This window comes from Amycolatopsis sp. NPDC004169, from assembly GCF_040610315.1.
Taxonomy (GTDB): domain Bacteria; phylum Actinomycetota; class Actinomycetes; order Mycobacteriales; family Pseudonocardiaceae; genus Amycolatopsis.
Genome location: NZ_JBEXMD010000043.1, coordinates 1 through 56,085, shown reverse-complemented (window position 1 = coordinate 56,085; position 56,085 = coordinate 1). Strand labels below are relative to the sequence as shown.

The 56,085-nt window shown below is 72.0% G+C and carries 53 protein-coding genes and 1 pseudogene (1 of these 54 only partly in view); 30 read left to right on the top strand and 24 right to left on the bottom strand.

The genetic code is table 11. The features are described from left to right. From ABZX11_RS39145 to ABZX11_RS39130, 4 genes are all read left to right on the top strand, one after another. A protein-coding gene (locus tag ABZX11_RS39145) for a sarcosine oxidase subunit gamma family protein (protein WP_354923134.1) crosses the window boundary here: on the top strand, positions 1-137 show its 3' portion. Its footprint begins 331 nt before the window's first position; 137 of the gene's 468 nt are visible here — the last part of the coding sequence; its start codon lies beyond the left edge, outside the window; its stop codon occupies positions 135-137. After that, positions 134-976: a formyltetrahydrofolate deformylase gene (gene purU, locus ABZX11_RS39140; protein ID WP_354923131.1), complete on the top strand. Its 843-nt coding sequence runs from the start codon at positions 134-136 to the stop codon at positions 974-976. The genes ABZX11_RS39145 and purU overlap by 4 nt, the downstream gene beginning before the upstream one ends. A 13-nt stretch (positions 977-989) precedes the next feature. Further along, positions 990-3,425, top strand: coding sequence for an FAD-dependent oxidoreductase (locus ABZX11_RS39135; protein WP_354923128.1), 2,436 nt, complete (start codon positions 990-992; stop codon positions 3,423-3,425). 134 nt (positions 3,426-3,559) lie between these two features. After that, the gene (locus tag ABZX11_RS39130) at positions 3,560-4,900 is read left to right on the top strand and encodes a trypsin-like peptidase domain-containing protein (protein WP_354923125.1); all 1,341 of its coding nucleotides are present in this window, start codon (positions 3,560-3,562) and stop codon (positions 4,898-4,900) included. Here the strand turns inward: ABZX11_RS39130 and ABZX11_RS39125 are convergent. Next, a complete protein-coding gene (locus tag ABZX11_RS39125; protein WP_176175399.1) occupies positions 4,897-5,271 on the bottom strand; it encodes a MarR family transcriptional regulator in 375 nt (124 codons plus the stop codon). The genes ABZX11_RS39130 and ABZX11_RS39125 overlap by 4 nt on opposite strands. An 86-nt stretch (positions 5,272-5,357) precedes the next feature. Between ABZX11_RS39125 and ABZX11_RS39120 the strand changes: the two genes are divergently transcribed. The 3 genes from ABZX11_RS39120 to ABZX11_RS39110 all read left to right on the top strand — a co-directional run bounded on the left by ABZX11_RS39120 (position 5,358) and on the right by ABZX11_RS39110 (position 9,119). Then, complete coding sequence (locus ABZX11_RS39120) at positions 5,358-6,815, top strand: MFS transporter (protein WP_354923122.1); 1,458 nt, start codon at positions 5,358-5,360, stop codon at positions 6,813-6,815. Positions 6,816-7,009: 194 nt separating this feature from the next. Next, the gene (locus tag ABZX11_RS39115) at positions 7,010-8,833 is read left to right on the top strand and encodes a hypothetical protein (RefSeq protein ID WP_354923119.1); all 1,824 of its coding nucleotides are present in this window, start codon (positions 7,010-7,012) and stop codon (positions 8,831-8,833) included. Further along, a complete protein-coding gene (locus tag ABZX11_RS39110) occupies positions 8,793-9,119 on the top strand; it encodes a hypothetical protein (RefSeq protein WP_354923116.1) in 327 nt (108 codons plus the stop codon). Before ABZX11_RS39115 ends, ABZX11_RS39110 begins: the two co-directional genes overlap by 41 nt. 24 nt (positions 9,120-9,143) lie before the next feature. Here ABZX11_RS39110 and ABZX11_RS39105 read toward each other — a convergent pair whose 3' ends face one another. After that, positions 9,144-9,602: a carboxymuconolactone decarboxylase family protein gene (locus tag ABZX11_RS39105; protein ID WP_354923113.1), complete on the bottom strand. Its 459-nt coding sequence runs from the start codon at positions 9,600-9,602 to the stop codon at positions 9,144-9,146. 47 nt (positions 9,603-9,649) lie between these two features. On the opposite strand from ABZX11_RS39105, the gene ABZX11_RS39100 reads away from it, so the two are divergent. Continuing rightward, complete coding sequence (locus ABZX11_RS39100) at positions 9,650-11,038, top strand: PLP-dependent aminotransferase family protein (RefSeq protein ID WP_354923110.1); 1,389 nt, start codon at positions 9,650-9,652, stop codon at positions 11,036-11,038. 3 nt (positions 11,039-11,041) lie between these two features. Here the strand turns inward: ABZX11_RS39100 and ABZX11_RS39095 are convergent, their stop codons facing one another. After that, positions 11,042-11,842 (bottom strand): hypothetical protein, encoded by an 801-nt coding sequence (locus tag ABZX11_RS39095; protein ID WP_354923107.1) that lies wholly within the window; start codon positions 11,840-11,842, stop codon positions 11,042-11,044. A 259-nt stretch (positions 11,843-12,101) separates the two neighbouring features. Between ABZX11_RS39095 and ABZX11_RS39090 the strand changes: the two genes are divergently transcribed. The 3 genes from ABZX11_RS39090 to ABZX11_RS39080 all read left to right on the top strand — a co-directional run bounded on the left by ABZX11_RS39090 (position 12,102) and on the right by ABZX11_RS39080 (position 15,778). Next, on the top strand, positions 12,102-13,682 hold the full coding sequence (locus ABZX11_RS39090) for a substrate-binding and VWA domain-containing protein (RefSeq protein ID WP_354923104.1): 1,581 nt from the start codon (positions 12,102-12,104) through the stop codon (positions 13,680-13,682). Positions 13,683-13,693: 11 nt separating this feature from the next. After that, complete coding sequence (locus ABZX11_RS39085) at positions 13,694-15,436, top strand: hypothetical protein (RefSeq protein ID WP_354923101.1); 1,743 nt, start codon at positions 13,694-13,696, stop codon at positions 15,434-15,436. 102 nt (positions 15,437-15,538) lie between these two features. Next, positions 15,539-15,778, top strand: a complete 240-nt coding sequence (locus ABZX11_RS39080; RefSeq protein ID WP_354923098.1) for a hypothetical protein — start codon at positions 15,539-15,541, stop codon at positions 15,776-15,778. A 56-nt stretch (positions 15,779-15,834) separates the two neighbouring features. Here ABZX11_RS39080 and ABZX11_RS39075 read toward each other — a convergent pair whose 3' ends face one another. After that, a complete protein-coding gene (locus tag ABZX11_RS39075; protein WP_354923095.1) occupies positions 15,835-16,485 on the bottom strand; it encodes a class I SAM-dependent methyltransferase in 651 nt (216 codons plus the stop codon). Positions 16,486-16,619: 134 nt separating this feature from the next. Here ABZX11_RS39075 and ABZX11_RS39070 point away from each other — a divergent pair, with 134 nt between their 5' ends. Further along, positions 16,620-20,618 (top strand): alpha-(1->3)-arabinofuranosyltransferase, encoded by a 3,999-nt coding sequence (locus tag ABZX11_RS39070; protein ID WP_354923092.1) that lies wholly within the window; start codon positions 16,620-16,622, stop codon positions 20,616-20,618. A 248-nt stretch (positions 20,619-20,866) separates the two neighbouring features. Here ABZX11_RS39070 and ABZX11_RS39065 read toward each other — a convergent pair whose 3' ends face one another. After that, on the bottom strand, positions 20,867-22,069 hold the full coding sequence (locus ABZX11_RS39065; RefSeq protein WP_354923089.1) for a polysaccharide biosynthesis protein: 1,203 nt from the start codon (positions 22,067-22,069) through the stop codon (positions 20,867-20,869). A gap of 70 nt (positions 22,070-22,139) precedes the next feature. On the opposite strand from ABZX11_RS39065, the gene ABZX11_RS39060 reads away from it, so the two are divergent. After that, positions 22,140-23,816, top strand: coding sequence for a hypothetical protein (locus ABZX11_RS39060; RefSeq protein ID WP_354923086.1), 1,677 nt, complete (start codon positions 22,140-22,142; stop codon positions 23,814-23,816). A 3-nt stretch (positions 23,817-23,819) separates the two neighbouring features. Further along, positions 23,820-24,002 (top strand): hypothetical protein, encoded by a 183-nt coding sequence (locus tag ABZX11_RS39055; protein ID WP_176175409.1) that lies wholly within the window; start codon positions 23,820-23,822, stop codon positions 24,000-24,002. 908 nt (positions 24,003-24,910) lie between these two features. On the opposite strand, the gene ABZX11_RS39050 is transcribed toward ABZX11_RS39055, so the two are convergent. Then, positions 24,911-26,143 carry a glycosyltransferase family 4 protein gene (locus ABZX11_RS39050; protein ID WP_354923083.1) on the bottom strand — a complete coding sequence of 411 codons (1,233 nt, stop codon included), beginning with the start codon at positions 26,141-26,143 and terminating at the stop codon, positions 24,911-24,913. 161 nt (positions 26,144-26,304) lie between these two features. Between ABZX11_RS39050 and ABZX11_RS39045 the strand changes: the two genes are divergently transcribed. After that, entirely contained in the window at positions 26,305-27,000 is a 696-nt protein-coding gene (locus tag ABZX11_RS39045) for a class I SAM-dependent methyltransferase (protein WP_354923080.1), read from the top strand. Here ABZX11_RS39045 and ABZX11_RS39040 read toward each other — a convergent pair. Continuing rightward, entirely contained in the window at positions 26,997-28,064 is a 1,068-nt protein-coding gene (locus ABZX11_RS39040) for a DUF3068 domain-containing protein (RefSeq protein ID WP_354923077.1), read from the bottom strand. The genes ABZX11_RS39045 and ABZX11_RS39040 overlap by 4 nt on opposite strands. Before the next feature lie 271 nt (positions 28,065-28,335). On the opposite strand from ABZX11_RS39040, the gene ABZX11_RS39035 reads away from it, so the two are divergent. After that, positions 28,336-28,833, top strand: coding sequence for a hypothetical protein (locus ABZX11_RS39035; protein WP_176175412.1), 498 nt, complete (start codon positions 28,336-28,338; stop codon positions 28,831-28,833). Here ABZX11_RS39035 and ABZX11_RS39030 read toward each other — a convergent pair. From ABZX11_RS39030 to ABZX11_RS39015, 4 genes are all read right to left on the bottom strand, one after another. Next, on the bottom strand, positions 28,830-29,042 hold the full coding sequence (locus ABZX11_RS39030; RefSeq protein ID WP_176175413.1) for a helix-turn-helix transcriptional regulator: 213 nt from the start codon (positions 29,040-29,042) through the stop codon (positions 28,830-28,832). The two genes, ABZX11_RS39035 and ABZX11_RS39030, sit on opposite strands and share 4 nt — an antisense overlap. Further along, positions 29,042-29,521 carry a DUF2975 domain-containing protein gene (locus ABZX11_RS39025; protein ID WP_354923073.1) on the bottom strand — a complete coding sequence of 160 codons (480 nt, stop codon included), beginning with the start codon at positions 29,519-29,521 and terminating at the stop codon, positions 29,042-29,044. The genes ABZX11_RS39030 and ABZX11_RS39025 overlap by 1 nt, the downstream gene beginning before the upstream one ends. 56 nt (positions 29,522-29,577) lie before the next feature. Next, positions 29,578-30,756 carry a helix-turn-helix domain-containing protein gene (locus ABZX11_RS39020; RefSeq protein WP_176175415.1) on the bottom strand — a complete coding sequence of 393 codons (1,179 nt, stop codon included), beginning with the start codon at positions 30,754-30,756 and terminating at the stop codon, positions 29,578-29,580. 96 nt (positions 30,757-30,852) lie between these two features. Then, positions 30,853-31,482 (bottom strand): class I SAM-dependent methyltransferase, encoded by a 630-nt coding sequence (locus tag ABZX11_RS39015; RefSeq protein ID WP_354923069.1) that lies wholly within the window; start codon positions 31,480-31,482, stop codon positions 30,853-30,855. Positions 31,483-31,524: 42 nt separating this feature from the next. Between ABZX11_RS39015 and ABZX11_RS39010 the strand changes: the two genes are divergently transcribed. Continuing rightward, the gene (locus ABZX11_RS39010) at positions 31,525-31,992 is read left to right on the top strand and encodes a nitroreductase family deazaflavin-dependent oxidoreductase (RefSeq protein ID WP_354923199.1); all 468 of its coding nucleotides are present in this window, start codon (positions 31,525-31,527) and stop codon (positions 31,990-31,992) included. On the opposite strand, the gene ABZX11_RS39005 is transcribed toward ABZX11_RS39010, so the two are convergent. Further along, positions 31,982-32,515, bottom strand: a complete 534-nt coding sequence (locus tag ABZX11_RS39005; protein WP_176175417.1) for a GNAT family N-acetyltransferase — start codon at positions 32,513-32,515, stop codon at positions 31,982-31,984. The two genes, ABZX11_RS39010 and ABZX11_RS39005, sit on opposite strands and share 11 nt — an antisense overlap. A gap of 79 nt (positions 32,516-32,594) precedes the next feature. Here ABZX11_RS39005 and ABZX11_RS39000 point away from each other — a divergent pair, with 79 nt between their 5' ends. Continuing rightward, entirely contained in the window at positions 32,595-33,941 is a 1,347-nt protein-coding gene (locus ABZX11_RS39000; protein ID WP_354923196.1) for a pyridoxal-dependent decarboxylase, read from the top strand. A 17-nt stretch (positions 33,942-33,958) separates the two neighbouring features. Here ABZX11_RS39000 and ABZX11_RS38995 read toward each other — a convergent pair whose 3' ends face one another. Next, the gene (locus ABZX11_RS38995; protein WP_176175418.1) at positions 33,959-34,348 is read right to left on the bottom strand and encodes a hypothetical protein; all 390 of its coding nucleotides are present in this window, start codon (positions 34,346-34,348) and stop codon (positions 33,959-33,961) included. A 152-nt stretch (positions 34,349-34,500) separates the two neighbouring features. On the opposite strand from ABZX11_RS38995, the gene ABZX11_RS38990 reads away from it, so the two are divergent. Continuing rightward, a complete protein-coding gene (locus ABZX11_RS38990) occupies positions 34,501-35,694 on the top strand; it encodes a glycoside hydrolase family 18 protein (RefSeq protein ID WP_354923193.1) in 1,194 nt (397 codons plus the stop codon). Between the two features lie 51 nt (positions 35,695-35,745). Here the strand turns inward: ABZX11_RS38990 and ABZX11_RS38985 are convergent, their stop codons facing one another. Next, positions 35,746-36,909, bottom strand: a complete 1,164-nt coding sequence (locus tag ABZX11_RS38985) for an MFS transporter (RefSeq protein ID WP_354923066.1) — start codon at positions 36,907-36,909, stop codon at positions 35,746-35,748. A gap of 54 nt (positions 36,910-36,963) precedes the next feature. On the opposite strand from ABZX11_RS38985, the gene ABZX11_RS38980 reads away from it, so the two are divergent. Beyond that, positions 36,964-37,338 carry a MerR family transcriptional regulator gene (locus ABZX11_RS38980; protein ID WP_354923063.1) on the top strand — a complete coding sequence of 125 codons (375 nt, stop codon included), beginning with the start codon at positions 36,964-36,966 and terminating at the stop codon, positions 37,336-37,338. Positions 37,339-37,453: 115 nt separating this feature from the next. Here ABZX11_RS38980 and ABZX11_RS38975 read toward each other — a convergent pair whose 3' ends face one another. Then, positions 37,454-37,879 (bottom strand): DUF5709 domain-containing protein, encoded by a 426-nt coding sequence (locus tag ABZX11_RS38975; RefSeq protein WP_354923060.1) that lies wholly within the window; start codon positions 37,877-37,879, stop codon positions 37,454-37,456. Between the two features lie 81 nt (positions 37,880-37,960). Between ABZX11_RS38975 and ABZX11_RS38970 the strand changes: the two genes are divergently transcribed. Further along, positions 37,961-38,791, top strand: coding sequence for a cyclase family protein (locus ABZX11_RS38970; protein WP_354923057.1), 831 nt, complete (start codon positions 37,961-37,963; stop codon positions 38,789-38,791). 103 nt (positions 38,792-38,894) lie between these two features. Here ABZX11_RS38970 and ABZX11_RS38965 read toward each other — a convergent pair whose 3' ends face one another. Further along, positions 38,895-41,207: an EAL domain-containing protein gene (locus ABZX11_RS38965; RefSeq protein ID WP_254897193.1), complete on the bottom strand. Its 2,313-nt coding sequence runs from the start codon at positions 41,205-41,207 to the stop codon at positions 38,895-38,897. A 149-nt stretch (positions 41,208-41,356) separates the two neighbouring features. On the opposite strand from ABZX11_RS38965, the gene ABZX11_RS38960 reads away from it, so the two are divergent. Continuing rightward, positions 41,357-42,406: an amidohydrolase family protein gene (locus ABZX11_RS38960; protein ID WP_354923053.1), complete on the top strand. Its 1,050-nt coding sequence runs from the start codon at positions 41,357-41,359 to the stop codon at positions 42,404-42,406. A gap of 39 nt (positions 42,407-42,445) precedes the next feature. After that, complete coding sequence (gene sigJ / locus ABZX11_RS38955; protein WP_354923050.1) at positions 42,446-43,318, top strand: RNA polymerase sigma factor SigJ; 873 nt, start codon at positions 42,446-42,448, stop codon at positions 43,316-43,318. Here the strand turns inward: sigJ and ABZX11_RS38950 are convergent, their stop codons facing one another. Next, the gene (locus ABZX11_RS38950) at positions 43,319-43,495 is read right to left on the bottom strand and encodes a hypothetical protein (RefSeq protein ID WP_176175425.1); all 177 of its coding nucleotides are present in this window, start codon (positions 43,493-43,495) and stop codon (positions 43,319-43,321) included. A 498-nt stretch (positions 43,496-43,993) separates the two neighbouring features. On the opposite strand from ABZX11_RS38950, the gene ABZX11_RS38945 reads away from it, so the two are divergent. Together ABZX11_RS38945 and shbA are read left to right on the top strand one after the other, a co-directional pair. Then, positions 43,994-44,791, top strand: a complete 798-nt coding sequence (locus ABZX11_RS38945; protein WP_354923190.1) for a hypothetical protein — start codon at positions 43,994-43,996, stop codon at positions 44,789-44,791. Between the two features lie 223 nt (positions 44,792-45,014). Beyond that, the gene (gene shbA / locus ABZX11_RS38940) at positions 45,015-45,650 is read left to right on the top strand and encodes an RNA polymerase sigma factor ShbA (protein WP_176178219.1); all 636 of its coding nucleotides are present in this window, start codon (positions 45,015-45,017) and stop codon (positions 45,648-45,650) included. 128 nt (positions 45,651-45,778) lie between these two features. On the opposite strand, the gene ABZX11_RS38935 is transcribed toward shbA, so the two are convergent. The 3 genes from ABZX11_RS38935 to ABZX11_RS38925 all read right to left on the bottom strand — a co-directional run bounded on the left by ABZX11_RS38935 (position 45,779) and on the right by ABZX11_RS38925 (position 47,094). Continuing rightward, the gene (locus ABZX11_RS38935) at positions 45,779-46,081 is read right to left on the bottom strand and encodes a cupin domain-containing protein (RefSeq protein ID WP_176175427.1); all 303 of its coding nucleotides are present in this window, start codon (positions 46,079-46,081) and stop codon (positions 45,779-45,781) included. Continuing rightward, a complete protein-coding gene (locus ABZX11_RS38930) occupies positions 46,078-46,578 on the bottom strand; it encodes a sigma-70 family RNA polymerase sigma factor (protein ID WP_354923047.1) in 501 nt (166 codons plus the stop codon). Before ABZX11_RS38930 ends, ABZX11_RS38935 begins: the two co-directional genes overlap by 4 nt. A 147-nt stretch (positions 46,579-46,725) precedes the next feature. Then, positions 46,726-47,094: an RNA-binding S4 domain-containing protein gene (locus tag ABZX11_RS38925; RefSeq protein ID WP_354923044.1), complete on the bottom strand. Its 369-nt coding sequence runs from the start codon at positions 47,092-47,094 to the stop codon at positions 46,726-46,728. Between the two features lie 208 nt (positions 47,095-47,302). On the opposite strand from ABZX11_RS38925, the gene ABZX11_RS38920 reads away from it, so the two are divergent. Further along, positions 47,303-48,865 carry a GMC oxidoreductase gene (locus ABZX11_RS38920; RefSeq protein WP_354923041.1) on the top strand — a complete coding sequence of 521 codons (1,563 nt, stop codon included), beginning with the start codon at positions 47,303-47,305 and terminating at the stop codon, positions 48,863-48,865. 34 nt (positions 48,866-48,899) lie between these two features. On the opposite strand, the gene ABZX11_RS38915 is transcribed toward ABZX11_RS38920, so the two are convergent. Continuing rightward, a complete protein-coding gene (locus ABZX11_RS38915; protein ID WP_354923038.1) occupies positions 48,900-49,385 on the bottom strand; it encodes a carboxymuconolactone decarboxylase family protein in 486 nt (161 codons plus the stop codon). After that, entirely contained in the window at positions 49,382-50,458 is a 1,077-nt protein-coding gene (locus ABZX11_RS38910; RefSeq protein WP_354923035.1) for a dihydrodipicolinate reductase, read from the bottom strand. Before ABZX11_RS38910 ends, ABZX11_RS38915 begins: the two co-directional genes overlap by 4 nt. Positions 50,459-50,572: 114 nt before the next feature. On the opposite strand from ABZX11_RS38910, the gene ilvD reads away from it, so the two are divergent. Next, positions 50,573-52,264, top strand: a complete 1,692-nt coding sequence (gene ilvD, locus ABZX11_RS38905; RefSeq protein WP_354923032.1) for a dihydroxy-acid dehydratase — start codon at positions 50,573-50,575, stop codon at positions 52,262-52,264. Here the strand turns inward: ilvD and ABZX11_RS38900 are convergent. Both ABZX11_RS38900 and ABZX11_RS38895 read right to left on the bottom strand, forming a co-directional pair. Beyond that, on the bottom strand, positions 52,243-53,598 hold the full coding sequence (locus ABZX11_RS38900; protein WP_354923029.1) for a fatty acid--CoA ligase family protein: 1,356 nt from the start codon (positions 53,596-53,598) through the stop codon (positions 52,243-52,245). The two genes, ilvD and ABZX11_RS38900, sit on opposite strands and share 22 nt — an antisense overlap. 16 nt (positions 53,599-53,614) lie before the next feature. Beyond that, entirely contained in the window at positions 53,615-54,028 is a 414-nt protein-coding gene (locus ABZX11_RS38895) for an SsgA family sporulation/cell division regulator (protein WP_354923026.1), read from the bottom strand. Between the two features lie 337 nt (positions 54,029-54,365). Between ABZX11_RS38895 and sigK the strand changes: the two genes are divergently transcribed. The 3 genes and pseudogenes from sigK to ABZX11_RS38880 all read left to right on the top strand — a co-directional run. Continuing rightward, the gene (sigK, locus tag ABZX11_RS38890; RefSeq protein ID WP_254897197.1) at positions 54,366-54,962 is read left to right on the top strand and encodes an ECF RNA polymerase sigma factor SigK; all 597 of its coding nucleotides are present in this window, start codon (positions 54,366-54,368) and stop codon (positions 54,960-54,962) included. Continuing rightward, complete coding sequence (locus ABZX11_RS38885; RefSeq protein WP_354923023.1) at positions 54,959-55,639, top strand: anti-sigma factor; 681 nt, start codon at positions 54,959-54,961, stop codon at positions 55,637-55,639. Before sigK ends, ABZX11_RS38885 begins: the two co-directional genes overlap by 4 nt. 129 nt (positions 55,640-55,768) lie before the next feature. After that, a pseudogene (locus tag ABZX11_RS38880) lies at positions 55,769-56,085 on the top strand (fasciclin domain-containing protein); the annotation flags it as partial.

The window sequence follows — 56,085 nt, the reverse complement described above, 5'->3', positions numbered from 1 at the left end:
GCGTGCAGACGCTGTTCGCGCGAACCGGGATCGTCCTCGTGGTCCGGGAGGACGGCTACACGATCCTCGTACGGCAGTCCTTTTCGGACTACTTCACGGCCTGGCTGGCCGACGCGAGCCTGGAGTACGTCCGATGACCTTCACCCTGACCCTCAAGTGCCCCGAGCGTTCGGGCATCGTCCACGCCGTCACGACGTTCCTCGTCGGGCAGGGCTGTGACATCGTCGAGCACCAGCAGTTCGACGACGACGTCCGCGGCTCGCTCTTCCTGCGCACCTCCTTCACCTGCGCCGAACCGGCCACAGTGGACGATCTGACGCGCGCGTTCGCGCCGGTGGCCGGTGACTTCGGGATGGAGTTCGGCTTCTCCGACGGCACCCCGCCGCGGATCCTGGTGATGGTCTCGAAGTTCGGGCACTGCCTCAACGACCTGCTGTTCCGCTGGCGCGCGGGCGGCCTCGGTGCCGAGATCGCCGTGGTCGTGTCCAACCACGAGGACCTGCGGCCGATGGCCGAGGCGGCCGGGGTGCCGTTCGTGCACGTCCCGGTCACGCCGGAGTCCAAGCCGGAGGCCGAGCAGCGGCTGCTCGACCTGGTCGGCGAGTACGAAGTGGACCTGGTGGTGCTGGCCCGGTACATGCAGGTGCTGTCCAACGAGCTGTGCCAGAAGCTCGAAGGCCGCGCGATCAACATCCACCACTCGTTCCTGCCCGGCTTCAAGGGCGCCAAGCCCTACCACCAGGCCTACGACCGCGGCGTCAAGTACGTCGGCGCGACCGCGCACTACGTCACCCCCGACCTCGACGAGGGCCCGATCATCGAGCAGGAGGTCCAGCGCGTCGACCACACGTACTCACCGCGCGAGCTGGTGACCGTCGGCCGCGACGCGGAAGCCCTCGCCCTCTCCCGCGCGGTGCGCTGGCACTGCGAACGCCGCGTCCTGCTCAACGGCAACAGCACTGTTGTGTTCCGGTAGAAGGAGTTCCGCCATGAGTGCACCGAAGGTCGTGATCATCGGCGCCGGCATCGTCGGCGCGAACCTCGCCGACGAGCTGACCGCCCGCGGCTGGACCGACGTCACCGTGCTCGACCGGGGCCCGCTGCCGCGCACCGGCGGGTCCACCTCGCACGCGCCCGGGCTGGTCTTCCAGACCAACGCCTCCAAGGCGATGACGGACTTCGCGCGCTACACCGTTTCGAAGCTGACGGAGCTGGACTGCTTCCTCCAGGTCGGCGGCATGGAGGTCGCGACCACCCCGGCCCGCTGGGAGGACCTCAAGCGCAAGCACGGCTGGGCGACGTCGTGGGGCGTGCCGGGTTCGCTCATCGACGCTTGCGAATGTGCCGAGCGCTGGCCGCTCCTGGACGAGTCGCGGATCTTCGGCGCGCTGCACGTCCCGACCGACGGGCTCGCGCGAGCCGCCAAGGCGGTCGAGGTGCTCGCCCGGCGCGCGACTTCGCGGGGTGCCCGGTTCATCGGATCCACGCAGGTCACGGACGTTCTGCAGGAGGGTGGCCGGGTCACCGGCGTCCGGACCGGCCATGGCGACTTCCCGGCCGACGTCGTCGTGTCGTGCGCCGGGTTCTGGGGCCGCGAGATCGGTGCCATGGCGGGCATGGACGTGCCGCTCCTGCCGCTGGCCCACCAGTACGTGAAGACCGGCCCGGTCGCAGAACTCGTCGGGCGCAACACCGAGCAGGTCGAGGCGAGCCTGCCGATCCTGCGCCACCAGGACCAGGACCTGTACTTCCGCGAGCACGTCGACCGGCTCGGCATCGGCTCCTACGCCCACCGCCCGATGCCGGTCGACGAGTCCACGTTGGACCACTCGGTGACCGAGACGGCGATGCCGTCGATGCTGCCCTTCACCGAGGACGACTTCGCGCCCTCGTGGGAGGAGAGCAAGCTGCTGCTGCCCGCGCTCGGCGGGACCAAGGTCGAAGAGGGCTTCAACGGCATCTTCTCCTTCACCCCGGACGGCCAGTCGCTGGTCGGCGAGTCGGCCGACGTCCGCGGCTTCTGGCTGGCCGAAGCGATCTGGGTGACGCACTCCGCGGGTATCGCGAAGGCGGTCGCCGAGCTGCTCGTCGACGGGCATTCCGAGGTGGACACCCACGACATCGACGTGCACCGCTTCGAGGCGGTCCAGCTCGCGCCCTCGTACGTCAGCGAGACGGCGCAGCAGAACTTCGTCGAGGTCTACGACATCCTGCACCCGCTGCAGCCCAAGCTGTCCCCGCGCGACCTGCGGGTGACGCCGTTCCACGCGCGGCAGCGCGAGCTGGGCGCGGTATTCCTGGAAGCGGGGGGCTGGGAGCGGCCGCACTGGTTCGAGGCCAACGCACCGCTGCTGAAGAAGCTGCCGCACGAGGTGTTGCCGCCCGCCCGGGACTCGTGGTCGGCGCAGTTCCACTCGCCGATCGCGGCGGCCGAGGCGTGGCAGACGCGCAACGGCGTCGCGCTCTACGACATGACGCCGTTGAAGCGGGTCGAGATCAGCGGGCCGGGCTCGCTGGAGTTCCTGCAGTCGCTGACCACCAACCAGCTCGACAAATCGGTCGGCTCGGTGACGTACACACTGATGCTGGACGCCGCGGGCGGCGTGCGGAGTGACGTCACCGTCGCCCGGCTCGAACCCGAGGTCTTCCAGGTCGGCATCAACGGGAACATCGACGTCGACCACTTCGTCAAGCACGCGCCGGCCGGGGTGCAGGTCCGGGACACCACCGGCGGCACCTGCTGCATCGGCGTCTGGGGGCCGCTGGCGCGGGACCTCGTGCAGCCGCTCTCGGGCGAGGACTTCTCGCACACCGGCTTGAAGTACTTCCGGGCCCGCAAAGCGCGGATCGCCGGGGTGCCGGTGGTCGCGATGCGACTGTCCTATGTGGGCGAACTCGGCTGGGAGATCTACACGAGCGCGGACAACGGCCTGCGGCTGTGGGACGCGCTGTGGGCGGCCGGCCGGCCCCTTGGCGTGATCGCGGCCGGGCGGGCGGCGTTCAACAGCCTGCGGCTGGAAAAGGGCTACCGGCTGTGGGGCACCGACATGACCACCGAGCACGACCCGTACGAGGCCGGGCTGGCGTTCGCCGTGCGTCCCGCCAAGGGCGAGTTCCTGGGCCGGTCCGCCATCGACGGCCGCAGTGAGGAGACGGCGGCCCGGCGGTTGCGGTGCCTGACGATCGACGACGGCTGGACGGTCGTACTGGGCAAGGAACCGGTGTTCGTCGACGGCGTGGCCTCGGGGTACGTGACGAGTGCCGCCTACGGGTACACCATCGGCCGTCCGATCGCCTACGCGTGGCTCCCGGCGTCGGCGGACATCGGCAGCAGCGTGGAGATCGAGTACTTCGGCCGCCGGGTCACGGCCACCGTGGCGGCCGAGCCGCTGGTCGACCCCGGCATGGAACGGATCCGGCGGTGACGCCGGTCACGTAGGGTCGCCCCCCGCTCTCGAACGGGTAATCCACAGCAACTCCATGGAAGCGCACCAGGAAATTCTCAGGATCGGGGCGTTTCCTGGAGGGGCCGGAGGCTTGTCGAGAGCTGGAGCTGTGCATGAACGAGTACGACCGAGGACCGCAAGGCGGCGGCGAGTACCCGTACGGCTACGGCCAGGGCGGGTCCTCGTCCGACTACTACGGCCAGAACGGCTATCCGCAGGAGCCCTACCAGCAGCCCCAGGGGCAGGGGTACTACGGACACCCGCAGTACGACCAGCCCCGTGACCAGTGGGGACGCCCGTACCCGCAGCCGACCTACGCCTATCCGCAGCCCGCCTACCAGCCGCCCCCGCGGCGGCGGCACCCGCTGCGCGCGCTGACCGTCGCGATCGTCGCGATCGCGCTGGCCGTGGTCGCCGGGCTCGGGATCGGGCACCTGATCTCCGGTCCGGGCGCCCCCACCGCGGGCAACCAGAACTTCGGCTTCTCCGGGCAGCCGAGCGTGACCAAGACAGCGCTGGACGTCGACGCGGTCTCGGCCAAGGTCAACCCGGCCATCGTGAACATCACCACCGAACTCGGGCTGCAGGGCGCGGCCGCGGCGGGCACCGGCATCGTGCTCACCCCCGACGGCGAGGTGCTGACCAACAACCACGTCGTGGCCGGCGCGACCAGCATCAAGGTCACCAGCATCGGCACTGGTGACACGTACAAGGCGGAAGTGGTGGGCTACGACCGCACCGAGGACGTGGCGGTCCTGCAGCTGCAGGACGCGTCCGGGCTGCCCACCGCGAGCATCGGCGACTCGTCGACGACCAAGGTCGGCGACCAGATCCTCGGCCTCGGCAACGCCGGCGGCCGCGGCGGCGACCCGGTGCCCGCGCCGGGCACGGTGACGGCGCTGGACCAGTCGATCACCGCCTCCGACGAGTCCAGCGGCTCGTCCGAGCAGCTCACCGGGCTGATCCAGGTCCGGGCGAACATCGAGTCCGGTGACTCCGGCGGCCCGCTCGTGAACGCCGACGCCCAGGTCATCGGCGTCAACACGGCCGCGTCGACCGGGTACCAGCTGAACGGGCGGCGCAGCGGCGGCGCCGGACAGGGCTTCGCGATCCCGATCAACCAGGCCGTCGACATCGCGCACCGGATTGTCGCGGGCCAGGCGTCGGACAAGATCCACATCGGCAAGACGGCGTTCATCGGCGTCTCGGTGACCGACGGCCAGGGCGGCGCCCGGGTCCGCGAGGTGGTCCAGCGGGGTCCGGCGCAGCGGGCGGGCCTCGCGGCCGGTGACGTGATCACCGCCATCGACGGCAAGCCGACCGGCTCGGCGACGGCGTTGACGACGGTGATGGACACCCACCACCCTGGCGACAACCTGACCCTGACGGTCACCGGCGCGGGCGGTGGTCAGCAGCAGGTGCAGGTCAAGGCCATCGAAGGGCCGGTGGGTTAGCGCAGGGTTTCGCGGAGTACTTCGCGGTGGGTCTGCTTCGCCGCGAGGTACTTCTCCCGGCCCGCTTCGGTGATCGTCACGAAGATGCCGCGCCGGTCGACCTCGCACAGGGCGCGCTCGACCAGGCCCTCCTTCTCCAGGCGGGCGACCAGCCGGGACGTGGCGCTCTGGCTCAGGTGGATGGTGCTGATCAGGTCGGCCGACCGGCACTTGAAGTCGCAGGTCGCGAGCCGCTCGAGGGCTTCGAACTCGTTCGCGCCGATGCCGTGGCGCTCCTGCAGCCGGCACTCGAGCGTGCTGAACACGGCCGAGTACCGGGCCAGCAGGTCATGCCACTCCCGGACCAGTTCCTTCTCGGCGACGTCGCTCACGGCGACCAACCTAGCATGCGTGGACATCAGATGCAAGCGCATTAAATGCTTGGACATTAGATGCGCGTGCATGTAATGTCGCCGCCATGAGCTCTTCCGTGTCCTTGTCCACCACGTCAACGCGGTGGGACGCACGTCTCTGGGGTGTCCTGCTCACCGTTTCGATCGTCATCGGCCTCGACGCGCTCGACGTGTCGATGGTCGGGGTCGCGCTCCCGGCCATCCAGGCCGACCTCGCCCTGTCCACCAACGCGCTGCAATGGGTCGTCAGCGGCTACGTCCTCGGCTACGGCGGCCTGCTGCTGCTCGGCGGCCGCACGGCCGACCTGCTCGGCCGTCGCCGGGTGTTCCTCGTCGCGGTCGCCGTGTTCGCGCTGGCTTCGCTGCTCGGCGGCCTCGTCGACGACGGCGCGCTGCTCATCGCGAGCCGTTTCATCAAGGGGCTGGCGGCGGCGTTCACCGCGCCGGCCGCGCTGTCCATCATCACCACGACGTTCCAAGAAGGCCCGGCCCGCAACAAGGCGATCAGCATCTTCGCCGTGTTCGGCGCGAGCGGCTACTCGGCCGGCCTGGTGTTCTCCGGCCTGCTGACCGAGGTCGGCTGGCGCTGGACGTTCCTGCTGCCCGCCCCGATCGCGCTGGTCGCGCTGGTGGCGGCGTGGAAGCTCATCCCGTCGTACCGCGCCGAAACCGGCCGCGGCTACGACTTCCCGGGCGCCATCACCGGCGCGGCGGGCTCGCTGCTGCTGGTGTTCGGCGTGGTCGAGGCCCCGGAGATCGGCTGGGCGGCCCCGCGCACGCTGATCACGTTCGCCGTCGCGCTGGCGCTGCTGGTGACGTTCGTGGTGATCGAGAAGCGCAGCCGCCACCCGTTGCTGCGCCTGGGCATCCTGCGCTCGGGCCCGCTGGCGAGGGCCAACCTCGGCGGCGCGCTGTTCTTCGGCGCGTACATCGGCTTCCAGTTCGTGGTGATGCTGTACCTGCAGCGGGTACTGGGCTGGTCGGCGTTGCAGACGGCGCTGGGCTTCCTGCCGGCGGCGCTGATCGTGGCGTTCGGCTCTCCGCGCATCGAGCCGCTGATCGACCGCATCGGCACGCCCCGCACGATCTTCGCGGGCGTGGTCTCGCACGTCATCGGCTACGCGCTGTTCCTGCGCATCGACGAGCACTCGGGGTACGCGGGTTCGGTGCTGCCGAGCATGATCCTGCTGGGCATCGGCTTCACGCTGGCGTTCTCGTCGCTCAACATCCAGGCCACGGCCGGCATCGCCGACGACGAGCAGGGCCTGGCGGGCGGCCTGCTGAACACGTCCCTGCAGGTGGGCGGCGCGATCGGCCTGGCGGTGGTGACGGCGGTGCTGACGGCCAACGGCGGCCGCGAGGCCTCACCGGCGGCGCTGCTGACGGGGTTGACGCCGGCGTTGAGCGTGGTCACCGGGATCGCGGTGCTGGGGCTGCTGATCGCGACCACCGGGCTGCTCGCCCGGAAGCGGCAGGCGGAGGAGCCGGTCGTGGCGGAGGACCTGCTGGCCCTCGCCGACTGAGGGGGAACGCGGAAGGACCACCATCGCGGGGGATGGTGGTCCTTCCGCGTATGCGTGGTGCCGAAATCCGCCGGTCATGCCCTTTCGGGTGATTGACGCCTTTTTCTCCCCAATCCAGAATTCGCGTGGCCAGTCACATCGCCACCGCCGCTCCAGGGAACCGGGCGGAAAATCGGCGTCCGTGGGGAGATCTGGTGAGCGGTCGGCTCGTCCTGCGCACCTTGGTCGGTCTCGCCTTGCTCCCGGTGATCACCGCGATCGCCGTCAACGCCGCCACCAACGTGACGTTTCCCGGCCCGTTGCGTCTGATCCAGCGCTACCCGTGGTGGGCCGTTCTGGTGGCTTTCCTCGCCGCCTGCGCCTATGCGGTGTGGGACATCCGCGCCACGCTCGCCGGTCGCGCCGACCTGTCCCAAGCCGAGTCGGCCCGGTTGCGGGACCGGCTTCTGCACGGGACCCGCTGGATCTGGGTCGACGGTGTGCTGACCCGCTCACTCGGCGAGGTGCTGCGTCTCGAGCTGAGCCTGCAGCCCCGGCAAACCATGGTGACCCACCCGGTGCACCTGCTCCTGCCCGGGCACGACGACGTGCTGCCGGCCGGGACACCGCCGGTCGACGTCTACGGCCGGTACGGCGAGCAGCTGCTGATCCTGGGCGCGCCCGGCGCGGGCAAGTCCACCATGCTCCTGGAACTCGCCCGGGACTTGCTGGTGCGTGCCGAGAAGGACCCGGTGACGCAGATCCCCGTGGTACTCCACCTGTCCTCGTGGCCTTCGAAGGACGACATTCCCCTTGAAACCTGGGTCGTGAACGAGCTGCGGCGGTTCTACAGCGTATCTCCGGCCGAGGGCCGGTACGCGGTCGAGAGCGGCATGGTGTCGTTGCTGCTCGACGGTCTCGACGAGGTACCGGCGGGGCGGGCGCCCAAGTGCGTGACGGCGCTCAACCGCTTTCGCGAAACGCGGCCGGGCACCTCGATCGCGGTGACCTGCCGGGTACAGGACTACGACGACATCGAGACCCGGCTCAAGCTCGCCGGAGCGGTGCTGATCGAGCCGCTGACGCCGGAGGCGGCGGACGCATGGCTGGCGGAACTCGGCCCGGAACTGGACGGGTTGCGCGCCGTGCTGGACGACGACAAGAGCCTGCGTGACCTGGTGCGCACCCCGCTGACGCTCACCATCGCGGCGTTGGCCTACCAGGGCCGGGAAGTCACGGTGTTCACTGGGCTCGACAGCCTTTTCGCCGCCTACACACAACGTATGCTGGAGCGCTCGCGGGCCGTACTCGCCGACACGACGGCCTACGACGAAGCCGTGGCGCGGCGCTGGATCGCCACACTGGCCCGGGGCATGATGAAGGTCGGCGCGATCGCCGTCGGCCCGGAACTGCCGGCCAGGATCCACGCCGGCTGGGTCGACGAGGACGCTGTGCCATGGAGCCGGCTGCCACGGCTGCTCCTCCTGGCGGGGCTGCCCATCGCCCTGCTTGCCGGCGTGACCACGTGGGTGATCGGGCCGTGGCCGGCTGCCCCGTTCGTCGCCGTACTGACCGGCGCGACCGCGTGGATCCGGGCGGACGTACCGAACTGGTTCACCGGCGAGCGCAGCTACGAGTTCAACCAGCAGACATCAGGAGAGGATTCCCGCCGGGAGCGGGCCGGTTGGGCAGTGGCTCTCGGGCTGGCGGCCATCGGCGCGCTGATAGCGATCGTGTTCATCCGCGTGGTGATCGATTCGGACGCACTGGGCTGGTTCGGAACCGTCTTCACCGGTGTGTTCATGGGCCTGATGCTGACCACGGTGGTCGCACTGAGCGCATGTTCGTGGGTGGGCGGGATTGTCCACCGTGGTCGCGGAACTCACCCAGGACGCGATCCGCGGCGCGAGCCGATGGCTCGGCCCGCGTGCGACGGCAGTGCTCGCCGTGCTCGTCGCCGGGCCTGCCGCAGGGGGTGCCGGTGTCATCGTCGGACACGTGCTCGGCGCCCTCGGCGCCTTCGCGTTTTTCGGCGGTGACCTCTGGCCGTGGCATCTCGTCTTCGGGCTCACCCTGGCGGTGGTCTTCGGCGCAGCCGGCGGGCTGATCCTCGCCGCGCAGTACGCCGTCAGCGACACCTTCACCGCCCCGCTCGTGTACCGGCACCTGGCCCGGACCGGTGCACTGCCAGCCGAGCTGGGCCGCTTCCTCGCCTGGGCCGACGACCGGATCCTGCTCCGCCGGACCGGTAAGGACTACCAGTTCGTCCACCGGCTGTACCGCGACTGGTGGGCTGAGCAATACCCGTCGCGGGACAGCACCTAGTGGACGAGAGCCGCACCAAGTGCGTCACCGGGCGACCCGCTCGTCCGTGCCCGGCACCTTCGCCGTCGCGATGGCGATGCGGTTCCACGTGTTGATCGTGAAGATCAGCGCGAGCAGCTGAGCCAGCTCCTCCTCACCGAACTCCTCGAGCGCCCCCGCGTAGACGTCGTCGGGGACGCCGGCCGAGACCCGGGTGACGGCTTCGGTCAGCGCCAGTGCCGCCCGCTCCTTCGCGCTGAAGAAGTGGCCTGCCTCGCGCCACACCGCGACCATGTGCAGCCGCTCCTCGCTCTCCCCGGCCTTGCGGGCGTCCGATGTGTGCATGTGCAGGCAGTACGCGCAGCGGTTGAGCTGCGACGCGCGGATCTGGACCAGCTCGACCAGCGCGGGGTCGAGCCCGGCGCGGGCGGCGGCGTCGAAGCCGATCAGGGCCTTGAAGGCCTTCGGGGCGGTCTTGGCGAAGTTGAGGCGGGAGTGCGTCATGACCAGAAATCTAGGACCATTTTGACCCGCCTGTAGGGTGCAATTCCGTGGCGGAAGACTGGGTCAATTCGGGTGTCGACCTGCACCTCGAGCTGACGAAACCCGGCGGCAAGCGGGCCGCGCTCATCACCGCGCTGCGGGACGCCGTCCAGGGCGGGCGGCTCGCGCCGGGCACCCGGCTGCCGCCCTACCGGTCGCTGGCTGCCGACCTGGGGCTGGCCCGCAACACCGTCGCCGACGCCTACGCCGAGCTGGTCGCCGAAGGCTGGCTCACCGCCGTCCAGGGCTCCGGCACCCGGGTCGCCGAGCGCGCCGAGCCGCTGCGCCCGGTCCGGACCCCGAAAAAGGCGCCGGGGCCGGCGAAACCGGCGTACAACCTCCGGCAGGGACAGCCGGACGCGACCTCGTTCCCGCGCGCCGAATGGCTCGCCGCCGCGCGCCGGGCGCTGGCCGTGGCTCCGCACGACGCCTTCGGGCCCGGTGATCCGCGTGGCCGCCCGGAACTGCGGGACGCCCTCGCCCAGTACCTCGCGCGGGCGCGGGGCGTGCGGACTGTGCCGGAGCGGATCGTCGTGTGCTCCGGCTTCGCGCACGCCCTGCGGCTGCTGTTCCCGGCCGTGCTGCGCGGGCCGCTCGCCGTCGAGTCCTACGGCCTCGCCTTCCACCGCTCGATCTTTGCCGCCGCCGTCGTGCCGACGATCCCGCTGGACCTGGACGAACGCGGCGCGCGCGTCGAGGACCTCGACGTCCCGGCCGTGCTGCTGACCCCCGCCCACCAGTTCCCGACCGGCGGGCCGCTGCACCACGACCGCCGCACCGCGGTCGTCGGGCACGTCCGGGCGGCCGGCGGTGTCCTCCTCGAAGACGACTACGACGGCGAGTTCCGCTACGACCGCAAGCCGGTCGGCGCGGTGCAGGGCCTCGACCCCGAGCACGTCGTCTACCTCGGTTCGGTGAGCAAGAGCCTGTCGCCCGCGCTGCGCCTGGGCTGGCTGGTGCTGCCGGAGCACCTGGTCGAGCCGGTGCTCGCGGCGAAGGGCGAGCGCGAGGCGTGGGCGAGCGCCCTCGACCAGCTGACCCTGGCCGAGTTCCTGACCTCGGGCGCCTACGACCGGCACATCCGCCGGATGCGTCAGCGCTACCGCCGCCGCCGCGACCAGTTGGTGACGACGCTCGCCGAGCGGGCCCCGCACGTGACGCCGACCGGGATCGCCGCCGGCCTGCACGCGGTGCTCCGCCTCCCGCCGGGCACCGAAAGCACGGCGCTGAAGGCCGCGGCGTGGCAGGGACTGGCACTGGACGGCCTGGCCGCCTTCCGCCACCCGGACAGCACGATGTCCACAATGGACGGCCTGGTGGTCGGGTACGCGACCCCGCCCGAGCACGCCTACCCGGCGGCGCTCGACGCCCTGTGCCGCGCGCTGCCGCCGGCGTGAGACCTAACCGACGATGTCGATGTCGAACGGCTCGGCCGCGCTGTAGTTGATGTCGGCCCACACCGCGCCCGGCAGCTCGTACCGCCGGTGGGACGTGAGCTTCGAGTTGTAGCCGCCCGTCTGGGTCGGGTTGTGGCCGATGCCCTGGTGATCGCTGCCCCAGGCGAAGATGTCGCCCACCCACATCGGCTTCGCGAAGCCGTCGCCGCCGAGCCGCGGGCGGATGATGACCGCCGCGCCGGTGCTGCCGGACAGGAACACCCGCACCGCGTTCTCCGCGGCGTTCGGCGGGGTGACGGTGATGCGCTCCATGATTTCCACTCCAGTCGGGCCGGTGGCGGTTCCGTCCACCCCCGGCCAGTAGTCGGCGACGGACGAAAGGTCGTAGCCGGGGGCCACGTTCCCGCGGTACTGCTTGGCGACCGCACCGGCGGGGATGGCCGGATCGCCGTTGTACTGGGCGATCCAGTAGTGCGGCTCCGCGACACCGGCGGAGGAGAACGCCGACCGCACCGACGGCCAGGTCGACAGGTTGCAGTAGACCGTCGGGTCCGCGCCCGCCGCGCGCCGCATCCGGACCCAGCCCGGCGCTTCGGCCGGGGTGGCGTCGCCGGGTTCGACGTCGAGGACGTGCCCGTCGTTGGTCGCCGCCTTCTTGACGATGGTGACCTTGACCGCGTTCGGGAACCGCGCCCAGTCGGCGGGTGTCCAGGGCGGCAGCTTGATCCGGTCGATGTAGCCGGCGACCATCCGGGCGTCGGCGGGGATGTTCGCGGCCGTGACCGCGTCGTACATCGTGCGCACTGGCTCGGCCTCCGTTCGGTTGCCGTATCACCGCCGGGGGACGGCGAAATCGCTTCCACGATCCGCCATCGTGCAATTACCCGCGTGGGGTGTTCGTCAAGCACGAAACGCGAGGCGGCACGGAGAATCACCAAAACGGCCGCAGCACGCCATTCCTTCACCCGCCGCTCACGCACCGGTGGTGACGTTCCGCTTCCGGTACTGGCTTCCCGGTCACCCGGCTGGCAAGCTGCCAGCACCTCACGAGGGAAGGACGTGCATGGCGGCACACCCGGCGCGGGCCCGGCGGATCGACGCGCGGGTCGTCGTCCTGAGCGCGCTGCTGGTGGTCGCGCTGCTCGCCTGGGCCGGGTTCGACTACCTGAAGGACCGGCTGGCCGGTGGCGGCTGCGACACCACGACGCCGGTGCGCGTGACGGCCGCGCCGGACATCGCGCCGGTGCTGACCGGGCTCGCCCGGACCATTCCGGAGCGGGACTGCTATTCCGTCGAGGTCACGGCCAGCCCGTCGACGGCCACCGCGACCGCTCTCGAAGCCAACGGCGCGAACGGCCCGGACGTCTGGGTGCCGGAGTCGAGCACCTGGCTGCTGCAGGCCCGCGACGGCGGCGCGTGGAACCTCCCCGAGTCCGGCCAGCCGGTGGCGAGCTCGCCGGTCGTGCTCGCGCTCACCGAAGACGTCGCGAAGCGGGCCGGCTGGCCGGGGAAGTCGCCGTCCTGGGCGGACGTCCTCGCGCAGAGCCCGGTCGGCCTGCCCGACCCGGGCCGGGACCCGGCCGCCATCGGCGCGCTGATCGGCCTGCAGCAGCTGACGAAGGACGCACCCGACCCGGCCGCGGCGTTCACCGAGGAGATCCGCAAGCTCTCGGCGGTGAAGCAGCCGTACCCCGCGTGGCCGGCGTCGGAGCAGTCGGTGCTGGCCCGCAAGCTCGTCGCCGCCTATCCCGCGGCCGGCGTCCCCAGCTTCGACTACCCGTACGTCGTGCTGCCGCGGGCTTCGGAAGCCTCGCGCTCGGCGGCCGAACGGTTCCTGCGGCTGCTGCTCGACCAGACCGCCACCAAGGCGTTCGCGGACGGCGGGTTCCGGACGCCGTCCGGGCAGCTGCTCGGCGACCGGCCGCGCGACACCCGCACGAACGCCGCGCCCCGCCCGGCCGGGCCGCCCGCGCCCGAGGCGATGTACGGCGTGCTCCAAGCCTGGGCCGGGGCCAACCTCAGCGCCCGCGTCCAGGTGCTGCTCGACGTGTCCGGGTCGATGGCCGCCACCGTGCCCGGCACCGGCCGCAGCCGGATGGCGCTGACGCTCGAAGCCGCGACGCAGGGGCTCGGCCTGTTCAAGCCGACTACCGAGATCGGCCTCTGGCTGTTCTCGACCAAGCTCGACGGTGACAAGGACTACAAGGAACTGCTGCCGATGCGGTCGATCGCCGAGCAGCTGGCCGCGGGCGGGGTGGCGACGCTGCAGGCGGTCAAGCCGAAACCCGGCGGCGCGACCGGGCTGTACGACTCGATCCTCGCCGCGTACCAGAACGCCCGGCAGAGCTGGCAGCTCGGCCGGATCAACGTCGTCGTGGTGCTCACCGACGGCCGCAACGAGGACAGCGACTCGATCGGGCTGCCCGGGCTGCTCGCCGAGCTGGGCCGGCTGCAGGACCCGCGGAAACCGCTGCCGGTGATCGGCATCGGCATCGGGCCGGACATCGATTCGAGCGAGCTGAAGCAGATCTCGGCCGCGACCGGCGGCGAGTCCTTCACCACGCCGGACCCGCGCAAGATCTCCGACGTGTTCTACCAGGCACTGAGCAAGCTCATGTGCCAGCCGCCCGCCTGCAAGAAGTGAGGACGCCCGTGTTGGTGCAGATCGAAAAGCCCGCGCCACGGGTGAGCCGAAGACCGTCCGCGCTGGTCTTCGCCGCGTTCGTGGCCGGGCTGGTCCCGCTCGCGCTGCACACGTGGGCGGCCCTGCACGGCAGCCTCGCCCAGGACGACTTCGTGGTCACGCACCAGGCGGCCGCGGCCGGGCCGTTCGACCTCGGCTTCCTGTTCCAGGACTACCACGGGCACCTGCAGCCCGGCGGGTTCTTCCTCGCCGCCGTGCTGACCTGGTGGGCGCCGCTGAACTTCGGCCTGCTCATGGCGCCGCTGCTGCTCATGCGGGCCGTCGCGACGGTGCTGTTCTGGTGCCTGCTGGTGCGCTGCTTCGGCCGCCGGTGGGCGATCCTGGTGCCGTTCACCGTGTTCACCGCGTCGACGTTGCTGCTGGTCCCGACGCTGTGGTGGTCCTACGGGATCCAGCTGGTCCCGGTCGTGCTGGCCACCGCCGGCGCCCTGCACGCGCACGTCCGCTTCCTGCAGGACGGCGGGCGCTGGTGGCTCGGCGCGTTCGCCTGGACGCTGTTCGGCCTGGCGTTCTACGAGAAGGCCGCGGTGATCCCGGTGCTGCTGGCCGGGGTGACCGTCCTGCTCGGACGGTCGCTGCGCGAGCACGCGCGCTACTGGGCGGTGCACGCGGTGCTGCTGGCCGGGTTCGTGACGGTCTTCTTCGTGGTGACGTCGAGCCAGGTCGGGGCGGGTGCGCAGCCGATGTCGGCGGGCACGGTCGCCGACCTGACCGGCCGGATGCTCGGGGACACCCTCCTGCCGGGACTGGCCGGCGGCCCGTGGTCCGGTCCCGGCGCGGGCGCGACCTGGGCACCGTCGCCGTTCGTGGTGGTCGTCGCGCTGCTGGCGGCCGCGGTGGCCGTGGTGGTCGCCGGGGTGCGGGCAGGCGGACGGCGGGCGTGGGGTGCCTGGGCGCTGCTCGGCGCGGTGTTCGCGGTGGACGTCGGCCTGCTCGCGCTGACCCGGCTGCGCGAGGTCGGCCCGGGTGCGGGTGACGACCCCCGGTACGTCGCCGACCTGGCGCTGGTGGCGGCGTTGTGCGGGGCGTTCGCTTTCCTGTCGCCGGGTGCGCCATCCGGTGGCAGGCGGGAGCGGCCGATCGCCGTGGTCCTGTGCGTGCTGCTGCTCGTCAGTTCGGCGGTGGGTTTCGCCCGGCTCGCCCCGGCGCTGCGGTTCGAGCATTCCGCGCAGTACCTGGGGAACGTGCGCGCGGCGGTGGCCGAGGACCCGGAACTGGTCTTCTACGACACGTTCGTGCCGTCCGACGTGGTGCACGAGTGGTTCGGGGCGGACTCGCGCGCGTCCCGGGTGGCCGGCCTGCTGCCCGGCACGCACTTCGACCAGCCGACGAACCGCATGCACCAGCTCGACGCGACCGGCACCCCGCGGCTGATCACCGGCGTGGAGCCGGTTTCCCGCGGCCTGCCCGGCCCGGTCCCGAACTGCGGCACGACGATCGGCGAGACACTGGTGCGGATCCCGCTGGACACCCCGGTACTGGGCAGGCACCTGCTCAAGCTCGACTACTACACATCGGACGGTGGCGAAGGGCTGGTCGAGCGGACCCCGGTGTGGTTCCAGCCGGGGCTGCACTCGCTGTACCTGCCGGTGGACGGCCTGTTCGACCACATCGGCGTGCAGCTGTCGAGCCCGGGCGCGCCGGTGTGCGTTGCCAGGGTCGAGATCGGGAAGCCGGTCGTGAACGGCAAGTAGGACGTCGGCAACCCTCGAATCCGGCCGTTTCGCAGACAGGCGTGCCCGTTTCATGATTGTTTGTCCCCGTACGAGTTCGAGCAAGAACGGGGGGACAGACAGGTGAAGAGGAAGATCGCGGCAGCCGCCGCCGTCGCGGGCGCTCTGGCGTCGACGGTCGTGTTCGCGCAGCCGGCCAGCGCGGGGGACAGCCAGATCATGAAGTACCAGTGGAGCTACGGCGCCGCGTACGAGTACGAGTGCTATGCGGACGGTCAGTGGTACGTGCAGACCGGCGGCTTCGTGCGGTTCGAATGCCGTCCCACGACCTGGTCGTGGGAACTGTGGGCCGTCGTGCGGTGACCACGGACCTGCCGCGCGATCGCTGCCTCCCGAGGCGGCGATCGTGCGGCAGGGCCTCAGTAGGGGTCGTACGGGCTGTCGTGGCCGAGCAGGCGGGCCACCGGCCGCAACCGCAGGCGCAGCAGCACCTTGATCATCACGTTGCGCAGGAACCACGGCAGCTGCGCCAGCACACGCAGCCGGTCTCCGGCCGACGGTGGGGCCAGCCGGAAGCGGGCCAGCGACGTCGCCCGGTCCACATAGGTGTAGCGGCGTCCGAAGAGGACCTTCGCGATCGTGCCGAGCGTGACGCCGATCGAGGAAAAGCAGTCGTGGACCAGGATTTCCGCGCCCGGTGGCAGGTGGGCCGACCAGCGCAGGTCGTCGGTGTAGGTCCAGTAGTCGTGCTTGCCGTCGATGTAAAGCAGCTGTATGGGCCGGTCCCAGTCAGGGCGCAGTTCCGTGCTGTAACCGGCGACGAGCTCGACGATGTCGTCCAGCCCGGCCCGGCGGATGTTGCGCTCGAACAGCTGCCGCGTCGGGGATCCGCCGAACAGCCGGCCGTCCACGAAGGGGTCCACCGCGATCACCGTGGCCCCCACCGTGCGGGCGGCCGCGCCGAGGACGATCGTGGATCGGCCCTGGTGGCTGCCGATTTCCAGGACGACGTCGCCCTTCTCCAAGCGGCACGCGGCGTTCCACAGCGCTTCGCCCTGCGCGCGCGTCATCCAGCCCTTGACCGGTTCGGCCAGAGCCCAGGCGTCTTCGAACGAGATGGCGCACCTGCCTGAATGTCCGGGACTGTGCCTTCCACAAAAACTGTCGGCACATCGTAGCCAGGTTTCCGCCTAGTATCTACCGGATGGTAACCGCCACCCGCGAACGGTCCCGGGACGACGCCCCGCCCTCGAGCGGCGCCCGGAAGTTCTCGGTGGGCGCGTTCTTCCGGCGGCCCAGTACCTGGATCGTGCTGGCGCTGACCACGTTGTCATTCCTGCAGATGCCGGGGAAGACGACCTTCGACACCAAACTGGACCTCGCCGTCGACCCGATCGCCTTCCTGGGGCGCGCCCTGCACCTGTGGAACCCGGAGGCGACCGCGGGGGAGCTGCAGAACCAGGCGTACGGCTACCTGTTCCCGATGGGCCCGTTCTTCGCGCTGTGCCAGGCCGTGGGCGTGCCCGCGTGGATCGCGCAACGGCTGTGGGGCGCGATCCTGCTGTCGGCCGCGTTCGGCGGGGCCCTGCTGCTCGCCCGGGCGATGAAGATCGGCACCGAGCGCACCCGGCTGATCGGTGCGCTGGGCTACGCGCTCGCGCCGCGCATGCTGACCGAGATCGGCGGCCTGTCCGCGGAAATGCTGCCCGCGGTGCTGCTGCCGTGGGTGCTGGTGCCGCTGGTGCGGGCCGGCGCGATCGGCTCGCCGCGGCGGGCCGCCGGGCTGTCCGCGCTGGCCGTGCTCGGCATGGGCGGGGTCAACGGCGCGATGGTCGTGATGGCGCTGGTCCTGCCCGGGCTGTGGCTGCTGACCCGCCGGTGGACGCGGGCGCACGTCGAACTCGTGCTGTGGTGGTTCGTCTTCGTCGTCGGGGCCACCCTGTGGTGGATCCTGCCGCTGCTGCTGCTCGGCGAATACAGCCTGCCGTTCCTGGACTACATCGAGTCCGCGACGAACACGACCGCGCCGATGTCGCTGTTCGAAGTGCTGCGCGGCACCAACCAGTGGGTCGCCTACGTCGTGCAGGGCACGCCGTGGTGGCCGGGCGGCTGGTCGCTGATCGACAACCCGGTGCTGATGCTCGCCACCGGGCTCGTCGCCGGCGTCGGCCTGTTCGGGCTCACCCGCCGCGGCCTGCCGGACCGGCGGTTCCTCGTGCTCGGCGTGGTCACCGGGCTGACCCTGCTGACCATCGGTTACGTCGGCACGCTCGACAGCCCGCTGGCCGAGCAGGTCCGGCACCTGCTCGACGGGCCGCTCGCCCCGCTGCGCAACGTCCACAAGTTCGAGCCGGTGCTGCGGCTGCCGCTGATGCTGGCGTTCGTGCACGGCATCTCGAGCCCGGTGCGGTCTCCGCGGCGCTTCCTGCGACCCGCGCTCGGCCTGCTGCTGGTGCTGGTGGTGGCCGCGCCGGCGTGGCTGCTGAACCTGCGCTCCGGCCCGGGCTGGGACGCGGTGCCCGGCTACTGGTACGACGCGATGGGCTACGTCGCCAAGGCCGACCCGAACGCGCGGACGCTGCTGCTGCCGGCCACCGGGTTCGGCGAATACCAGTGGGGCCGCACGGTCGACGAGCCCGCGCAGGCGATCGCGCGGAGCCCGTGGGCGGTCCGCAACCAGGTGCCGCTGGGGTCCGAAGGCAACACGCGGCTGATGGACTCGGTGGACGCGGCGCTGGCCGACGGCCGCGGCGACCCGGGGCTGGCCGCCTTGCTCGCGCGGTCCGGGTACCGGTTCCTGCTGCTGCGCAACGACATCGACCGCGAACGCACCGCCGCCCCGCCGATCGCGACCCTGCGTGCCGGGCTGGCCGGGTCGCCGGGCATCGCCAAGGCGGCCGAGTTCGGGCCCCTCGAAGTCTGGGAGGTGCGGCAGCCGGTGCCCCTGGCCACCGCCACGTCCACAAAGGACGTCCCCACGGTGAGCGGCGGCCCGGAGAACCTGCTGCCGCTGATCGACTCGGGCCAGCTCGACCCGGCGACGCCGACCGTGCTCACCGGCGACGGCGGCTCGCCCAGCGGCCCGCGGCTGGTGACCGACGGCCTGCGCCGGGCCGAGCGGAACGTCGGCGGCGTCCGCGACAACCTCAGCCAGACCCTCACGGCCGGAGAGGCCTACCGCCAGCAGCGTGCGGCGGGTGACCTGCTGCCGTTCCCGGGCCAGGAGCACCAGACCGTCGCCGCCTACCGGGGGATCCGCTCGGTGACGGCGTCGACGGCGGCGTCGTTCGCCGACGCCTTCGGTGGCTCCGATCCTTCGTACCAGCCCTTCGCCGCGATCGACGGCGACCCGCGCACGGCGTGGCACTCGTCGTCGTTCACCGGGCCGATCGGCCAGTGGCTCGAGGTGGAGCTGGACACCCCGCGGCTGGTGAACTCCGTCCAGCTGGAGATGGTGGACGACCTGCGGGTGGGCTGGCCCGCCACCCGGATCCGGATCACCACCGACAACGGCTCGGTCGACCAGCAGGTGATCCGCGGCGCCGGGCCGCACGAGTACCCCGTCGCCGCCGGCGTGACCCGGACGGTGCGGGTCACGCTGCTGTCGCTGGTGGTCGGGCGGCAGGACGGCAACGTCGGCATCGCCGAGCTGAAGATCCCCGGCACCGAGCCGCAGCGAGCCCTGGAAGTGCCGGCGGACCTGCCGACCGGGGCGGCGCCCGGGTTCGCGTTCACGCGGGGCGCGCAGCCGCGGTACGCGTGCCTGCCCCTCGCCGGTGCCGTCCGGTGCGACGCCGCGACCGCCCGCGACGGCGAGGAGCCCGACGGGATCCGGCGGTTGTTCAGCACGCCGGCCGAGCAGACGTACCTGGTCGGCGGCTCGGTGCTGCCGGCCGGTGGCGGGCGCAACCCGGTGTCGCTGCCCGGGGTCACCGTGGCGTCGACGTCCCAGCTGGGCGGCGACCCGGCGGCGGCCGGGTTCGCGGCCGTGGACGGCGATCCGGGGACGACGTGGCGCCCCGACGTCACCGACCTGCGGCCGGCACTGACCCTCGGGTGGGCGTCGCCGAAGCGGATTTCGGGGCTGCGCATCGAGGTTTCCCCGGCCAGTGGGGCACGGGCGCCGCGGCAGGTGCAGCTCGTCGGCCGGTCGGCGACGCGGACGGTGGAGCTCGACGCGAGCGGGTCCGCGTCCTTCGAGCCGCTGGACACCGACCAGCTGCAGGTCGTGCTGCCGGGCGACGACGACGATCCCGCGGCGCGCGCGGTGGTGGGCATCGGCAGCCTGACGCTGTCCGGCAGCGACGGCCTGCTCCCGGCACCGGACCCGGCGTTCACCGTGCCGTGCGGGTCCGGGCCGAACGTCCACCTGGACGGGCTCGACTACCGGACGTCCGTGCAGGGAAAGCTGTCCGACATCACCGAGCACCGGCCGCTGGCACTGGGCATGTGCCGCGACTCGGAGGGCGGCATCGTGCTGCCGGCCGACGGGCACGAGCTGCGGACGGACCGGTCGGAGTCGTTCGTGGTCCAGGACCTGTGGCTGCGCCCGACGGGGACGACGTCGCCGCCGGTGCGCCGCGCGGTCCAGGTGGGTGACTGGGGCGCGGCGTCGCGGTCGGTGACGGTGGGGCCGGGCGAGGAGGCGGTGCTGGCGGTCCCGGAGAACGCGAACGCCGGCTGGACGGCCACTTTGGACGGACAGCAGCTGACCCGCACCCGGGTCGACGGCTGGCAGCAGGCGTGGGTCGTCCCGGCCGGCGCGGGCGGGGTGGTGGCACTGACGTTCACCCCGGACGCGCACTACCGCCTGAGCCTGCTGATCGGCGCGGCGGCCGTGCTGGCGCTGCTGGTCGGCGTGGCCTGGCCGGCCCGGCGGCGCCGGTTCACGATCTCCCCGGGCGGCGCCTGGACACCGGTGGTGCTGGTCGGGTTGCTGGTGGCGCTGGGCGGGATGCTGCCGGTGGTGCTGCTGATCGCGTGCCTGCTGGCCCGCCAGTTCTCCGAGCGCGCACCGAGGTTCCTGGCGTTCGGCGGCATGGCCGTGGCGGCGGTGGTGTCGGTGACGGGCCGCATCCTCGGCCACGGCCAGGACTGGGCGTACGGCCCGATCACCCAGGGAGCTCTCCTCCTGGCCGCGGCGGCCATGGTGGCCACTTGCGTGGACTGGTTCACCCGCAAGCAAAACCCCACCACCCCGTGACCCCGTACCCGGACGGTCGGCCCGCGTACCCGGACGGTCGGCCCGCGTACCCACGCGGTCGGTCGGCGTACCCAGGGGGTCGGCCCGCGTACTCGGATGGTCGGCTCACGAACCGACTCTCCAGGTACGCAAGCCGACCGTCTGGGTACGCAAGCCGACTCTCCAGGCATGTGGATCGGTCGGCGGGTGGGCGAGTTCGAGGCCGGGAAATGTCGGTGGGTGGGGGTAGCGTGGAAAACGGGGGCTGCTCAGGCCGGTTTGCGGGGGCGGAACTCGAGGAACGCGCCGGCCGCGGCCAACGCGCCGGCCGTGCCCACCGCCGCGGTGACCACCTGGGCGGGTGAACCGTGCAGCCACGTCGTGATCAACGCGGCCTCCAGAGCGACCGCCGCCCACATCAACACCGTCACGCGGCGGTCGCCGTCGGCCAAGCGGGCGTAGAGCAGGATCTGGACCAGCGCCAGCATCGAGCCCGCCAGCGCGAACGGCCACACCGGCATCGTGCTCCCCGCGTACCGCGCGCCGCCGATCAGAGCCGGCAGCGACGGTCCCATGACCAGCGAGACCAGCAGGACCACCGCGTCCAAGCAAGCGCACACCGCCAGGGCCACCGGGAGCGTCCGGCGGCGGTCGTCGGACACCGCGAACCGGGGCAGGACCAGCACCCCCACCGCCTGCGGCAGCCAGTACGCGATCTTCGTGACGATCGCCCCCAGCGCGTACTCGCCCGCCTCCACGGCCGGCAGCGTGTGCCGGGCCAGCACCAGATCCAGGTTGACCAGCAGCACCAGCGCCAGCATCGCCTGCGCCGTGTGGAAGACCTCGCCGCCGTGGCGGTCGGCCCAGCGGGGACGCGGGCGGCCGCACAGCTGCCAGCCCGCCACCACCACCGCCAGCGAACCGATCGCCGCGCCGGCCAGCGCGCCCGTCGGTGACCCCGAAAGCACCAGCCCCACCAGCGAACCGCCGACCTTGCCCGCCCCTTCCAGCGCGATCAGGCCGGACAGCACGGCGAACCGGTGACTGCCTTGCAGCAGGCCGTGGAACACGCCCAGCAGCGTCAACGGCCCGAGCGCGGCCGTCACCAGCAGCGCCGGCGCGAGCGAACCCAGGTGCAGCAGGAGGACCAGCAACGGGCTCAGCGTCAACGCCGTCGTCGCGACGATCGCGCTCGTCACCAGTCCGAGCGCGAACAACGAGCCCTGGGACAGCGACGGCGAGCGCGCCACCCGCAGCGCCACCACCGTCTGCAGCCCCATCGCCGGGACGACGCCGATCACCAGCACCGCCAGCAGCGAGCTGAGCTCCCCGAACGCGCCGGGCGCGAGGATCCGCGCGGCCGCCAGGCTCAGCACGTAACTGGCCGCGTTGTTGCCCGCGAGCGCGAGCGAGACGAGGATCGCCGCGACCCGGTTGCCCGTCCGGGCCGGGACTTCGGTGTCTACGCTCAACGGCGGGCTCCCGTTACCGGTGGGTAGTGACCAGGGACCATAACCGCGCACGCAACGGAAAGGAAGGGCCGTGAACGCACCGGGCAGGCGGCTGGCCCTTCCCCTGCTGGCCGCCGCGCTGGCGTTCGTCGTCTGCGGGCCGCTGCTCGGCCGCGGGTTCGTGCTGAGCTACGACATGGTGTTCGCGCCTCGGCAGTACTTCGTGCCGGACGCCTTCGGGGCCGGCGCCACGCTGCCGCGCTCGGTCCCCGCCGACGCCGCCGTCGCGCTCGCCACCACCGTGCTGCCCGGCGACCTCGTCCAGAAGATCGTGCTGCTCCTGGCCGTTTTCGGCGCCGCGCTCGGCGCGGGACGGCTCGTCCCGACCGAGCACCTCGGCACCCGGCTCGTCGCGGCGACGGCCTACGCCTGGACGCCCTACTTCGCCGAGCGGCTCTTCATCGGGCACTGGCCGCTGCTGCTGACGTACGCGGCCCTGCCGTGGATCGTCCGAGCCGGACTCGCGGTGCGGGCGCAGGAAGCCCAAGGGCTGCCGAGGCTGGTGCTCGCCTGCGCGCCGGCCGTGCTGACCCCGCCGGGCGGCGTCCTCGCGGCCGCCGTCATGGTCGTGGCCGCCGGTTCGCGGCGGCTCTGGCAGACCGTCCCGCTCGCCATCGTGCTCAACCTGCCGTGGCTGGTCCCGACGTTCCTCAACGCCGGCGGCACGTTCTCCGACCCGGCCGGCGTCACGGCGTTCAGCGCCCGCGCCGAAAGCTGGGGCCCCGCGCTGCTGAGCGTGCTCGGCCTCGGCGGCATCTGGAACGCCGAAACCGTGCCCGGCAGCCGTGCGGTGCCGCTGGTTCCCGTGCTGACGCTCATCGTCGTCGCCATCGCGATCGCGGGGCTCCGGCCGCTCGCGCAGCGGTGGGGGAAGGCACCGGTCCGTTCGCTGACGGCGCTGGGTGTCCTGGGTGTGCTGCTGGCTTCGCTGGCGACGTTGCCGGGTGGCGGCACGCTGCTCGCCGCGGCAACGCGGTACCTGCCCGGCGCCGGACTCCTGCGTGACGCGCAGAAGTGGGTGGCGTGGTGGGCCCTGCCGCTCGCGCTGGGCTTCGCGCTGGCGGTCGAAGCCGCCGCGGCGAAGCTGAAAAGCGGCCGCGTCGCGCTCGTGACCGCGGCCGTCGTCTTCCCGCTGCTGACCATGCCGGACCTGGCGTGGGGCGGCTGGGGTCGGCTCGCCACCGCGCAGTACCCGGCCGACTGGGCGGCAGTGTCCGAAAAGCTCGGTGACCGGCCCGGCGACGTGCTCACGGTGCCGCTCTCGGCGTTCCGCGGGTTCGCCTGGAACGACGGACGCACGCAGCTCGACCCGGCGCCGCGCGTGCTGCCGCAACCCGTGCTGATGGACGACACCCTGCAGGTCGGCGCCGAGCGCGTCGCCGGCGAAGACCCGAGGATCGGCGACGTCCGGGCCGCGGCCTCGGCGCGGGAGCTCACCGACGCGGGTGTCGGCTGGATCCTCGTCGAGCACGGGACACCCGGTTACGTCGACCCGCGGTGGCTCTCCGGCGCGACACCGGTGTGGTCGGGTGAATGGCTGACGCTGTACCGGACCCCGGGTGTGCCGGCGGTGAAAGCGGTCTCGTGGACGCCGGTCTTGCTGGCGAACGGAGTAGCGCTGGCGTTGCTGTGCGTCGCACTGTTGTGCCGCATGTTACCGATGCGTACATTGGGCCGCGGCAGGATTTCCCCTGCGCGGAAGGAGTGACACGTGGGCACGCTCATCGGCGCGATCGTCGCCGTCATCATCGGCGGCGGAGCGGCGACAGCGGGGGGCTTCGCGCTCATCACCTCGGCCGACCCGGACACCGCCGCGCCGGTGCAGGAGAAGCTCAACGCGCAGGTGAAGTACAACCCCGCCGACCACCCGCTCAAGCTCTACGGGGACCGCTGACGCGCGTGACCCGGCTCGCCTCCGACCACGCCCACCGCGTCGTCGGGCTCTACGGCGACCCCACCGTTTCCTGGAGCATCCTCCTCGAAGCGGAACTCGGCGCGGCCGCACCGGAACCGGAGAAGCTCCGGGCGCGGCTGGCGGCCGCGTGCGCGCAGTACCCGCATCTCGGCGTGGTCCCGGAAATCGAGCGGAGCACCGACCTGCCCGCGGTCCGCGACCGCTTCGCCTCGGCGCCCTACGAACGCGGCGCACCCCTGGTCCGCGTCGCCGCCGGTGAACGCACACTCCTCGTCGCCGCGCACCACGGCGCGCTCGACGGCCTCGGCCTGCTGGCACTGCTCGGCGTCCTCCTCGACGTCCCGGTTTCGTCGGGGGCGCGCGGGATCGGGCCGCGGACCGGCGGCAAACCCTTTGCCGTTTCGGCCCTCCAGCGGCTCGCCGAGGCGCTTTTCGCGCCACCGGGCCGGATTGCCCCCGAGCACGGGCGCGAAGCGGCCGGAGACGTCTTCGCGGCCGGACACGAGCCGCGCCTGCGTCTGGGGGCCGCCGGGTTCGTCGCGGCGGCGGTCACCGCCACCGGACGCTGGAACCGCGCGCACGGCGCCCGCACGGCCCGCGTGGTGGCGGCGCTGGGCGCGTCACGCCGGTCCGGTGCCGCACCGGAACCGGTGCACGACAGCGCGTTCTTCCGTCTGCGGCTGGGCCGCGGCGCGGACGTCGCGGCGGTGCTGGCGGCCCAGCCACCGGAGCCGGACTTCCCGGCGCGCAGCAGCCGCCTGGCCCGGCTGGGCACCCGGCTGCTGGCGAGCCGGCTCGGGTCGACGTTCCTGGTGTCGAACCTCGGCGTGGTGTCCACCGGGGACACGGTCCGGTCGTTGGCGTTCTACCCGGCGGCGAGCGGCCGTTCAGGCGTGGCGTTCGGCGCGGCGACGACCGGGGAGACCACTACGGTCACGGTGCGGGCTCGCGGCAAGGACTTCGACCAGGCGGCTGCTGCCCGGCTCCTGGGCGTGTTCCGGGATGCGGTGCGGGATGAGGGTGCGCGGGCGGGGGACCGGCTGCCCGGAGACGTCCCGCACCAGTGACGCGAACCGGCCGACGCTCGCGTCCCAGCTGTACCGCCCGGCCCGCTCCGCGCCCGCCATACCCATCTCCGCGCGTCGCAGGCCGTCGGCCAGCAGGCGGTCGACCTGGGTGGTGAAGTCGTCGAAGTCGTCGGCCAGCAGGCCCGTCCGTCCCTCCACGATGGACTCCGTGACGCCGCCCGCGGCCCGGTAGGCGACCGAAGGCACGCCGTGCGCCGCGGCCTCCATGATCACGATGCCCCAGCCCTCCTTGACCGATGGGCACAGGTGCAGCCACGAGCGGGCCAGGATCTCGTGCTTGGCCTGCTCGTCCACCCAGCCGTGCAGGACGACCCGGTCGGCGACCCCGCGCGAAGCCGCGTGGGCGCGCAGCACCTCGTCCCACGGCCCCTGGCCGACCACTTCCAGCCGCAGGGACGGCCAGCGCCGCGCGAGCCGGGCGACCACGTCGATGGCGTGCTCGATGCGCTTGTGCGGCACCAGCCTGCTCACCGCGACCAGCGTGGGCTCGCTGTCCCGTTCGGACGTGCACGGCGGGGGTGCGTCGAGGCCGTTCGGGACCACCGTGACGCGCTCGCGCCCGATGCCCAGCCCGGCCAGCTCCGCCCGGGTGACCTCGGAAACCGTGACGTAGGAGCACGTGCGGAACAGCCACGGCGCCAGCCGCGACTCGATCCACCAGCCGACCCGGCCCAGCGTCTCGCCGAGCGCGCTGATCCACTGTTCCTTGTGGACGTGGTGCACGAGCACCAGCACCGGGCAGCCGGCGACCAGCCGGGCGAAGAACGGCATCCCGTTCTGCACGTCGACGACGAGGTCGGCGCGGGCCCGGCGGATCGCGCGCAGGGCGTGCGCGTAGACGCCGAACTTGTTGCCGCGCCGCCGGTAGCGGACGCCGTCGCGCCACTCGCCTGCCGCCGCGCCCGGGTACGCGGCGCACTGGATCTCGACCCGGTACCCCGCTCTGGCCAGGCCTTCGGCCATCCGCTCGACGTACCGCTCCGAGCCGCCGCCTTCGGGGTGGCCGGTGTCGCGCCAGTTGAGGAGGAGCACACGAGGACGTTGCATCGGGTTTTTCCAAACTGTGGCGACGGTGCTAGGTTACTGGTGCGTACACCCTAGATGAACGTATTCCGGAAAGCGACGGTTCAATGGTAGGTAATCCGGTTCTCGTCGCGACGGCACAGCCGCACCGCGCCACGCTCCGCCGTTCGGTGACCCTGTTCCGGACATTCCTGACCGAACAGACGGACCCGGACGGCTTCTATTCCGCGCTCGCCGCCGACTCCGTCCGGCAATTGGCGTCCCACGCGCCGCTGCCGGGGCGCACGGTGCTCGACGTCGGCGGCGGACCGGGCTATTTCTCCGACGCCTTCCGCGCGGCCGGCGCGGTCTACCTCGGCCTCGACCCGGACGTCGGCGAGCTGTCCGCCCGTGGTGAGCCGGGGGAGAACATGATCCGCGCCAGCGGCACGGAACTGCCCGTGCGCAGCGGGTCCGTGGACATCTGCTACTCGTCGAACGTGCTGGAGCACGTCTCCGAGCCGTGGGTCATGCTCGCCGAGATGTGCCGGGTGACCAAGCCCAGCGGCACGGTCTTCGCGTCGTTCACGCCGTGGTATTCACCGTGGGGCGGCCACGAGACCGCGCCGTGGCATTTCCTCGGCGGTTACTACGCCAGGAGCCGTTATGCCCGGAAATTCGGGAGGCAGCCGAAGAACAAATTCGGGGAAAGCCTCTTCCCGGTTTCGGTCGGCGCCGCGCTCCGCTGGGCGAAGACGACGCCGACCGCCGACCTGGTGGCCGGGTACCCGCGGTACCACCCGAGCTGGGCGATGGGGATCGTGCGGATTCCCGGCCTCCGTGAAATCGCGTCCTGGAATCTCGTCCTGGTGCTGAAGAAGCGCTAGCGGTCCGCGCCGACCGGCACCCGCTGCCGCCGCGGCGGGGCCGGCGGGGCGGCCGGGCGACGGCGGACCAGCAGGTAGATCCCGGCGACGATGGCCACGCCGCCGCCGATGCCGAGCCAGAGCGGGCCGGTGCTCGTCAGGAACTCCAGCTTGCCCTTGTTCTCGTCGATCTGGTCGACCATCTGCGCGATCGTCTTGGCGTTGTAGGACAGCGTCCCGTCGAACACGACGGTCGGGCTGCCGGTGGTGCGGCGCAGTTCCTGGTGCTGCTGTTGCTGCTGCTTCACCTCGACCCCGGTGACCGGCTCCACCCACATCGTGTTGACCCCGCGGTAGTACAGGTCCGCGTCCACACTCGACTCGGTGGCGCCGACGAGCGAGCCGGGCACCGACTTCGTCTCGAGCTTGGTGTCGGGGATGTTCTGGACGAACTTGTAGGTCTCGATCCCGTTCACCGTCTCGGTGCCGGTGTACCGGGCGGTGACGGCCTTGCCGGTGTTGTCGTCGTAGACCGGGTAGTCCTTCTGCTCGGTGCCGAAGGGGAACTTGAAGTTCAGGCCGGGCTGCGGCTTGTAGTCGTTCTTCTCGGGCGGCTTCTGGCCGTCCTTGTCCGCCTTGGCCTGCAGCTCGGTGACGTAGCTGCTTTCCTTGGTGCACTTCGGGTCGTTGGCGCCACGCGGGTCGTACCCCTCGGAGGTGCGCCGGTCGAAGCAGACCTGCCGCTTGCTCGCGCTGAGCACGGTGCCGTCGGCGTCGTCCTTGACCTGCACCGCGAGCAGCCAGACCGCGTAGTCGGTGCCCTCGTGCATTTCGGGCCGGGAGAAGTTCGCCTGGACGCGGGCGGTGGCGGTCAGCTTCGCGTTTTCGCGGATCTCGGTGACCGGGCCGGCGCCCTTGTCGGTCACGGCGAGGACCCGGCTCGCGGTGCCTTCCAGCACCGACGTCGAATCCTGGTCCAGCGGCACCTTGGCGAGCTTCGGGTAGACGTAGGTCGGCAGCAGCACCGCCCCGGCGACCGCGAAGACCCCCAGCGCCAGCAAGATCAGGCCCAAAGCTCGTCGCAACGGTCCTCCTGGGTCGTACTCCGTACACGCAAATTACCCGGCGGTAATCAGGTGCACGGATAGTGGCCTGCGCCACGTCGCGCGTCAAAGTGTGACCGGCGGTCACAGCCCGGCGGTGCCACCGGAAGGTCGCATGGGCGCCGCCGTTCGGACCAAGCGGCCAAACATGTTTGTTCCCGGGCACAACGGGCACGGGCCCACCATCGGACGATCCCCCAGCCGCCGCGCCGGACCGTGAAGGAGAACGTCCCTTTTGCTCCAGGACCCATCGATGGTCGCCATCGCGGCGACCGCGCGCTGGCGGGCCCGGATCGTGGCGGCCGCCGCGAGCGCGGGAATCACCCTGACCGACGACCTGGCGGGCGTACCGGGTATCCGCCTGCTGAGCTGCGCCCCGGGCGACCTGGCGGCGATCGTCCCCCGCCTGACCCGCGACGCGGAGCCGGCCCGCCCGGCGATCGGCGCCCATTCGGACTCGATCGCCGACCGCGAGCTGCGGGACGCCGTCGCGGACGTGGCGGCCTTGCTTTCGTTGCACGGCAACGTGGTGCTGGACCTCGACGCGGGCGGCCGCCGGTCCCGCCCGGCCCGTCCGGACGTGGTGGTTTCGGCCGGTGTGGACCGTCCGCAGTGGACGGAACCGGCGGTGAGGCTCCCGGTGGGGACGGGACGGCGTGGTGTCCCGCTCACGGTGGCGCTGACGGCGGGGCCGTCCTTCGAGGGCACGCTCCTGGAGCTGGCGCGTCTGGTGGAGGCCGACGCGGCCTAGAGATCCTCCTCGACGAACTCCAGCAGGTCACCGGGCTGGCACCCGAGCACCCGGCACATCGCCTCCAGCGTGCTGAACCGGACCGCCTTCGCGCGGCCGTTCTTCAGCACCGCCACGTTCGCCGGCGTCAGGCCGACCTTTTCGGCGAACTCCCCGACGCTCATCTTGCGCTTGGCCAGCTCGACGTCGATGCGCACGACGATCGGCATCAGATGACCGCTTCCAGGTCGGTGCGCAGCGTGGTCGCCTGGCGCAGCAGGGCGCGCATGACCACCATCAGCAGGCCGAGCACCGTGATCGCCACGGTGACCAGGAACAACAGCATCGGCATCCCCGGGTCGTCCGCGTTGAACCCCACGAAGACCAGCATGCCGACGAGCACCAGCCACGCCGCCGCCACCGCCCAGACGATCGCGTCGACCCACTTCAGCGACGCCGTCGTGAAGATCCGGTCCTTCTTGACCAGCGTCAGCAGCTTCCACGTCGCGACGACCACCACCTCGACGCACAGCACGAGGAACACCGCGATCGCGGTCAGCGGCCAGCGCAGCGGAGCGTCGTGCGGGTTCTGCTGCGTGTGGTAGGCGATCCCGCCCGGGAGCGACAGCGTCTGGAACACGACCAGGACGCCGAAGAGCACCACGAGGAAGAACCTGAGCGCGGCAACGGCCCATTTCTCGGTAACCATGCGCCGACTATCGCGTGGTTCCTATCGAAAGTCAATCGGTAGTAATCGGGAAACGATCAATCCGGCTCCGGATCGAGACGCACCGACTCGAGGGCGACGTACAGCTCGCCGACGTCCACCGGGTTGGTCAGGTCGCGCTTGGTCAGCTCCTGCACGCGCCGCAGCCGGTAGCGGACCGTGTTGGGGTGCACGAACAACCGGTCCGCCGCGTCCTTCGCCGAGCCGCCGCCGGCGAACCAGGCCAGCAGGGTGTCGAGCAGGACCTTGCGCTCCGCTCCCGGCAGGGCGAGCACGCCGGCCAGCGCCGACCGGCAGACGTCGCGGGCCATCCCGGGCGCCGCCGCGACCAGCGTCGTCACCGGCGAGTCGCCGAACACCACCACACCCGGCGTCGCCGCCGGGAGGGAACGGCGGGCGATCCGGGCCCGGTGGAGGGCGTCCGGTACGTCGGGGAAACCGGAGAACGGCCTGCTCAGCCCGGCCGCGACCGGCAGCGACCCCAGTGTTTCGCGCAGCCGGCGGACGTCCTCGATCCGGTCGATCGCGACCAGGCCCGCCTCGCCGCCGGGGCGCCACGCCGACCGCCAGCGCCGCGCCCGCAGCAGCGCCTCGACGGAGTCGTGCTCGTCCGGCTCGACACGCTCGGTGACCACGGCGACGAACATGCCCGCGGTCGGCAGGCCCAGCTCGCGCGCCGCGGCCTCCATCTCCGCCTGGCCGGTCAGCCGGCCGCGCAGCAGGTCGTCCAGCAGTCGCGCGTTCGCGTGCGACGGCTCGGCCGCGACCTGCTCGTACGCCGTGGTCAGCGCGTCGGAGTAGAGGTCGATCGCCTTCCAGACGTAGGAGTTGATCTCGATCGTCCGGGTCGGGTTCAGGAACTCCGGGCCGGCCAGCTCCAGCAGGCCTTCGTAGACGAAGGTGCCGCCGATCCGGAACGCGCGCAGCACGGCGGGCAGCGGGATGCCCTGGCGGGCCTGGGCCAGTCCGGTCTTGCGGGCGGCGTCGAGGGCCAGTCCGCGGCCTTCGGCCAAAGCCGTCAGCGCGCGTTCGAGGTTGGCCCGGCAGACTTGCCGAAGCTCGCCCGGGGCGACGTCCTCGACCTGCCGGTAGAACTCGTCCTGTTCACCCAGCAGCCGGGCCAGGCGATCGGCGAACTCGGGGAGCCGGGCCAGCATCTCGCGCACCAGCTCACGGTGCTCGCGAGGGACCGGCCTGGCGAGAGCTTCGATGCCCATCCCTCACTTTAGCTCGGGTCCGCCGCACGGGACACGCACGAACTTGAGCAAAATTCATGTCCGTCGGGTGATCGAGGTGGTGAGGACTTGACGGGTTCAGGCCGGCTTGCGCGCGGTGAGGTAGACGTGCGGCTCCGGGCCGGCGTCCGGGTGGTCGGGCACGAACTCGGCCACGTCCTCGCGGACGACCTCCAGGCCCGCCGCGGCCAGCAGCTCCTTGAGCGCCCCGGCGGCGAAGCTGTACGCGCGGACCGGGTGGCCCATGAAGACGATGTCGACGCCGTCGACGTCGGCGGGCACGGTCGCGAAGACCAGCAGGCCGCCGGGCTTGAGCCAGGCCGCGACGCGGCCGAGCACGGCCTCCTGCTCGGCCCGGGGCAGCTGCAGCATCGAGAAGAAGGCCGTGACCGCGTCCCAGGTCGCGTCCGGGTAGGACAGTTCGCGCATGTCCCCGAGCTCGAACCGGGCGGCGGGCACCTGCTCCCGGGCGATCGCGACCATCTTCGGCGCGACGTCGTAGCCGGTGACGTCGTGACCGGCGGCGGCCAGCAGTTCCGCGGTGGGCCGCCCGGTGCCCGCGCCGAGGTCGAGCACCTTCGCCCCGGGTGGCAGGGCGGCGAGCAGGTCGGTGACGGCGGCGCGGTGCGCGGTCGCGGCGCGGAAGGCGTGCTCATACGCCGTGCCGAGCGCGTCGAAGACCTCGGCGGCGGTTTCGGGGCGGGTCATGCCCGCAGACCTTGCCAGACCTAGGATCACGCCGTGACCGGTTTGCGGGGTGTGTTCGCCGGATTGGGCAAGAGCAGGGCGTTCGCGGTGCTCGGGCGGGCGCTCGTGCCCGCCGACCGGGTGCTGCTGCGGATCAGCGGCGGCCGGGTCGGCGTCGGTGCGGCGGTCGGGCTGCGGACGTTGCTGCTCACGACGATCGGGCGCCGCAGCGGCGAGCCCCGCCAGGTGCCGCTGCTGTACGTCGAGCGGGGCGGCGGGTACGTCGTCATCGGCTCGAACTGGGGCGGCGAAGCGCACCCGGCCTGGTCGGCGAACCTGCTGGCCCAGCCGAAGGCGACGGTCTCGGTGCACGGGCGCACGATCGACGTCACCGGGCGGCTCCTGACCGGGGACGAGCGCCGGGAGATGTGGGACGCGGTGGCGGCGTACTGGCCCGCCTACGACCGGTACGCCGTGCGGGCCGCGCACCGGGACATCCGCGTCTTCCTGCTGGAGCCGGTCAGCCGATGAGGTCGGTGTGCCGGATCCGGTACACCTGCAGCCGCAGGTTGTAGTACTTGTCGGTTTCGCCGACCCACTGCATGCCGAGCCGCTTGGCGACCGCGATCGCCCGCGTGTTGTTCGGCCGCGCCACGGCGAACAGCTCTTCGGTGTCCTGGGTGAAGGCCCACTCGATCAGCGCGGTCGCCGCTTCGGACGCGTAGCCCTTGCCCCAGACGCCGGGGGTGAGCTGCCAGCTCAGCTCCAGGTCCTCTTCGAACGGTGGCAGCAGCCGGATGCCGAGGCCGCCGATCACCGCACCGTCCTCTTTGCGCTCGATCGCCCAGCGGCCGCGCGGCGGCGGCAGGTTCGGCTGCGCCTCCTGCCAGGCGTGCAGCACCGCGCGCATCGCACCGATGTCGCCGACGCGGTCCATGGCCGGGGTCAGCCAGTGCGTGACGTCTTCCGCGCCGTAGATCGCGAACGCGGCTTCGGCGTCGGCAGGCGTCCAGTCCCGGATCACGAGGCGGTCGGTGCTCAACGGGGTCTCCATACCAGGACGCTACGCCGGGAGGCCCCGGATTGTTCCCGGCCCAGCGTCCGGACCGGCCTACAGTCGTCTCGTGGACGACATGCACGCGCTCCTCGCCCGCGCCGCCGAGCTCGGCGCCGGCTACCGGGCCACCCTCGCGGACCGGCCGGTCGCCCGGCCCGTCGACCCCGCCGAGCTGCGGGCCGGCTTCGGCGGGCCGCTCCCGGAGGACCCCAGCCCACCGTCCGAAGTGCTCGAACAGCTCGCCAGGGCCGCCGCACCCGGGCTCGTCGCCACGGCCGGGCCGCGGTTCTTCGGCTTCGTCATCGGCGGAGCCCTCCCGGCCGCCACCGCCGCCGACGTCCTGGCCGCCTGCTGGGACCAGAACGGCTTCAACGCCGTCCTCTCGCCCGCCGCGGCCGCCGCCGAGGACGGTGCCGGCGCCTGGCTGAAGGAGCTGCTCGGCATCCCGGCCACCGCCTCCGCCGGGTTCGTCACCGGCGGACAGGCCGCGAACACCGCCGGCCTCGCCGCCGCCCGGCACCACGTGCTCGCCGAAGCCGGCTGGGACGTCGAACGCGACGGGCTGGCCGGTGCCCCACGCGTCCGGGTCGTCGCGAGCGAAGAGCGGCACGCCACCATCGACCGCGCCCTGCGGCTGCTCGGCTTCGGCACCCGCGCCGTCGAGCCGGTCAAGGCCGGCCCGCAAGGCGCGATCGACGTCGAAGACCTCCGCGAAGTGTGCGCGGCCGGGAGCGGCCCGCTGATCGTCTGCCTGCAGGCGGGGAACGTGAACACCGGAGCCTGCGACGACCTGCGCGCCGCCCGGGAAGCCGTGGGAGACGCCTGGATCCACGTCGACGGCGCGTTCGGGCTCTGGGCCGCGGCCGCCCCGGGCACCAGGCCGCTCCTCGACGGCGTCGAACTCGCCGACTCCTGGGCCTGCGACGGGCACAAGTGGCTGAACGTCCCGTACGACTCCGGGTTTGTCTTCTGCGCGCGCCCGGAGGTCCACGCCGCGGCGATCGCCTACCGGGCCGCCTACCTCACCGGCGCCGGTGAGCTGTCCGGCATGGGCGACCTGACCCTGGAGTCCTCACGCCGCGCCCGCGGGTTCGCCGTGTGGGCGGCGCTGCGCGAACTGGGCCGCGATGGCGTCGCCGAACTCGTCGAACGCTGCTGCCGGCTGGCCCGCCGCTTCGCCGCGAAGCTCGCCGAGGGCGGGGCCGAGATCGCCAACGACGTCGTGCTCAACCAGGTCCTGGTGTCCTTCGGCGGCGACACCGACGACCTCATCCGGAAGATCCAGGACGACGGGACGTGCTGGCTCGGCGGCACCACCTGGCGCGGCCGTCGGTACCTGCGGATTTCGGTGTCCGGCTGGTCGACCACCGAAGCCGACGTCGACCGCAGCGCCGCGGCGATCCTCCGCCTGGCCGGCCGGTGAGCCGCTCGGTGCGCCGGTCAGTGACCCTCGCGCACCGAGAGCGAGTCCGTCCGCCAGGCGATCTCCTTCTCGCCGCCGGTCGGCCAGCTCGACGACAGCCGGCGGCGGACGCTGCCGAGTGCGCCCAGCTCGGCGAGGTCGACGCGGGGACCCTGCGCCGCCAGCGAGGAAACCTCGGCCGTGGTGAGCGGGACGAAGTCGAAGTACTGCGCGTCTTCGCCTTCCCGGTCGACGAACTCGGTGAAGATCGCGGCGAACGACTGGCCGCATTCCGGGCACCGGCGCAGTGAGACGCTGAAATGGGACCGCTCGACCAGGCGATGGGTCTTGTTCAGCCGGGTCGTGCAGAACGCCAGCGCGGTCAGGGCGTCTTCGCCGGAGCAGCGCGCGCAGCCGAACTCGGTCATCGCCCGATCATCGCACGTCCGTGAATCCGCGCCCGGCTGGGGGAGCATCGGGAAATCCGTTGACCGTACTGATTTGACCCTGGTTCGAAATGGTCTGGACCTGTTAGTCTCGGCGGGTCCGCCAGGGTCGTGAGGAGAATCCCGTGCTCCGCATGAGAAAACGCGTCGCCGTCATCGCACTCGCGCTAGCCGGGGCCTCCGTGGCCGCGCCGCCCGCGGAAGCCGCGCCGGCCCAGGGCAAGGTGATGGCCTACTTCGCCGACTGGGACGTCTACGCCCGCGGCTACCACGTCAAGGACATCGAAACGTCCGGTTCGGCCGCGAAGCTGACCCACATCAACTACGCCTTCGGCAACGTCACCGGCGGCGGGTGCGCGGTCGGCGACCCGTGGGCCGACCACGACATGCCCTACGACGCCGCCACCAGCGTCAGCGGCCAGGCCGACAGCACCGAGCCCGGGGCGTTGCACGGGAGCTTCAACCAGCTCCTCCAGCTGAAGAAGCTGCACCCGAAGCTCAAGGTGCTGTGGTCGTTCGGCGGCTGGACCTGGTCGGCAGGCTTCACCGAGGCGGCGAAGAACCCGGCCGCATTCGCGGAGTCCTGCTACAACCTGGTCAACGACCCGCGCTGGGCGGGCGTGTTCGACGGCATCGACATCGACTGGGAGTACCCCAACGCCTGCGGCAACACCTGCGACACCAGCGGGCCGAAGGCGTTCACCGGGCTGGTCAAGGCGCTGCGCGCGAAGTTCGGGCGCCAGCTGGTGACCGCCGCGATCACCGCCGACGGCTCGAAGGACGGCAAGATCGACGCCACCGAGTACGGCGCCGCGAGCCGGTACCTCGACTGGTACAACGTGATGACCTACGACTACTTCGTCGCCGGGGCCAGCCCGACCGGGCCGACCGCCCCGCACTCGCCGCTGCGCGCCTACCCGGGCCTGCCGACCGCCGGCTTCTACGCCGACGCCGCCGTCCAAAAGCTGCGCCACCAGGGCGTGCCGCCGGCGAAGATGTTGCTGGGCCTCGGCTTCTACGGCCGCGGCTGGGACGGCGTGACGCAGAAGCAGCCGGGCGGCACGGCCACCGGCCCGGCTCCCGGCACCTACGAAGCGGGCGTCGAGGACTACAAGGTCCTCAAGACCAAGTGCCCGGCCAACGGCCACGTCGCCGGTACGGCGTACGCGAAGTGCGGCTCGCAGTGGTGGAGCTACGACACGCCGGAGACCGCGTCGGCGAAGGCCGGCTACGCGAAGTCGCAGGGCCTCGGCGGCGTGTTCGCCTGGGAGCTGTCCGGCGACACGGCGAACGCCGAACTGCTGCGGGCCATCGCCGGCCGCTGCTGATCCCCCTCGAGCTGGAGGGCCCGGGCGCGAGCGCCCGGGCCCTTCGTCCACTTAGGAGCGAGCGGGGAACCCGTGCCGCCGGGCGCCGAGCACGATCGCCAGCACCGGTAGCAGGAGCACGAGCAGCGTCCAGGGGAAGGCCGCCGGCCCGGCGGCGTCGAGCAGGACCCCGCCGGCCACCCCGCCCGCGGCCATCGCGGCGTTCCACAGCGTGACGAGCATGGCCTGCGCGTTGTCCGCAGCATCGCCGCCGGCGTTCCCCGCCGCCGTCTGCAGCAGGGTCGGGACGCCGCCCCAGCCGAGCCCCCACAGCGCGACCGCCACGCAGACCAGCACCGGGCCGCCCGCGAACACCGCCAGCAGGGCCGCGGCCACCGCGACGCCGAGGGTGCTGAGCACCGTCAACGTCCGCAGCGCGCGGTCGATCCCGGCACCGACGAGAGCGATGCCCGCCATCGACGCGACGCCGAACACCAGCAGGACGACGTCCACCGAACCGCCGAGCCCGGCGTGCGCGAGGAAGGCGGCGACGTAGGTGTAGAGCACGGTGTGGGCCAGCACGAACACGAGCGTCACGGCCAGCACCGGCGCGACACCGGGGACGGCGAGCGTGCGCAGGACCGGCGTCCGGCCGCCCGCCTGCCCCGGCTCGTCGGGCACCGCCGCGGCGATCCAGGCGAGCAGCACGACGGCGATCGCGGACATGACGCCGAACGCCGAGCGCCAGCCGAGCAGGCCGCCGAGGAACGTCCCGGCCGGGATGCCGAGCGAGAGCGCCAGCGGGATGCCTGCCATCACGACCGCGATGGCCCGCCCCTGGTTGTCCGGCGCGAGCCGGCGCGCGTACCCGGCGAGCAGGGCCCAGACGACGCCCGCGGCCACCCCGGCGACGAAGCGGGCCACCATCGTCAGCGTGTAGTCGGCGGACAGCGTCGTGACGGTGTTGGCCACCGCGAACCCGGCGACCCCGCTGAGCAGCAGGCGTTTGCGCGACCACCGCGCGGTGGCGGCGGCCAGCGGGATCGCGGTGAGCGCGGTGCCGAGCGCGTAGACCGTCACCGCCTGGCCGGCCGCGGGTTCGCCGACGCCGAGGCCCGCGCTCATCCCGGGCAGCACGCCGGCGGGCAGCGCCTCGGTGAGCACGGTGACGAACGCGGCGGTGGTCAGGGCGAGGAGGGCGGCGAGCGGAAAAGCGCGGGTGCTGAGGTTCGTCATGCCGCTATGCTCGAACCCTCACATTGATGTGAAGGTCTACGTGAGGTGGGGCACATGCGGATCGGTGAGCTCGCGGAGCGCACGGGCACGTCCCGGCGGCTCCTCCGGTACTACGAGGAGCAGGGCCTGATCATCGCCGCCCGTGGTCCCAACGGCTACCGCGACTACGACGAGCCGACGGTCGACCGGGTGATCCAGGTGCGCGGCCTGCTCGACGCCGGCCTGCCCACCCGGATCATCAAGCAGATCCTGCCCTGCCTGGACAAACCGCGGACCATCTACTTCCCGGACGCGACGCCGGAGATGATCGCGACGCTGGAGGCCGAGCGCGACCGGATGACCAGGCGGGCGGAGTGCCTGCTGCGCAACCGCGACGCGATCGGGGAGTACCTGGCCGCAGTCCGCGAGTACGACACGGCAGGCCGATGACGGCAGCGACTGGCTCTGCCCCGGACTTTCCCGCCCGGTGGCGGAGGCGGACAACCCGCTGATCGGCGCGTCGCGGCGCGACACCCCGTCGCGCCGATCCGGAGCTTCTGCTACCTCACCAGCGGCGAGACGGGTCGATCACGTGGACCGCCGCTTCCTCCGCCGAAGCCGCGCCGCCGTCGATGCCGGAGTCCGAGGCGTACAGCTCTTCGTCGGTGTCTTCGCCGTAGCCTTCGTCCGTGGCCACCAGGCGGCCCGCGCGGACGTCGCCGACCTCGTCGTCGAGGAGCTCGCCGTCGGTGTCCTCGGTGTCGCCGAGCCCGTCGTCTTCGGGGTCGTCGGCCAGGTCCGGGACTTCGCGGGCGAGCCGGCCCGCCCAGCTTTCGCCTTCCGCGGTCTCGCGCGCGGTGGTGCCCCAGCCTTCGGTTGCCTGCGCGCGTTCCGGCGGTGAATAACCCTCCGCCAGCTCGTCGCGGTCGTCCAAAGTGTCCTCGGGGTCGAGGATGCCTTCGTCGGCGTTGTCGTCGATGTCGTTGTCCACGGCCACATCTTCGCGCAACTCATTGGCTGCGCCCAGTCCGGGTGATATGACCGTGCAAACAAGGCTGAAAGGTGATCCCTCATGCCGATGAGACGCAGGGTGCTGGCTGCGGGGCTGGCCGGGGTGTTCGGCGCCGCGCTGTCCGCGCGGACGGCCCAGGCCGCCGGAACGACCGAAGCCGCGCCGCCGGTGCGGCTGGACCAGCTCAACCTGGTCAACCTGTCGCACGTCAACGACCCGGCCACGACCAACGTCTTCCCCGGGGACCCGGCCTTCGAGCTGGAGACGATCGCCACCATCCCCGAAGACGGCTACTACCTGCAGTTCGTCCGCGAAGGCGAGCACACCGGGACGCACTGGGGCGCGCCCGGCCACTTCAACACCGGGGAGCCGCTCGCCGACGACATGGACCCGGCGGACCTGTTCCGCCCCGCCGTCAAGATCGACGTCCGGGCGAAGGCGGCGCGCAACCCGGACTACGCCGTGACGATCGACGACCTGAAGGCGTGGGAGAAGCGCCACGGCCGGATCCCGGACGAGTCCGTCGTGGTGCTGTGGACCGGGTGGGACGCCAAGTGGGGCACGCCGGCCTTCCCGAACACCGGTGCGGACGGCGTGCTGCACCAGCCCGGGTTCTCGATCCCGGCGGTCCAGTGGCTGATCGACACCGGCCGGCTGGGCCGCCGCGGCGGCACGGGCACCGACACGTTCAGCCCGGACGTCGGCACCGACGAGACGTACACCGTGTCCAAGCTGGTCTACCGGCGTCACCGGATCAGCCTGGAGATCCTGGCCAACCTCAAGGCCCTGCCGACGACCGGCGCCTGGGTGCTGGCGGGCGGCCCGATCAACCGCCGCGGCGCGGGGTCCACGGCGACGATCTTCGGCGTGCTGCCGCCGGGGGTGGGTTAGTCCCGGCCCGAGCGCCCCGAGGCCGCCTCGGGGTGCTCGGCTTCGACCCGGCAGGTGGGCCGAACTCACCGTCCGCTGGCGCCGACGGCTTGCCGGACAGTTCTCAACCGGGCGAGAGCGTCGACAGCCGCAGCGAAGACAGCGGGGCCGGGTGGCCGAAGCGGTAGCCCTGTGCGGTGGTGCAGCCCGCCCGGGTGACCAGTTCGGCCTGCTCGGCCGTCTCGATGCCCTCCGCGACGACGTCCACTTCCAAGTCCGCGCACAGCCCGACCAGCGAGCGGCACAGCGCCGCGTCGCGGTCCGGGCGGATGCCCGTCGTCAGTGCGCGGTCCAGCTTGATCAGGTCGACCGGCAGCGCGTGCAGCACGGTCAGCGAGCTGTACCCGGCGCCGAAGTCGTCGAGGGCCACCCGGACGCCTAGGTCCTGGAGGCGGCGGATCGCGGCCGCGCCCGCCGCCAGGTCCGGCACCGGCACCGTCTCGGTGATCTCGACGACCAGGCGGTCCGCGGGCAGGCCGTAGCGGTCCAGCGCCGACCCCACGCTCTGCTCCAGCGTGGCCGCGCCGAGCCGGCTCGCGCACACGTTCACGTGCACCGTGAGGTCGATCCCCGCCGCGGTGATCTCGCGGCAGGCCAGGTCCAGCACCAGCGCGTCCAGCTCCGCGCCGAGCCCGGCGCCCTCGGCGGCGCGGACGAACGTCTCGGGTGACACCGAGGTGCCGTCCCGCGCGGTCCAGCGGGCCAGCGCCTCCACCGCCACCGGCTGCTCGTCGGCCAGCCGGACGATCGGCTGGAAGACCAGCGCGAAGCCCTCCGGGAGCCCGCCGTTCGCGCGGCGCAGAGCGGTCGGGAAGTCGGGCGGCCCGTCCGGCGACGGCTGGTACACGACCGTCGTGTCCTTGCCGAGCCGCTTGCCCGCGTACATCGACGTGTCCGCGCGGCCCAGCAGCACGTCCGCCGTCACCGACGGCTCGGCCGGGTCCGGCACCACCAGTCCCATGCTGGCGCGGACCGGGACCAGCGTGCCGTGCACCGCGAACGGCCGCCGCAGCGCGCTCTGGATCCGGTCGGCGACCGCTTGCGGGGCGTCGACCTCGCCTTCCAGCAGGATCGCGAACTCGTCGCCGCCGAGGCGGGCGACCGTGTCGCCCGCGCGCACGCAGCTCAGCAGCCGCTGGGCGACCGCGTGCAGCAGCACGTCCCCGCCCGCGTGCCCGAACCGGTCGTTGACCTCCTTGAAGTCGTCCAGGTCGACGAAGATCAGCACGAGCGGCCCGCGCCCGCCGTCGGTGCCCTGCTCGACGGCCCGGTCCAGCCGGTCGGCGAACAGCGCGCGGTTGGCCAGCCCGGTCAGCGGGTCGTGGTAGGCCTGGTGGGTCAGCTGCTGCTGGCCCTCGTACACCCGCCGCAGCAGCAACCGGTTGTCCAGCAGGGAAAGCAGCTGCCGGGCGAGTACCAGGAACACCACGAGCACGCCGACGTACACCTCGACGGCGTCCGGGCCGGCGCCGGCCACGACCTGCACGGTGATCAGCAGCGCGACCGCGGTGACCGGCAGGTACGGCAGCGCCACCTGCCACCAGTCGACGCCGACCGGCTGGCCCGCGTCGTCCCGGCGCCGCGTCCCGGGCGTCACCAGCAGCGCGAAGGCGATGAACAGCGGGCCGAGCACGAACCCGCCGTCCGACCACGGCTTCATGCTCTCCGCGCCGATGCTGACCAGGTAGGCGAACACGCTGTCGGACGCGGCCAGCGCGACGATCCCGACCGCCGCCAGCAGCAGGTTCGCGCGGTAGGGGCGGTCGACCCGGTCGAAGACGACCAGCAGCACCGCGACGACCACGACCACCAGGTCCGACAGCGGGTAGGCGATGGCGACGGCCCAGGTCAGCGCGTCCGGCCCGGTCGCCCGGACCACCTGCCCGAGCGCCGCGGTCCAGGTGAGGATGAACAGCGAGCCGGTGACCACGAGCCCGTCGAGCACCACCGCGACGCCGAAGTGCGCGGTCCACTGTGCGGGCTGCCAGCGTTCCCGGTCCGGCCGCACCCGCGCCCTGGCCAGCACGAACAGCGCGGCGAGCGCGAACACGGGGAAGCTCAGGTACCCGACGTCGGCCAGCGACGGCGACGGCAGCCCGCGGCCGTCGACCAGCTGGTACCACGACCAGAAGCACTGCCCGAACGACCAGGCGGCCATGCCGATCGCGACCAGCACCCGCCACCACCGCTGGTGCCCGCGCACCCGCCGCGCGACGACGATCCCGCAGACGACCGCGGCGACCCCGGCGCTGAGCTGCATGGCGTCGTCGACCCACAGGGCGAAGGTGTCGCCCCAGAAGGCGAAGCCGTTGACCACGATCATGGCCGCCGTGACGAGGACGAGCAGGATGGCCACTGGGTACCGCCGCACTGTCATGGCACCTCACGCGGTCACGCACGCCGGTCGGACCGGCAAACACTACACCGGGGGTGATCAACCACAAGCGCACCGGCATCGGCACCGGCGCCGGTCAGGCGGCTCGTACTCGCCCACACCGGCCGGCACACGCGGGTACGGTCGGTTCGGTGATCACGCGCATCCGGGGGTACGCCCTGCCGAGCGGCGAGTACGTCGACCTCTACGCCGACGGTGACCGCTGGACCACCGATCCCGTTCCCGGCGCCACCCTGGTGGCCGAAGGCTGGCTGCTGCCCGGCCTGGTCGACGCGCACACCCACCCCGGTGCCGCGCGGCCCGGGCAGCCGATGGACGCCGTCCTGCTCCGGGAACAGCTGCACCAGCACGTCGACGCCGGGGTCACGCTGATCCGCGCACCGGGGCTGCCGGGTGAGCCGCCGCCGTGGTTCGGGGAAGACCCGGACGTTCCGCGGGCCCGGCACGCGGGCCCGTGGCTCGCCCAGGAAGGCCAGTTCTTCGACGGCTGGGGCCGCCGCGCCGGCCACGACGAGCTGCCCGCGCTGGCGGCGGCGCAGGCGGCCCGGACCGGCTGGGCGAAGATCATCGCGGACTGGCGCGTCGGTGATTCCGCGGTGCCGGTGGACGTGCTGCGGGCGGTGGTGCGCGAGGTGCACGCGGCCGGCGGGCGGGTGGCCGTGCACAGCCAGCACCCCGACGGCGGCGCCGCGGCCGTCGCGGCGGGCGTCGACTCCCTCGAACACGGCATGTGCCTCGACCCCGGACTCCTCGCGCGGATGGCGGCCCAGGGCACGGCGCTGACCCCCACGCTTTCGGTGATCACCGAAAGCCTCGGGCGAAGGGAACGCGAGCCGGACAGCCCGGCCCGGACGTGGTACCTGAGCGGTGCGCGGATCCACGCATCCTTGACGGCGGCTGCGGCGGAGGCCGGGGTGCGCGTGCTCGCGGGTACGGATTCCCTGCCGCACGGCGGAATCGTGGCGGAGATCCGTGCACTGGTCGCCGCGGGCGTCCGGCCGCACGACGCGCTGGCGGCGGCGTCCTGGAGCGCACGGGAGTACCTGGGGCTGGGCGGCCTGGCGCCGGGCGCGCCCGCGGACGCCGTGGTCTACGACGAGGATCCGCGGGTGGACTCGGACCAGCTGGCGGCCCCGGCGGCGGTGGTGCTGCGCGGCCGGTGCGTGCGGCGCCGCGGGTGAACCGGTCCGCGGTGTCACAGACCGCCGCGCGGGATCGTCTTGTGGGGTGTGACTGATCTTCTGCACGAGCGGCGGCAGCTGACCGGCCTGGCCTACCGGCTCCTGGGCTCGCTGAGCGACGCCGAGGACGTCGTCCAGGAGGCGTACGGCCGGTGGTACGCCCTGACCGAGCCGCAGCGCGCCGCCATCGCGTCGCCCGGCGCGTGGCTGACCACCGTCGCCGGCCGGATCTGCCTCGACCTGCTCGGCTCGGCGCGGGTGCGGCGGGAGCGGTACGTCGGCGAGTGGCTGCCGGAGCCGCTGCCCGGCGAGGTGGGGGTGAGCACCGACCCGGCCGACCGCGTCACGCTGGACGAGTCGATCACCATGGCGTTCCTCGTCGTGCTCGAGTCGATGACGCCGGCCGAGCGGGTCGCCTTCGTCCTGCACGACGTCTTCGGCTACCCGTTCCGGGAGGTGGGCGAGGTGCTCGGCCGGACGCCCGCGGCGTGCCGCCAGCTGGCCGGCTCGGCCCGGCGCCGAGTCCGCGCGGCCCGCTCGCCGGTGCCCGGCAGCGGCAGCGCGGACGTGGTGCGCGCCTTCAAGCTGGCCTGGGAGGCGGGGGACATCCGGGGGCTGGTCGGCCTGCTCGACCCGGACGCGACGGTCGTCGCGGACGGCGGGGGACTCGCCACTGCGCTGCGTCGCCCGATCGAGGGCGGGGAACGGGTCGCGCGCTACGCCGTCGACCTCACCGGCCGGATCCCGGCGATGACGCTCGAGGAGACGACCGTCAACGGGCGGCCGGGCCTGGCCGCGTGGCGGGACGGCGCCGTCGTGGCCGTCCTGGCGTTCGAAGTGGCCGGCACGTCGGTCCGGCGGATCTGGGCGGTGCGGAACCCCGAAAAGCTCCGCCGGTGGCAAGTGGCATAGCTAACCGCCCGGTCCGGTGCGTTCGTCGTGCCGCCCGCGCGGGGCCGGCACGACGAACGCGATCACCGCCGCCGCCAGCCCGACGAGCACGGACAGGTGCGCCGCGGCCGGCACGGCGCTGATCAGGAACAGCCGCAGCGATCCCGAAATCAGCAGGCGCCACATCCTGGGGCTCATGATCAACAAGTACCCGCGGTTCGCCGTGGTCAACCGGGGTCCCGGCCACGGCCCGGTCACGTTCACCCACGGGTGTGGTGCGCCGCCCGGGTGAACGTCCCCGGTTCGGGACGCCGCAGCGGGGTGATGTCATTTCGACGCGTTCGACTGGGGCGATCGCGTGAGTTTCCGTCGCGAAATCGTTGCGGCGCAATGCGGTCCTTGTTAACGGAACGCCAAGTGCATTCGACCTTTCCGGCGGTGCCCGGAAAGGAAACCGCGGGATAACGATCCGTTTGCCGCAGCGTGATCGACTGGACATCGGCGGGAGTGCTGGCGAACATTGACCCCCGTGCGTGGAAGGGGAGGGGAACGGTGAGCCTCAGTGCGGCGGACGTGGTCGGCGAACTCAAGGCCCTGCGCAAAGGGAGGGCAATTTTCACGACACCGCTCGCGGCCCGGATCGGCCCCGCATTGCGCTCCACTTGCGGCATTGTCGAAGATGACGGAACCGTGGAGATGCGGCGTAAGCTGTCCGATCGATTGCGCCCGTTGGTCGAGTCGTTGCCGGAGGATCTGAAGATCGTTCTGCTCGCCGCGTTCGCGCTGGAGGAACGGGCGCGGAAACCGTTCTACCAGGACCGGGTGCGCTGGGCGGCGCGCACGCTCGACCGTGACGACCGGACGGTCCGGCGCCGGATCGACGAGGGGATCGAGCAGATCGCCGCGCTGGCCGTCGCGGCGGCCGAACCGGCGGCGCGGCTCTATCCGGGCAGTGGCTGGCACACCGAAGAACTGCGCGTGACGCTGGCCCTCGACCAGCCGGTGCCGGAGGCGTTCGAATTCCGGCGGGTGATCGCCGACGCCGACGAAATCGCCGTGCTCGACCTGGCATTGACCTTGCCGGTCACCGCCGAATCGGGTGATTCGGTGCACGAGTCCGATCTCGGAGTCGACGTGTTCCACGGTGGGGTGCTGACCCGGCGGGTGATGGAATCGAGTGACCGGATCGGGCTGTCGCTGCGGCTGCCGGAGCCGTTGCGCCGGGGTGCGCGGCACGAGGTCGGCCTGCGATTCCGGGCGAACCTGCGAGAACCGCGTTACGTCTGCGTGCCGCGGCACCCGTGCGATCTTTTCGACCTGCACGTCCGGTTCGGTGAACGCGTGCCGAGGCGGATCGTGCGCCAGGAAAAGGTTTCCCCGGCCGACGACCGGTCGCGAACCGGCGCCGTGCTGCCCGCGGACGACGCCGGCGAGGTGCACGTCCGGTTCCGGCACCTCGAACCGGGCTTCGCCTACGGAATCCGCTGGGACTGAGCTGTCCTGTTTCTGTCCCGTGTGCCGCCGGTGTCCGGCGGCTGTTCCGGACGGGACGTGAATCGTTAACGGACAATAGCTGGACAACCACCGGCACTGTGCAACGCTGCTGGTCAGCGCCTCGATTAGGCCATATGTCGGACCGGGAATCGTCCAGGCACCAGACTGTCCGTTGTGGACAGACGGACCCCGGTGGCGGGCACGAGGAGGGCGCGTGGAAACGATGATCGTGGAGGCGGCGGAGGCCGTCGACGGCTACACCGTGCTGGAGGAATCGCCGAGGCCGGAGGGCGGTCTTGTCAAGGAACAGCTCGACCCGGTGGTGACGGCGGCGCGCGACGGCGACCCGGACGCGGTCCAGGCGCTGCTGCGGCTGATCAAGCCGACGGTGGTGCGCTACTGCCGCGCCCGGATCGGCGGCCGCGACCTGTCCTACCTTTCGGCCGACGACGTCGCCCAGGAGGTGTGCCTGGCGGTGCTGAAGGTGCTGCCGAACTACCAGGACCGCGGGGGTTCGTTCCTCTACCTGGTGCGCGCGATCGCGGCGAACAAGGTCGCCGATGCGTTCCGTTCGGTGGCCAGGGACCGTTCCAAGCCGGTCCCGGAGCTGCCGGACCGGCCACTGGGCGGCAACGAGCCGGAGAACCACGTCCTCGAGCTCGACCTGGGCGCCCGCTTGGGCCGGCTGCTGGCGGCGCTGCCCCCGCTGCACCAGGAGATCCTGTCCCTGCGCATCGTGGCCGGCCTGTCGGCGAACGAGACGGCGGAGGCGCTGGGTATCTCGGCGGGCAACGTGCGCATCACGCAGTACCGCGCGCTGACGAAGCTGCGCGGGATGATCGGCGAGCGCGGGCTCTAGGTGGTGCGCGGCGGCGGCAAGCCCTCGGCTGCGCCGCCGGGCGCCGCAACAGCAAGGACCGGGGCACCCCACTCGCAGGCCACCCACCAGCCGTTTCGCCGCCCTCAACGGGCGTCACCCCTGAGGCGTCACTCGAGCCATTCGGTGATGAAGTGGTCGCTTTCGTGGATGTGCACGGCCTCGTACACCCCGGGGCCGAGCACGGCGAACTTGTGCGGCGTGCCCGCCGGGACGACGAGCACGTCTCCGGCACCGCCGTCGCGCTCTTCGTCTCCTACCGTGAAGCGGGCTCGGCCGCGGATGATGATGAACGTCTCGGTGTACGGGTGCCGGTGCAGCCGGGGTCCGGAACCGACCACGTCCGTGCTTTCGCGGATGACCGAGACTCCGGACCCGACGTCGCGTCCTTCGAAGTTCTCGCTGTCGCTCACCCCGCCAGGGTAGCCGTCGTGACGACGCGGCGAAGCCGGTCGAGGGCCCGGTGCTGGGCGACGCGGACCGCGCCCGGTGTCGAGCCCACCGCGGCGGCGGTCTCCTCCGCGGACAGGCCGACCACCACGCGCAGGACGACGATCTCGCGTTGTTTCCGCGGCAGCACGCCCAGCAGCTTCGCCACCCGCTCGCGGAGTTCGCGCCGGAGCGCGTGGCGTGCCGGATCGAGCGACGAGTCGGCCGCGTCGGGCAGTTCGGCCACGGGCTCGTCCTTGCGCGCGGCGGCCTTCCGCGCGGCGGCGACCTTGGTGCGGGCGATGTCGGACACGAGTTCGGGCAGCGGGCGCTCCGGCGGGCGCCGCGGCAGGGCCTTGAGGAGCGCCACGCAGACTTCCTGGGCGACGTCGTCGGCCTCGTCGGGGTCCAGGCGGGCGCGGCAGTAGCGCACCACGAGCGGCCGGGCTTCGGCCAGCAGGTGGTCCGAGGTGGTGGTCATGAGCAGTCCTCCCGTGCGGGGGACTACCCCCACGCCACCGGGATGGACCCGGCAGGCGCGGATTCCCGGCTATTTCCGGGAAGCGGCCGAGCGCGGCGACGATCCCGCGGTCGACGGGGGAGATGACCTAGGGCTGCGCGGCGGGACCTACGGCTCCTGCCGCGACCGGAACGCGTCCAGCACCCGGCGTTCCCGTTTGGTCGGCCGCCCGGCGCCCCGGTCGCGGCGGGCGACCGGGACCGCCGTCTCCGGCGGTGGCTTGGGCGTGCGGTCCAGGTAGCACGTCGCCGCGTCCGGGGCGCCCACCCGCTTCTGGATCACCCGGACCACGTCGATGACCTTCGTCGTCCCGCCGACGCGGAAGCGGACCTCGTCGCCCGGGACCACCGTGGTCGACGGCTTGGCCGGTTTGTCGTTGACGCGGACGTGGCCGCCTCGGCAGGCCGCCGCCGCGTCCGGGCGCGTCTTCGTCAGCCGGACCGCCCAGAGCCAGCGGTCCACTCGGGTGGACTCCACAGTCGTCCATCATGGCCCATTCGGCCGCACCGGCTCGCCACCCCGTCAGGTTACTCGTGGGTATATGTCGACTTGTCTTCAGCTCCGGTCTATAACTTGTTCTAAATACCTCAACGGTGAGGAAGCACACATGAGTGGCGAACCCTTGTGGAGAACAAACTCTGGTTCCGTCTCCCGTCGTCTCTTCATTGCTGGAACTGGTTCTATATTGGCCGGTGCCGCGCTGGCCGGCCGCGCCTCGGCGGCCTCGTCGCGGCCCGCCGCGGCAGCCGCCATCAATGACGGCTCGCGGGTGTCCGCGCTGGTGATCGGCTCGGGCTACGGCGGCTCGGTCGCCGCCCTCCGGCTCGCACAGGCCGGCGTGGACGTGCAAATGGTCGAAATGGGCATGGCCTGGGACACCCCCGGCTCCGACGGCAAGATCTTCTGCGCCACGCCCAACCCGGACCAGCGCTCGTTCTGGTTGCGCACCAGGACGAAACAGCCGTTCTCGAACTTCCTCGGGTTCCCGATCGACAAGGACATCCCGCGCTACACCGGCATCCTCGACGCCGAGGAGTTCGGCGGGATCATCGTGTACCAGGGCCGCGGCGTCGGCGGCGGCTCGCTCGTCAACGGCGGCATGGCCGTGACGCCCAAGCGGGAGAACTTCGCCGCCATCCTCCCCACCGTCGACGCGAACGAGATGTACGACGTCTACTACCCGCGCGCCAACGCCGGGCTCGGGGTCGCCAACGTGCGCCCGGCCTGGTTCGACAGCACCGACTGGTACCAGTTCGCCCGCGTCGGCCGGAAACAGGCCCAGCGGTCCGGTTTCCCGTTCGTGTTCGTGCCGGACGTCTACGACTGGGACTACATGGAGAAGGAGGCGGCGGGCACCGTCCCGAAGTCGGCGCTGGCCGGGGAAATCCTGTTCGGCAACAACTACGGCAAGAAGTCGCTGCAGAAGTCCTACCTGCCGCGGATCGCCGCGACCGGCAAGGTCACCATCTCGCCGCTGCACCGGGTCACGCAGGTGGTGCCGGCCGCCGGCGGCGGCTACACGGTGACGATCGAGCAGCTCACCACGGCCGGCGCGGTGTCCACCATCAAGACCGTCACGGCGGACACGGTGTTCTTCGCCGCGGGCAGCGTGGGCACCAGCAAGCTGCTGGTGAAGCTGAAGGCGACCGGCGCGCTGCCGAACCTCAACGGCGAAATCGGCAAGGGCTGGGGCGACAACGGGAACGTGATGGTCGGGCGGGCCAACCAGATCTGGGACCCGACCGGGGCGTCCCAGTCGACCATCCCGTGCGGTGGCATCGACAACTGGAACGCGGGCGGGGCCTTCGCGGAGGTCGCGCCGCTGCCGACCGGGATCGAGACGTGGGCCTCGTTCTACCTGTCGATCACGAAGAACCCGAACCGCGCGCAGTTCACCTGGAACCCCACCACGCGCGCGGTCGAGCTGAACTGGCAGACGGCGTGGAAGCAGCCGTCGATCGACATGGCGAAGACCATCTTCGACAAGATCAACGCGACCGAGGGCACGATCTACCGGACCGACCTCTTCGGCACGTACAAGATCTGGGGCGACCATCTCACCTACCACCCGCTCGGCGGGGCGGTGCTCGGCAAAGCGACCGACAACTACGGCAGGCTCGCCGGCTACCAGGGGCTGTACGCGATCGACGGCTCGCTGATCCCGGGCAACACCAGCGTCAACCCGTTCGTCACCATCACCGCGCTGGCGGAACGCAACATCGAGAAGATCATCGCCACGGACTTCTGACCCGCTGTCTCGTGAGGGGCGCCGCCCCCGCCCCTCACGACTGGTGGGATGGCAGCACGCAGACGGTGTCGAGGCCCAGGACGTGGTTGAGCCGTCCGAAGGCGAGCCAGGCGCCGAGGCTCATCGAAAGCTCGACGATCTCCTGCTGGCTGTAGGACGCCGACATCCGCTTCCAGAACTCGTCGTCCAGGTTGTGGTGGTCGGTCGCGTACCGCTCGGCGTACTCCGCCGCCAGGCGCGTGCGCTCGTCGAAGAGCCCGGTGGTGCGCCACTCCGACACCGCGTCCGCGAACTCCGGCTCGACCTTGACGCCGTCGCGCTCGGTGCGCCAGTCGAGGCAGAAGACGCAGCCGTTGATCTGCGCGATGCGCAGCCGCGCGGCCTCGAACTCCCGCAGTCCCAGCGTCGTGTGCTCGTAGACGGCCAGGGAGAACTTCGACGCGGCGATCCCGATGCCGGGCACCATCTCGCCCCAGACGTACCCGATCGGGTCCTTGCCCGCGGGGATGTCGATGTTCACGGACGGCTCCTTCCGAGCTTGCCCGCCGCCGGGCGCAGCGGGACGTCGAGTGCGTCGTAGAGGCCGGGTTCCGCCGCGGCCAACCAGTCGATCGCGCCGACCAGGCGGCCGACAGCGGTGGCGTTGCCGCCCGCCGACCGGTTCTCGCCTTCGTCGGTCGCCTCGACGGTGACCTCGATGCGCGGCCGGCCTTCGATGATCACGCGGTGCGCGCCGTCGCCGCTGGGCGGAGTCGGCCAGTCCGGCGCGCACGACGGGTGGATGCGCGTCACGTGCTCGATGACGATCCGCGGCTCGCCGCCGACGATGCCCTGCACCTCGAACCGCACCGCGCCCTGCGTGCCCTTCTCGAACTCGCCCATGGTCCGCGTGGTCACGGTCTCGTCGAGCGGCCGCCGGTCGAGCGTCTCGCGCAGCTCGGTGACCTCGACGCCGAGGCCGCGCGCGATCAGCCGGACCTGCCCGCCCCACACCATCGACGGCACGCCGGTCATCAGCATCGGCGGGTCGTAGTCCATCGGCTGGCCCATCCCGACCAGGTACCGGACGGAGTCGGGCTGCTCGTAGGTCGAGTAGTCGAAGATCTCCTGGCAGCGGACGACCTCGACGTCCGTGCCGAGCCCGCTGACCAGCAGCGGCAGCACGTCGTTGCCCCAGCCGGGGTCGACGCCGGAGACGAACAGCGAGCCGCCGCCCTCCTCGATCGCGGCCAGCACGGGGTCCCGCAGCTCTTTCGGTGCGTTCCGCTGGTCGTAGAGGGGATACAGAGCCGGGGTCACCACGACCGCGCCCGCCCGGATCGCCCGCACGATGTCGGCGAGGGCGTCGTCGAACCGGACGTCCCCCGAAGCGGCGTACACGACCGCCCGGGGACTCGCCGCCAGGACGGCTTCGATGTCGTCCGTTGCCGCGACACCCAGCTCGCCGACTCCGGCCAGCTCACCGGCGTCCTTGCCGACCTTCGCCGGGTCGTGGACGAGCACCGCGGTGAGCTTGAGCGCCGGATGGGCGTCCACCGCCCGGATTGCCGCACGGCCCACGTTGCCCGTGCCCCACACCACTGTGGCGATCATGCGCCCGAGTTTTCGCCGGTGGTTCCGCGCACCGGTAGGAAATCGTTCCGGCCAGCGGACCGCGCGTCCGTTGGTAACATGCGAAGCGCCCGAACGTCGTATCGGAGGCCCGCGATGACGATCGACCCGAAGCCCCGCAGCCGCACGGTGACCGACGGGATCGAGGCCGCGCCCGCGCGCGGCATGCTCCGCGCCGTCGGGATGGGCGACGGCGACTGGACGAAGCCGATCATCGGCGTCGCCAGTTCGTGGAACGAGATCACGCCGTGCAACCTCTCGCTGGACCGGCTGGCCCAGGCGGCCAAGGAGGGCGTGCACGCGGCCGGCGGCTACCCGCTGCAGTTCGGCACCATCTCGGTGTCCGACGGCATCTCCATGGGCCACGACGGCATGCACTTCTCGCTGGTCTCCCGCGAGGTCATCGCCGACTCGGTCGAGACGGTCATGCAGGCCGAGCGGCTCGACGGCTCGATACTGCTGGCCGGCTGCGACAAGTCCCTGCCGGGCATGCTGATGGCCGCCGCGCGCCTCGACCTCGCCTCGGTGTTCCTCTACGCCGGCACGATCGCCCCCGGCTGGGTGAAGCTCACCGACGGCACCGAGAAGGACGTCACCCTGATCGACGCCTTCGAGGCGGTCGGCGCCTGCCGGGCCGGGCGGATGAAGACCGCCGACCTCGACCGCATCGAACGCGCCATCTGCCCCGGTGAAGGCGCCTGCGGCGGGATGTACACCGCGAACACGATGGCGTCGGCCGCCGAGGCGATGGGGATGAGCATGCCGGGCTCGGCCGCGCCGCCGTCCGCGGACCGCCGCCGCGACCACTACGCCCACCTGTCCGGGGAAGCCGTCGTCGGGCTGCTCGAAAAGGGCATCACCGCGCGGGACATCCTGACGCGGGAGGCGTTCGAGAACGCCATCACCGTCGTGATGGCCCTCGGTGGTTCGACCAACGCCGTGCTGCACCTGCTGGCCATCGCGCACGAGGCCAAGGTCGAGCTGACCTTGGACGACTTCAACCGCGTCGGCGACCGCGTCCCGCACCTGGGCGACCTGAAGCCGTTCGGCAAGTACGTCATGAACGACATCGACCGCCACGGCGGCATCCCGGTGCTGATGAAGGCCCTGCTGGACGAGGGCCTGATCCACGGCGACGCGCTGACCGTCACCGGCCGCACGGTGGCCGAGAACCTCGCCGAGCTGGACCCGGACCCGATCGACGGCGAGGTCCTGCGTCCACTGGACAACCCGCTGCACCCGACCGGCGGCATCACGATCCTGCGCGGCTCGCTCGCCCCCGAGGGCGCGGTCGTGAAGTCCGCGGGCTTCGACACCGCCAACTTCGAGGGCCCGGCCCGCGTGTTCGAGCGCGAGCAGGAAGCCATGGCGGCGCTGAACGAGGGCCGGATCGAGGCGGGCGACGTCGTCGTCATCCGCTACGAGGGCCCCAAGGGCGGCCCCGGGATGCGCGAGATGCTGGCGATCACCGCGGCGATCAAGGGCGCCGGGCTCGGCAAGGACGTGCTGCTGCTGACCGACGGGCGGTTCTCCGGCGGCACCACCGGCCTGTGCATCGGCCACGTCGCCCCCGAGGCGGTCGACGGCGGCCCGATCGCCTTCGTCCGCACCGGCGACCGGATCGCCGTCGACATCAAGGCCCGCAGCATCGACCTGCTGGTCGACGCGGCCGAGCTGGCGCGGCGCCGGGAGGGCTGGGAGCCGCTGCCGAACAAGTTCGGAGAGGGCGTGCTCGGCAAGTACGTGAAGCTGGTGCGGTCGTCGTCCTACGGGGCCGTCACGAGCTGAGCGAGGGCGCGCTTGTCGACCTTGCCGACTTCGGTGAGCGGCAGCGTGTCGGCGAAGTCCACGGCGGCCGGGACGTAGTGCTCCTGGCCGAAGGTGTCCCAGGCGTGCGCTTTCAGGGCGTCCGCCGTGACCTCGCCGGTGGCGACGACGACGGCGTGGAGCCGATCGCCGTGGCCGAAGACGGCCGCGCTCCGCACCGCCGGGTGCGTCTCGAGGGCGTGTTCGACGACGGTCGTGGGGACCTTCGTGCCGTGTTCGCCGACCACGACGACGTCGTCGGCGCGGTCGAGCAGGTAGAGGTAGCCCTCGTCGTCGAACCGGCCGAGGTCGCCGGTGCGCAGCCAGCCCGCGCCGATCTCCGGTCCGCCGAGATAACCGTCCATCATGGACAGTCCGCGCACCTCGACCTCGCCGTCGGCGGTGAGGCGGGCCTCCATGCCGGGCACGATCCGGCCGACCGACCCGAGCCGCTCCGGGTGGCCGATCAGCTCGGCCGCGGAGATGCTCGCGATCATCGGCGCCTCGGTGAGGCCGTAACCCTGGCCGACGACCGGGCCGAAGACGTCGAGGGCCTGCGCCAGCCGGTGCGGCGGCAGGGGCGCGGCGCCGAGGGAGAGCGAGCGGACGCTGCCGAGGTCGGTTTCCGGGCGCTTCGGGTGGTCGAGCAGCGCGGCCAGCCGCGGCGGAGTCAGCGAAAGGGTGTCGATCCGGTGCTCCTGGATCGCCTCGAGGACGGCTTCCGCGTCGAAACCGTCGTGGATGACGAGGGTGTCCTGCCGCAGCAGGGTGCCGAGCACGGTGGCGTTGCCGGTCATGTGGGTCATCGGGGCGACCAGCAGCGTGCGGCCCGGGCCGTCGGGCGACGGCGTGAAGAGGTAGGCCATGCCGTCGTAGATGCCGCTGTGCCGGATGAGCTTCGGGGCGCCGGTGGTGCCGCCGGTGGGGAAGAGGAGGCGGACGGTCCCGGGCGGGTGCAGCGGCTCGGGCTCGCCGTCGAGGTCGGCGAGGGTGCGGACGTCGCCGCCGGGCCAGGCGTGCGGGCGGTCGGTGACGACCGTGGCGCCCCTCGCCGCGGCGAGCCGGTCCGCTGTCGGAGCGGAAGCGGGGACCATGAGCACGGTCGCCCCGCGGAGGAGACCCGCGAGCTGGACGAGGACCGTCTCGGGCCGGTTGCGCAGGTCGACGGCGAGGGTTTCGACCTCGCCGAGGCCGCCGTGCAGGCGGCGCAACCGGTCGCGGGCCTGGTGGTGGGTGGTGACGCCGTCCTGGACGAAGAGCGGACGGTCACCGCCGTCCTCGAGCGCGGCGAGGACCTTCGTCAGGAAGAAGCTCACGCCCGGGGACGCTAGCTCAGTCCTGGTAGGAAAGCTTGGCCATTTCCTCGTCGAAGTCGAACCAGTCGCTCTCGCTGCCGGCCGGGACGACGTCGTAGGTCTGGTCGAGGAAGGCCGCGATCTCCTTCGCGGGTGCTTCGAGCACCGCGGCGCCGTCGGGGGAGCTCAGCTCCACGACGACCAGCGCGGGGTCGCCGGCCGGGCCGATGCGCACGTCGCCGTCGCCGCAGCGGGCGAGCAGGCCGTCGGCGAGCAGGTCGCGGCCGAACAGCCACCGGACCGCGCTCGGGCCGGCGTGCAGCACCACGGCGACCGCGTACGGGTCGAGGGTGTCGTACTCCAGCTCGGCCGGCACCGGTCGCGGCCCGGCGCCGAAGGTGCGCAGGGCGAAGTCGATGCGGGCACTGATCACGCTGTTCGGGTCCGTCATGGGACCGCCTTTGCTACTCGTCGGTTAACTTCGTCTGGTTCCAGGGATAACCCATAGTCAGTTCAACGCCCAGCGTTCCGAATAACTTTCACACTCTGGGGTGATCAAGAAGTGTCCGAGGTCACCGGCGGCGTGGCCGATCGGGCAACTTCCTCACGCACGGTCACCGCCGGTGACTCGCGGCCAGGGCACTGGGGATTCGGAGCCGGACGGCCGCCGGATGGGTCCCGGAGCCGGAGTTGCGCCGTCCGGGTGGGATACGCCACCGCACACCAGTCCGCGTCCCCGTCCGGCCGCGAATCCCCGACGAGGCAGGGGTGACGTGGAGGGTGCGGGAATGGGTGAGCGTGGGCGGCTACGGCTGCAGCCGGACGAGGCGCCGGCCACCGCGCCGAGCGCCGAGGAGCTGCTTCGGCAGGTGGCGGCGGGTGACGAGACGGCGTTCGCGTCGCTCTACGACCTCATCGCCGGCCCGGTGCTCGGCCTCGTGACGCGCGTGCTGCGCAGTCACGCCCAGGCCGAGGAGGTGACGCAGGAGGTGCTGGTGGAGGTGTGGCGCAAGGCCACGCGGTACGAGCCGGAGCGCGGCAGCGCGCTGTCGTGGGTGCTGACCATCGCCCACCGCCGGGCCGTGGACCGCGTGCGCTCGCACCAGGCCGGCGTCGACCGCGAGGAACGGGCCGGCCTGATGGACGTGCGGCGGCCGTTCGACGAGGTCACCGAGTCCACTTTGGCCGGTCTGGAGCAGCAGCGGGTGCGGCAGTGCCTGGCCGCGCTGACCGACCTGCAGCGCGAGTCGATCGTGCTGGCTTACTACAACGGCTACACCTACCCCGAGGTCGCGGAGGTGCTGAAGGTCGCGCCGGGCACGGTCAAGACCCGCATCCGCGACGGCCTGATCCGGCTGCGCGACTGCCTGGGGGTGGACCGATGACCGCCGAGCTGCACACCCTGACCGGGGCGTACGCACTGGACGCCGTGTCCGATGTGGAGCGTGCCGAGTTCGAACGCCACCTCGGCGAATGCGCCGCCTGCCGCCAGGAGGTGGCCGAGCTGCGGGCGACCGGCGCGCGGCTGGGCGTGGCCGCCGCGGTGGACCCGCCGCCGCAGCTGAAGCTGCTGGTGCTCGCCGACGCGGCCCGCACCCGCCAGCTGCCGCCGCAGCTGCCGGTCGTGCGCCGGCTGAGCCGGGCCAAGACGTGGCAGGTGCGCGTGTCGCTGTTCGGGGCGGCGGCCGCGGCACTGGTGGCGGTCCTGCTCGGCGTCACCGCGACCCCGGCACCCGTCGACTCGGTGCTGAGCGCGCCGGACGCGGCCGCGATCGAGGGAACCGGCGAAGGGCACGCCACGCTCGTCGTCTCGCGCAGCCGGCACCAGGCCGTGCTGCTCGCCTCGGACTTGCCCGCGCTCGACGCCGGGCACGTCTACCAGGTGTGGCTGCTCGGCGGCGGCGGTGCGCGGTCGGCCGGGCTGATGACGTCCGAGGCGTCCCAGCGGATGCTCGTGGCCGACCTGCCCGCCGACGTCGACCGGATCGGGATCACCGTCGAGCCCGCCGGTGGTTCGGCGGGGCCGACCACCCCCGCCGTCACCAGGATTTCGCTTGTTTAGCACAAAAGCGGGTCACCGCACTTCGAACTGCGGTGATCCGGATCACCCGATCGGGTACCAAGCCGATTTTCCGGTCGTTCCGAATACCGGGCAAGAAGTAGTTATCAGCCGCTTATGGGAGTGATTTTCGTGACCAAGCTTCGTGTCGCCGGAATCGGTGTCGCCGCTGTCGCCGCCCTTTCGCTGACCGCGTGCAGCAGCAGCGACACCGCTTCGTCGGGCAGCTCCAGCAGCTCGATGCCGTCGTCGTCGGTGCCGGCGCCGTCGTCCAGCATGGCTTCCGGCAGCGCCAACGGCGTGACCACCAACGCCGATGTCTTCGGCCCGGCGTGTTCGCAGCTGCCGCAGGGTTCCGCGCCCGGCTCGCTGGACTCGATGGGCCCGCAGCCGGTCGCCTCGGCCGCCTCGACCAACCCGCTGCTGACCAAGCTGGTGGCCGCGGTCAA

Bases quoted from the DNA above. Each gene is read 5' to 3' on its own strand.
- purU (WP_354923131.1), top strand. From the start codon at position 134: ATGACCTTCACCCTGACCCTCAAGTGCCCCGAGCGTTCGGGCATCGTC.
- ABZX11_RS39135 (WP_354923128.1), top strand. From the start codon at position 990: ATGAGTGCACCGAAGGTCGTGATCATCGGCGCCGGCATCGTCGGCGCG.
- ABZX11_RS39130 (WP_354923125.1), top strand. From the start codon at position 3,560: ATGAACGAGTACGACCGAGGACCGCAAGGCGGCGGCGAGTACCCGTAC.
- ABZX11_RS39120 (WP_354923122.1), top strand. From the start codon at position 5,358: ATGAGCTCTTCCGTGTCCTTGTCCACCACGTCAACGCGGTGGGACGCA.
- ABZX11_RS39105 (WP_354923113.1), bottom strand. From the start codon at position 9,602: ATGACGCACTCCCGCCTCAACTTCGCCAAGACCGCCCCGAAGGCCTTC.
- ABZX11_RS39090 (WP_354923104.1), top strand. From the start codon at position 12,102: ATGGCGGCACACCCGGCGCGGGCCCGGCGGATCGACGCGCGGGTCGTC.
- ABZX11_RS39075 (WP_354923095.1), bottom strand. From the start codon at position 16,485: ATGACGCGCGCGCAGGGCGAAGCGCTGTGGAACGCCGCGTGCCGCTTG.
- ABZX11_RS39070 (WP_354923092.1), top strand. From the start codon at position 16,620: ATGGTAACCGCCACCCGCGAACGGTCCCGGGACGACGCCCCGCCCTCG.
- ABZX11_RS39035 (WP_176175412.1), top strand. From the start codon at position 28,336: ATGGTCGCCATCGCGGCGACCGCGCGCTGGCGGGCCCGGATCGTGGCG.
- ABZX11_RS39030 (WP_176175413.1), bottom strand. From the start codon at position 29,042: ATGCCGATCGTCGTGCGCATCGACGTCGAGCTGGCCAAGCGCAAGATG.
- ABZX11_RS39025 (WP_354923073.1), bottom strand. From the start codon at position 29,521: ATGGTTACCGAGAAATGGGCCGTTGCCGCGCTCAGGTTCTTCCTCGTG.
- ABZX11_RS39020 (WP_176175415.1), bottom strand. From the start codon at position 30,756: ATGGGCATCGAAGCTCTCGCCAGGCCGGTCCCTCGCGAGCACCGTGAG.
- ABZX11_RS39015 (WP_354923069.1), bottom strand. From the start codon at position 31,482: ATGACCCGCCCCGAAACCGCCGCCGAGGTCTTCGACGCGCTCGGCACG.
- ABZX11_RS39005 (WP_176175417.1), bottom strand. From the start codon at position 32,515: ATGGAGACCCCGTTGAGCACCGACCGCCTCGTGATCCGGGACTGGACG.
- ABZX11_RS39000 (WP_354923196.1), top strand. From the start codon at position 32,595: ATGCACGCGCTCCTCGCCCGCGCCGCCGAGCTCGGCGCCGGCTACCGG.
- ABZX11_RS38995 (WP_176175418.1), bottom strand. From the start codon at position 34,348: ATGACCGAGTTCGGCTGCGCGCGCTGCTCCGGCGAAGACGCCCTGACC.
- ABZX11_RS38990 (WP_354923193.1), top strand. From the start codon at position 34,501: ATGAGAAAACGCGTCGCCGTCATCGCACTCGCGCTAGCCGGGGCCTCC.
- ABZX11_RS38985 (WP_354923066.1), bottom strand. From the start codon at position 36,909: ATGACGAACCTCAGCACCCGCGCTTTTCCGCTCGCCGCCCTCCTCGCC.
- ABZX11_RS38980 (WP_354923063.1), top strand. From the start codon at position 36,964: ATGCGGATCGGTGAGCTCGCGGAGCGCACGGGCACGTCCCGGCGGCTC.
- ABZX11_RS38970 (WP_354923057.1), top strand. From the start codon at position 37,961: ATGCCGATGAGACGCAGGGTGCTGGCTGCGGGGCTGGCCGGGGTGTTC.
- ABZX11_RS38965 (WP_254897193.1), bottom strand. From the start codon at position 41,207: ATGACAGTGCGGCGGTACCCAGTGGCCATCCTGCTCGTCCTCGTCACG.
- ABZX11_RS38950 (WP_176175425.1), bottom strand. From the start codon at position 43,495: ATGAGCCCCAGGATGTGGCGCCTGCTGATTTCGGGATCGCTGCGGCTG.
- ABZX11_RS38945 (WP_354923190.1), top strand. From the start codon at position 43,994: ATGCGGCGTAAGCTGTCCGATCGATTGCGCCCGTTGGTCGAGTCGTTG.
- shbA (WP_176178219.1), top strand. From the start codon at position 45,015: ATGATCGTGGAGGCGGCGGAGGCCGTCGACGGCTACACCGTGCTGGAG.
- ABZX11_RS38930 (WP_354923047.1), bottom strand. From the start codon at position 46,578: ATGACCACCACCTCGGACCACCTGCTGGCCGAAGCCCGGCCGCTCGTG.
- ABZX11_RS38910 (WP_354923035.1), bottom strand. From the start codon at position 50,458: ATGATCGCCACAGTGGTGTGGGGCACGGGCAACGTGGGCCGTGCGGCA.
- ilvD (WP_354923032.1), top strand. From the start codon at position 50,573: ATGACGATCGACCCGAAGCCCCGCAGCCGCACGGTGACCGACGGGATC.
- ABZX11_RS38895 (WP_354923026.1), bottom strand. From the start codon at position 54,028: ATGACGGACCCGAACAGCGTGATCAGTGCCCGCATCGACTTCGCCCTG.
- sigK (WP_254897197.1), top strand. From the start codon at position 54,366: ATGGGTGAGCGTGGGCGGCTACGGCTGCAGCCGGACGAGGCGCCGGCC.
- ABZX11_RS38885 (WP_354923023.1), top strand. From the start codon at position 54,959: ATGACCGCCGAGCTGCACACCCTGACCGGGGCGTACGCACTGGACGCC.